35 protein-coding genes and 2 tRNA genes (1 of these 37 running past the window's edge) are annotated in these 57671 nt (G+C 59.3%); 25 read left to right on the top strand and 12 right to left on the bottom strand.

Features of this window, described 5'->3' with window-relative positions:
* A protein-coding gene (locus ICY20_RS11060; protein ID WP_194937477.1) for a retention module-containing protein crosses the window boundary here: on the bottom strand, window positions 1-13501 show its 5' portion. The gene continues 6818 nt to the left of window position 1, outside the view; only the first 13501 of its 20319 coding nucleotides appear in the window; the start codon lies at window positions 13499-13501; the stop codon falls past the left edge of the window.
* A 342-nt stretch (window positions 13502-13843) separates the two neighbouring features.
* Between ICY20_RS11060 and ICY20_RS11065 the strand changes: the two genes are divergently transcribed.
* The 6 genes from ICY20_RS11065 to ICY20_RS11090 all read left to right on the top strand — a co-directional run bounded on the left by ICY20_RS11065 (window position 13844) and on the right by ICY20_RS11090 (window position 20412).
* Complete coding sequence (locus tag ICY20_RS11065) at window positions 13844-15196, top strand: TolC family outer membrane protein (RefSeq protein WP_159963068.1); 1353 nt, start codon at window positions 13844-13846, stop codon at window positions 15194-15196.
* A gap of 45 nt (window positions 15197-15241) precedes the next feature.
* Window positions 15242-17395: a type I secretion system permease/ATPase gene (locus tag ICY20_RS11070; RefSeq protein ID WP_194937478.1), complete on the top strand. Its 2154-nt coding sequence runs from the start codon at window positions 15242-15244 to the stop codon at window positions 17393-17395.
* Window positions 17385-18761 (top strand): HlyD family type I secretion periplasmic adaptor subunit, encoded by a 1377-nt coding sequence (locus ICY20_RS11075; protein WP_194937479.1) that lies wholly within the window; start codon window positions 17385-17387, stop codon window positions 18759-18761. The genes ICY20_RS11070 and ICY20_RS11075 overlap by 11 nt, the downstream gene beginning before the upstream one ends.
* 107 nt (window positions 18762-18868) lie before the next feature.
* Window positions 18869-18944: transfer RNA gene (locus ICY20_RS11080), tRNA-Thr, on the top strand.
* A 193-nt stretch (window positions 18945-19137) separates the two neighbouring features.
* Entirely contained in the window at window positions 19138-20295 is a 1158-nt protein-coding gene (locus ICY20_RS11085; protein ID WP_159963065.1) for an AAA family ATPase, read from the top strand.
* A gap of 46 nt (window positions 20296-20341) precedes the next feature.
* A tRNA-Thr gene (locus tag ICY20_RS11090) sits at window positions 20342-20412 on the top strand.
* Window positions 20413-20696: 284 nt separating this feature from the next.
* Here the strand turns inward: ICY20_RS11090 and ICY20_RS11095 are convergent.
* Window positions 20697-21095, bottom strand: coding sequence for a hypothetical protein (locus tag ICY20_RS11095; RefSeq protein WP_194937480.1), 399 nt, complete (start codon window positions 21093-21095; stop codon window positions 20697-20699).
* Window positions 21096-21518: 423 nt separating this feature from the next.
* Between ICY20_RS11095 and ICY20_RS11100 the strand changes: the two genes are divergently transcribed.
* The 5 genes from ICY20_RS11100 to ICY20_RS11120 all read left to right on the top strand — a co-directional run bounded on the left by ICY20_RS11100 (window position 21519) and on the right by ICY20_RS11120 (window position 29120).
* Window positions 21519-22793 (top strand): acyltransferase family protein, encoded by a 1275-nt coding sequence (locus ICY20_RS11100; RefSeq protein WP_194937481.1) that lies wholly within the window; start codon window positions 21519-21521, stop codon window positions 22791-22793.
* Between the two features lie 136 nt (window positions 22794-22929).
* Window positions 22930-23430, top strand: coding sequence for a sigma-70 family RNA polymerase sigma factor (locus ICY20_RS11105; RefSeq protein WP_159963062.1), 501 nt, complete (start codon window positions 22930-22932; stop codon window positions 23428-23430).
* Window positions 23430-24377 carry a FecR domain-containing protein gene (locus ICY20_RS11110; RefSeq protein WP_194937482.1) on the top strand — a complete coding sequence of 316 codons (948 nt, stop codon included), beginning with the start codon at window positions 23430-23432 and terminating at the stop codon, window positions 24375-24377. The genes ICY20_RS11105 and ICY20_RS11110 overlap by 1 nt, the downstream gene beginning before the upstream one ends.
* Before the next feature lie 101 nt (window positions 24378-24478).
* Window positions 24479-26890 carry a TonB-dependent siderophore receptor gene (locus ICY20_RS11115; protein WP_194937483.1) on the top strand — a complete coding sequence of 804 codons (2412 nt, stop codon included), beginning with the start codon at window positions 24479-24481 and terminating at the stop codon, window positions 26888-26890.
* 100 nt (window positions 26891-26990) lie between these two features.
* On the top strand, window positions 26991-29120 hold the full coding sequence (locus ICY20_RS11120; protein ID WP_194937484.1) for a M48 family metallopeptidase: 2130 nt from the start codon (window positions 26991-26993) through the stop codon (window positions 29118-29120).
* Between the two features lie 73 nt (window positions 29121-29193).
* Here the strand turns inward: ICY20_RS11120 and ICY20_RS11125 are convergent, their stop codons facing one another.
* Window positions 29194-30489, bottom strand: coding sequence for an OprD family porin (locus ICY20_RS11125; protein ID WP_159963058.1), 1296 nt, complete (start codon window positions 30487-30489; stop codon window positions 29194-29196).
* A gap of 411 nt (window positions 30490-30900) precedes the next feature.
* On the opposite strand from ICY20_RS11125, the gene ICY20_RS11130 reads away from it, so the two are divergent.
* Window positions 30901-32988 carry a TonB-dependent receptor gene (locus ICY20_RS11130; RefSeq protein ID WP_194937485.1) on the top strand — a complete coding sequence of 696 codons (2088 nt, stop codon included), beginning with the start codon at window positions 30901-30903 and terminating at the stop codon, window positions 32986-32988.
* Between the two features lie 121 nt (window positions 32989-33109).
* Here ICY20_RS11130 and ICY20_RS11135 read toward each other — a convergent pair whose 3' ends face one another.
* From ICY20_RS11135 to ICY20_RS11145, 3 genes are all read right to left on the bottom strand, one after another.
* Window positions 33110-33322 carry a hypothetical protein gene (locus ICY20_RS11135; protein ID WP_194937486.1) on the bottom strand — a complete coding sequence of 71 codons (213 nt, stop codon included), beginning with the start codon at window positions 33320-33322 and terminating at the stop codon, window positions 33110-33112.
* 234 nt (window positions 33323-33556) lie between these two features.
* Window positions 33557-34663, bottom strand: coding sequence for an agmatine deiminase (aguA, locus tag ICY20_RS11140; protein WP_194937487.1), 1107 nt, complete (start codon window positions 34661-34663; stop codon window positions 33557-33559).
* Window positions 34664-34785: 122 nt separating this feature from the next.
* Complete coding sequence (locus ICY20_RS11145; RefSeq protein ID WP_194937488.1) at window positions 34786-37686, bottom strand: aminotransferase; 2901 nt, start codon at window positions 37684-37686, stop codon at window positions 34786-34788.
* Window positions 37687-37823: 137 nt separating this feature from the next.
* On the opposite strand from ICY20_RS11145, the gene rfbB reads away from it, so the two are divergent.
* Genes rfbB through ICY20_RS11180 form a run of 7 tightly spaced genes read left to right on the top strand, consistent with a single transcriptional unit; the run spans window position 37824 to window position 44880 of the window.
* Window positions 37824-38906 carry a dTDP-glucose 4,6-dehydratase gene (rfbB, locus tag ICY20_RS11150; protein WP_159963053.1) on the top strand — a complete coding sequence of 361 codons (1083 nt, stop codon included), beginning with the start codon at window positions 37824-37826 and terminating at the stop codon, window positions 38904-38906.
* A complete protein-coding gene (gene rfbA, locus ICY20_RS11155) occupies window positions 38903-39778 on the top strand; it encodes a glucose-1-phosphate thymidylyltransferase RfbA (protein ID WP_194937489.1) in 876 nt (291 codons plus the stop codon). Before rfbB ends, rfbA begins: the two co-directional genes overlap by 4 nt.
* Entirely contained in the window at window positions 39775-40320 is a 546-nt protein-coding gene (gene rfbC, locus ICY20_RS11160) for a dTDP-4-dehydrorhamnose 3,5-epimerase (RefSeq protein WP_194937490.1), read from the top strand. The genes rfbA and rfbC overlap by 4 nt, the downstream gene beginning before the upstream one ends.
* Window positions 40317-41186 (top strand): dTDP-4-dehydrorhamnose reductase, encoded by an 870-nt coding sequence (gene rfbD, locus ICY20_RS11165; RefSeq protein ID WP_194937491.1) that lies wholly within the window; start codon window positions 40317-40319, stop codon window positions 41184-41186. The genes rfbC and rfbD overlap by 4 nt, the downstream gene beginning before the upstream one ends.
* 36 nt (window positions 41187-41222) lie before the next feature.
* The gene (locus ICY20_RS11170; RefSeq protein WP_159963049.1) at window positions 41223-43031 is read left to right on the top strand and encodes a sensor histidine kinase; all 1809 of its coding nucleotides are present in this window, start codon (window positions 41223-41225) and stop codon (window positions 43029-43031) included.
* Window positions 43028-44404 (top strand): sigma-54-dependent transcriptional regulator, encoded by a 1377-nt coding sequence (locus tag ICY20_RS11175; protein WP_159963048.1) that lies wholly within the window; start codon window positions 43028-43030, stop codon window positions 44402-44404. The genes ICY20_RS11170 and ICY20_RS11175 overlap by 4 nt, the downstream gene beginning before the upstream one ends.
* A 20-nt stretch (window positions 44405-44424) precedes the next feature.
* On the top strand, window positions 44425-44880 hold the full coding sequence (locus tag ICY20_RS11180; protein WP_194937492.1) for a YiiD C-terminal domain-containing protein: 456 nt from the start codon (window positions 44425-44427) through the stop codon (window positions 44878-44880).
* A 66-nt stretch (window positions 44881-44946) separates the two neighbouring features.
* On the opposite strand, the gene cysQ is transcribed toward ICY20_RS11180, so the two are convergent.
* Both cysQ and nudE read right to left on the bottom strand, forming a co-directional pair.
* The gene (gene cysQ / locus ICY20_RS11185) at window positions 44947-45783 is read right to left on the bottom strand and encodes a 3'(2'),5'-bisphosphate nucleotidase CysQ (protein ID WP_194937493.1); all 837 of its coding nucleotides are present in this window, start codon (window positions 45781-45783) and stop codon (window positions 44947-44949) included.
* Window positions 45780-46346 (bottom strand): ADP compounds hydrolase NudE, encoded by a 567-nt coding sequence (gene nudE, locus ICY20_RS11190; protein ID WP_122485971.1) that lies wholly within the window; start codon window positions 46344-46346, stop codon window positions 45780-45782. Before nudE ends, cysQ begins: the two co-directional genes overlap by 4 nt.
* Before the next feature lie 87 nt (window positions 46347-46433).
* Between nudE and yrfG the strand changes: the two genes are divergently transcribed.
* Window positions 46434-47096, top strand: a complete 663-nt coding sequence (gene yrfG / locus ICY20_RS11195) for a GMP/IMP nucleotidase (RefSeq protein ID WP_159963326.1) — start codon at window positions 46434-46436, stop codon at window positions 47094-47096.
* 141 nt (window positions 47097-47237) lie between these two features.
* Here yrfG and lysM read toward each other — a convergent pair whose 3' ends face one another.
* Window positions 47238-47678 carry a peptidoglycan-binding protein LysM gene (gene lysM, locus ICY20_RS11200; protein ID WP_159963325.1) on the bottom strand — a complete coding sequence of 147 codons (441 nt, stop codon included), beginning with the start codon at window positions 47676-47678 and terminating at the stop codon, window positions 47238-47240.
* Window positions 47679-47810: 132 nt separating this feature from the next.
* On the opposite strand from lysM, the gene ICY20_RS11205 reads away from it, so the two are divergent.
* The 4 genes from ICY20_RS11205 (at window position 47811) to ICY20_RS11220 (ending at window position 52660) form a co-directional block, all read left to right on the top strand.
* Entirely contained in the window at window positions 47811-48698 is an 888-nt protein-coding gene (locus tag ICY20_RS11205) for a LysR family transcriptional regulator (RefSeq protein ID WP_194937494.1), read from the top strand.
* Window positions 48699-48795: 97 nt separating this feature from the next.
* Window positions 48796-49635 carry a formate dehydrogenase accessory sulfurtransferase FdhD gene (fdhD, locus tag ICY20_RS11210; protein WP_194937495.1) on the top strand — a complete coding sequence of 280 codons (840 nt, stop codon included), beginning with the start codon at window positions 48796-48798 and terminating at the stop codon, window positions 49633-49635.
* Window positions 49632-51980, top strand: coding sequence for an FdhF/YdeP family oxidoreductase (locus ICY20_RS11215; RefSeq protein WP_159963322.1), 2349 nt, complete (start codon window positions 49632-49634; stop codon window positions 51978-51980). The genes fdhD and ICY20_RS11215 overlap by 4 nt, the downstream gene beginning before the upstream one ends.
* A 200-nt stretch (window positions 51981-52180) precedes the next feature.
* The gene (locus tag ICY20_RS11220; protein ID WP_159963321.1) at window positions 52181-52660 is read left to right on the top strand and encodes a YMGG-like glycine zipper-containing protein; all 480 of its coding nucleotides are present in this window, start codon (window positions 52181-52183) and stop codon (window positions 52658-52660) included.
* Between the two features lie 132 nt (window positions 52661-52792).
* Here ICY20_RS11220 and ICY20_RS11225 read toward each other — a convergent pair whose 3' ends face one another.
* Window positions 52793-53224 carry an acyl-CoA thioesterase gene (locus tag ICY20_RS11225; protein WP_159963320.1) on the bottom strand — a complete coding sequence of 144 codons (432 nt, stop codon included), beginning with the start codon at window positions 53222-53224 and terminating at the stop codon, window positions 52793-52795.
* 23 nt (window positions 53225-53247) lie between these two features.
* A complete protein-coding gene (locus ICY20_RS11230) occupies window positions 53248-55185 on the bottom strand; it encodes a RecQ family ATP-dependent DNA helicase (protein ID WP_159963319.1) in 1938 nt (645 codons plus the stop codon).
* Window positions 55186-55348: 163 nt separating this feature from the next.
* Between ICY20_RS11230 and ICY20_RS11235 the strand changes: the two genes are divergently transcribed.
* Window positions 55349-56398: a S8 family peptidase gene (locus tag ICY20_RS11235; RefSeq protein ID WP_159963318.1), complete on the top strand. Its 1050-nt coding sequence runs from the start codon at window positions 55349-55351 to the stop codon at window positions 56396-56398.
* A gap of 63 nt (window positions 56399-56461) precedes the next feature.
* On the opposite strand, the gene ICY20_RS11240 is transcribed toward ICY20_RS11235, so the two are convergent.
* Entirely contained in the window at window positions 56462-57637 is a 1176-nt protein-coding gene (locus ICY20_RS11240) for a tetratricopeptide repeat protein (protein ID WP_159963317.1), read from the bottom strand.
* Window positions 57638-57671 lie beyond the last annotated feature (34 nt).

Here is a 57671-nt window from a genome sequence, read left to right on the forward strand (position 1 = left end):
TGCTGGTAACGGTGAACGACTTAACGTTCGCCAGGCCATCAACATCAGTCGCGTTCAGGTTAACCACAATTGCAGTCGTCTGATCTTCAGTGCCGGTGGCAGTAGTTGCCACAGCTACTGGAGCATCGTTTACAGCCGCAACAGCAATGCTGCCGCCGACCGCAGGCGAAGTCAGTGCACCCGTACCATCAGCATTGCCGCTGTCGGTCGCGGTGTAGGTGAAGTTCACCGTGCCGTTGAAGTTCTCAGCTGGCTTGAAGTACAGAGTGGCCGCACCGTTAGCAGCATCAATGCTGCCAGTGAACGGTTTGGTCATCGCCGCATCGGTGAAGAACGAGCCTTGCTTCGGATCTACAGCGCTGACAGTGAACGACTTAACGTTCGCCAGGCCATCGACATCGGTCGCGTTCAGATTAACCACGATTGCAGTCGTCTGATCTTCGGTGCCGGTAGCAGTGGTTGCCACGGCTACTGGAGCATCATTCACAGCAGCTACGGAAATGCTGCCGCCGACTGCTGGCGACGTCAGTGCACCCGTACCATCAGCGTTGCCACTGTCGGTGGCGGTGTAAGTGAAGTTCACCGTGCCGTTGAAGTTCTCAGCCGGTTTGAAGTACAGAGTCGCCGCGCCGTTGGTGGCATCAATGCTGCCAGTAAACGGTTTGGTCATTTCTGCATCGGTGAAGAACTGACCTTGTTTTGGATCGATGCTGGTAACGGTGAACGACTTAACGTTCGCCAGGCCATCAACATCAGTCGCGTTCAGGTTAACGACGATGGCATCAGTCTGATCTTCGGTGCCGGTAGCAGTAGTTGCCACAGCGACTGGAGCATCGTTTACAGCCGCGACAGAAATGCTGCCGCCAACCGCTGGCGAAGTCAGTACACCGGTGCCATCAGCGTTGCCGCTGTCGGTGGCGGTGTAGGTGAAGTTCACCGTGCCGTTGAAGTTTTCAGCCGGTTTGAAGTACAGAGTTGCCGCACCGTTAGCAGCATCAATGCTGCCAGTGAACGGTTTGGTCATCGCCGCGTCGGTGAAGAACGAACCTTGTTTCGGATCGATGCTGGTAACGGTGAACGACTTAACGTTCGCCAGGCCATCAACATCAGTCGCGTTCAGGTTAACCACGATTGCAGTCGTCTGATCTTCAGTGCCAGTAGCAGTGGTCGCCACGGCTACTGGCGCATCGTTTACAGCAGCTACAGAAATGCTGCCGCCAACCGCTGGCGAAGTCAGTGCACCCGAGCCATCAGCGTTGCCGCTGTCGGTCGCGGTGTAAGTGAAGTTCACCGTGCCGTTGAAGTTCTCAGCTGGCTTGAAGTACAGAGTTGCCGCACCGTTGGTGGCGTCGATGGAGCCGGTAAAAGGCTTGGTCATCGCAGCGTCGGTGAAGAACTGACCTTGTTTTGGATCGATGCTGGTAACAGTGAACGACTTAACGTTTGCCAGGCCATCGACATCGGTCGCGTTCAGGTTAACCACGATTGCAGTTGTCTGATCTTCAGTGCCAGTGGCAGTAGTTGCCACAGCAACCGGCGCATCATTCACAGCAGCTACAGAAATGCTGCCGCCGACCGCTGGCGAAGTCAGCGCACCCGTACCATCAGCGTTGCCGCTGTCGGTGGCGGTGTAGGTGAAGTTCACGGTGCCGTTGAAGTTTTCAGCAGGTTTGAAGTACAGAGTGGCCGCACCGTTAGCAGCATCAATGCTGCCAGTGAACGGTTTGGTCATTGCCGCGTCGGTGAAGAACGAACCTTGTTTCGGATCGATGCTGGTAACGGTGAACGACTTAACGTTCGCCAGGCCATCAACATCAGTCGCGTTCAGGTTAACCACAATTGCAGTCGTCTGATCTTCAGTGCCGGTGGCAGTAGTTGCCACAGCTACTGGAGCATCGTTTACAGCCGCAACAGCAATGCTGCCGCCGACCGCAGGCGAAGTCAGTGCACCCGTACCATCAGCATTGCCGCTGTCGGTCGCGGTGTAGGTGAAGTTCACCGTGCCGTTGAAGTTCTCAGCTGGCTTGAAGTAAAGAGTGGCCGCACCGTTAGCAGCATCAATGCTGCCAGTGAACGGCTTGGTCATCGCCGCGTCGGTGAAGAACGAGCCTTGCTTCGGATCTACAGCGCTGACAGTGAACGACTTAACGTTCGCCAAACCATCCACATCAGTCGCGTTCAGATTAACGACGATGGCGTCAGTTTGATCTTCGGTGCCGGTGGCAGTGGTGGCCACGGCTACTGGAGCATCGTTTACAGCCGCGACAGAAATGCTGCCGCCAACCGCTGGCGAAGTCAGTGCACCCGAACCATCAGCGTTGCCGCTGTCGGTCGCGGTGTAGGTGAAGTTCACCGTGCCGTTGAAGTTCTCAGCCGGCTTGAAGTACAGAGTTGCCGCACCGTTAGCAGCATCAATGCTGCCAGTGAACGGTTTGGTCATCTCTGCGTCGGTGAAGAACGAGCCTTGTTTCGGATCGATGCTGGTAACGGTGAACGACTTAACGTTCGCCAGGCCATCAACATCAGTCGCGTTCAGGTTAACCACGATGGCGTCAGTCTGATCTTCGGTACCGGTAGCAGTAGTTGCCAGAGCTACTGGAGCATCATTCACAGCAGCTACGGAAATGCTGCCGCCAACCGCTGGCGAAGTCAGTGCACCCGTACCATCAGCGTTACCGCTGTCGGTCGCGGTGTAAGTGAAGTTCACCGTGCCGTTGAAGTTCTCAGCCGGCTTGAAGTACAGAGTTGCCGCACCGTTAGCAGCATCAATGCTGCCAGTGAACGGTTTGGTCATCTCTGCGTCGGTGAAGAACGAGCCTTGTTTCGGATCGATGCTGGTAACGGTGAACGACTTAACGTTCGCCAGGCCATCAACATCAGTCGCGTTCAGGTTAACCACGATGGCGTCAGTCTGATCTTCGGTACCGGTAGCAGTAGTTGCCAGAGCTACTGGAGCATCATTCACAGCAGCTACGGAAATGCTGCCGCCAACCGCTGGCGAAGTCAGTGCACCCGTACCATCAGCGTTACCGCTGTCGGTCGCGGTGTAAGTGAAGTTCACCGTGCCGTTGAAGTTCTCAGCCGGCTTGAAGTACAGAGTCGCCGCGCCGTTAGCAGCATCAATGCTGCCAGTAAACGGTTTGGTCATCTCTGCATCGGTGAAGAACTGACCTTGTTTCGGATCGATGCTGGTAACGGTGAACGACTTAACGTTCGCCAGGCCATCGACATCGGTCGCGTTCAGGTTAACCACGATGGCGTCAGTCTGATCTTCAGTACCGGTAGCAGTAGTTGCCACAGCCACCGGAGCATCGTTAACCGCAATCACATTGATCGGCAGCGCAATCGAAGTGGAAACCGGATCAGCACTACCATCTTGCGCAGTGGCGGTCACGGTGAGGTTCACCAGGCCATTGGCGTTTGGCACCGGGTTGTAGACCAGTGTGGCCTTGTCCCAGAGGCTGATATCGACGCTTTGATTGCCAGCCGTAGCCGTGAAGGAGTGGCCCGTCGTGCCATCCGTGATGGTCGCGCCGACCGGAATACCGCTGATTTCCAGCTTGAGCGTCTCGGAGCCGTCTGCATCAGTGGCGAAAGCGTCGATAGTCGACAACTTGATCGCATGGTCTTCCAGGCCGGTGTTCAGCACCTGGGTAACGCTGATGTTGTCCAGCACGCCGCCAGCGCCGTTGTTGGCAGGACCGGTCGGGGCTTTGAATTCGAGTTTGGCATCACCGTCGGCCGTAACTGGCACTACAAAGGTGTAGGTCTGCATGCCCACCACGGTGGTGTCCAGGGTGCCGACTTTGACGCCGCCCCAGAACACATCGATGACCGAGTCACCTTCATAACCCGCACGCGGCGAGTAATCGACCGAGATGCTGTAAGCCGTGCCGCTTTCGGCCTTGATGATGGTGTAAAGGCTGGCATCGTCGCCCGGGGCTTTTTCCAGCTCGATGACCTGGCTATTGCCAGGCGTGTTCACGCCGTACACGCCGCTTTGGCCGATTTCGACCTCGCTGCCTACGTTACCGGTCAACCACGGGGTGGACGGGGTGGTGCCGGCTGCGTTGTTCGCATCGCCAACCGCAACATTGCTCCACGACCCGTTGAGCTGGACGTTATCGAAGTTGATCGAGGTTACGGTGCCGCCGCCAACCAGGCTCAGGTGCGGAGTATCGGTGACCGGCGCGATGGTGACCGGTGCTGTCGTCTCAGCGCTGGCTTTGCCGCCATTGTCGACCGCCGTGAAGGTGACCGACGTGTTGCCGCTCCAGTCAGCGGTTGGTGAGAAGTAGACCGACGCTTTGCCGTCCAGACCCGCCGGTACGGAGTCGCCGACCTTGAGTTCGGTCGTCAGGGTATCGTCGCTGTACAGCTTGCCGTTCTCCGGCAAGGTGGTGATGACGAACTTGGCGACGTTACCGTCCACATCAGCGCCGCTCAGGACGATGATGGCGGTATGGTCTTCGTCAGCGCCGACAGGCGCTGCCGATGCAGTAGGCGCATCGTTGATCAGGTCGATAGCGACCGTGCCTGTGGCGCTGCCGGTTTCTGGTGGCTCACGGTCGAGGTTACCGCCACCGATATCGGTGACGTCGATGGTTACGGTACGCGCATCGCCGCTCGGGTTGTTGCCCGGCGCCTGGAAGGTGATCGCTTCGACCACCTTGATGAAGTCAGCCGCGCTGTTGCCGGCTGGCGAAGTGCTGGTCAGCGTGTAGACGATCTTGCCATCAGCGGCGCTGCCGGTTTGGGTGATGGTGATGCCCGCAACCGCCAAAGCCTTGAGCACGTCGGCACTGCTGAGCAGGTCGCCGGAGGCCAAGTGGTCAACGGTGACCACGACCTTGCTGAAGGTTTTGTTGTCGCCGTCTTTGATGGTCAGTTTATCGACCAGAGCCACAGCGTTTTGTTGCTCGACAAACGTGGTGCTGTTGAACTCAACAACCGGCTTATCGTTGACCGGAACCACGTAAATCGTGGAGTTCACGGCGGCCGAGTCGGCTTGGCCATCGTTGACGGTGATGGTCAGGTTGCGGTTAACCGGGCTTGGGTCATCGCTTTCGCTGGCGAAATGCACCGAGCGCAGAACTTCCTGGTATTCAGCCTTGGTGGCTTCACCGGATAGGCTCAGGATGCCTGTAGTTTTGTCGTAGCTGACAGTGATCTTGGTGTTGCTGACATCGGCGATCAGCACGTCATCGGTCAGGTGGTTGACCAGCGTGACCTTGGCGCTTTGCAAGGTAGCGTTGTCGACGTCAGTGATGGTCAGGTTCGCCGCAACGTAGCCGCCTGGCTTGCCTTCAATGTAAGTATCGCCGAACGCATTGGTGGAGCCGTTGCCCAGTACGGGCGCGTCGTTGACCGCCGTCACCACGATGCTGATTTTGCCGGTTGTGACCTCTTCAACACCGGTGCTCAGCTCTTTGGCCGTGGTTTTCACGGTCAGGTCGAAGCTGGCGGTGGAATCCTTGAACGGCGTAACGCTCAGGGTTTTCAGGTTCCAGTCGCTCACGTCATACAGCGTGCTCGCGCCAGTCGAGATGATGCTGTGACCGGTGGTGCCGTCAGTGATCACGGTGCCTTCCGGCAAGCCGCTGATCTCTACCTTGTGGGATTCCGAACCGTCGGTGTCGACAAACTCGGCGGTGATCGGCGCCACCTTGATGGCGGTATCTTCCAGGCCGTAGTTGTAGACGTTGCCGGTGTAATAGCCTTCGCCATTGCTCACATGGCTATCGCCAAGCACCACACCGGCGGCTTCCAACGCTGCCGCACTGGTGAAGGTCGGCACGCCGCTGCTGCCCAGCGCTACCGACGGGCCGTTGTTGATCGACACGTTGACGTCGTAGTTGCCCGGGCCGTTCTGGTTGTAGTGGTAGACGTCGAGGGTGTAGTAACCCGACTCGGTCGGTGTGTAAGCCGAACCGTTGATCCCGCTGCCGTTGCTCCAGGTTTCACTGGCGACCAGCTTGCCGCCCACGGTGATTGCCAGGCTGTCGTCAGCCGTACCGGTGAAGGTGTAGCTCTGGCCGGCTTCGAGGTAGACCAGGCCGGACACTTTGGTCGCGGTGCCTTCGGCTACATTGCCGTTGCTCACATCGCTGGTCACGCCCGTGGAGGCGGCGCTGTCAGCGGTTTTGCCGTTGATCACGTTGATCAGCGTGGTGGAACTGGTGACGCCTTGGCCGTTGGTGCCCAGGTCAGTCGGCAGGTTGCCGCCGGTCCAGGTTTGAATGGTCAAGCCTGTTGGCAATTGGCCGATGGTCAGCACTGGCACATCCGTCACCGGGTGGATATCCACGGTGATGGTTTGGGTCGCGCTGTTTTTGCTGCCGTCGGTGGCCTGGAAATTCAGCTCGGCGTAATCGCCTTGCTTGTTGCCGACGCCGGTGCCGGTGTAGCTGTTGTCACCTGACTCGTTCTCAACCGGGGTGTAACGCACGTTGTGGTTGTCGAAGTCAGCCTGGCTGAAGGCTTTGCCGGCCGAGGTATCGGTTTTCAGGTCGGCTTCGGTGAGCTTGACCCACACGCCGTCGACTTTGTACTCGATGGAGCCAACAGGCAGGCTGGTGAACACCACTTTCGGGTCGGTGGATTCAGCGTCATTGACGCCAAAGTTCGACCACTTCAGTTCGATTGAAGTGTCTTCATCGCCAGAGATCTGAGCGTTGGCGGCCGTCGGAGCATCGTTGTACAGGTCGATACCGACCGTGCCGCTGTAGCTGCCGGTTTGTACAGGGTCACGGGCCAGGTTACCGCCACCGATGTCGGTGACATCGATGGTGACGGTGCGACCGGTGTCATGCGGGTTGTTACCCGGCGCCTGGAAGGTGATTGCGTTAATCACCTGGGTGAAGTCTGCGGCGCTGCTGCCTTTAGACGAGTCGCTGGTCAGGGTGTAGATGACCTTGCCATCAGCGGCGGTGCCGGTTTGGGTGATGGTGATACCGGCCACAGCGAGGGCATTGAGCACGTCGGTGCTGCTCAGCAGGTCGCCGGCGTCCAGGTGATCAACGGTAACGACTACTTTGCTGAAGGTGGTGTTGTCGACATCGGTGATGCTCAGGTTTTTAACCAGGGCCACGGCGCTGCCGTTTTCTTCGTTAAAGGTGGTGCTGTCGAAGCTCACGACCGGCTTGTCGTTTTCTGGAACCACATAGACGGTGGAGTTCACCGGCGCCGAGTCCGCTTGGCCATCGTTGACGGTGATGGTCAGCTTGCGATCAATCGGGCTCGGGTCTTCGCTGGTGCTGGCGAAATGCACCGAACGCAGCACTTCCTGGTACTCGGCCTTGGTGGCTTCACCGGACAGGCTCAGGATGCCGGTTTGGGCGTCGTAGCTGACGGTGATTTTGCTGTTGGTCACATCAGCAATGAGCACGTCATCGGTCATGTGGTTGGTCAGCGTGACCTTGGCACTTTGCAGGGTGCTGTTGTCAACGTCGCTGACCGTCAGGTTCGCCGCGACGTAACCGCCTGGCTTGCCTTCGATGTAGGTGTCGCCAAAGTTGTTGGTGGAACCGTTGCCCAGTACCGGCGCATCGTTCACCGCGATCACATTGATCGGCAGGGTGATCGACTCGATCTTCGGCGCGGCAGTGCCGTCCTGCGCCGTGGCGGTCACGGTGAGGTTCACCAGGCCATTGGCGTTTGGCACTGGGTTGTAGACCAGTGTGGACTTGTTCCAGCCGCTGATGTCGACGCTTTGATTGCCGGCCGACGCCGTAAAGGTATTGCCCGAGCCATCCGAAATGGTCGCGCCTTCCGGAATGCCGCTGATTTCCAGCTTCAGGGTTTCGGAGCCATCCTTGTCGGTGGCGTAGGCATCAATCGCGGACAACTTGATCGCGTGATCTTCCAGGCCGGTGTTCAGCACTTGGGTGACGCTGATGTTGTCCAGCACGCCGCCAACGGAGTTGTTGGTGTCGCCAGTCGGCGCTTTGAATTCGAGTTTGGCATCACCGTCAGCGGTGACCGGCACCACAAAGGTGTAGGTCTTCATGCCCACCACGGTGGTGTCCAGGGTGCCGACTTTGACGCCGCCCCAGAACACATCGATCACCGAGTTATTCTCGGCGCCAGCGCGCGGCGAGTAGTCGACCGAGATGGTGTAAGCCGTGCCGCTTTCAGCCTTGATGATGGTGTACAGGTTGGCAGCGTCGCCGGTATTTTTTTCCAGCTCGATGACCTGGCTGTTGCCTGGGGTCTCTACACCGTAGACGCCGCTCTGGCCGATCTCGACCTGGTCGCCAACGTTATCGGTCAGCCACGGGGTGCCGCCGGCTGCGTTGTTGGCATCGCCAACCGCAACCGTGCCCCACGAACCGTTGATCGGGGCGTTGTCGAAGTTGATCGAGCTGACGGTGCCGCCGCCACCCAGGCTCAGGTGCGGGGTGTCGGTGACCGGGGCAATCGTGACCACGACCGTGGACTCGGCGCTGGATTCGCTAGGCTTGCTGCCATTGGCGCCAGTCACACCATCGTCGACCGCGGTGAATTTCACCGACGTTGTGCCGCTCCAGTCAGCGGTTGGCGAGAAGTAGACCGAAGCCTTGCCGTCCAAACCTGCCGCTACCGAGTCACCGACGTTGAGTTCAGTGGTCAGGGTGGCGTCGCTGTACAGCTTGCCGTTTTCCGGCAAGGCGGTGATGACGAAACTGACGACCTTGCCGTCCACGTCCGCGCCGCTCAGTACGATCGTGGCCACATGGTCTTCGTTAGCACCGGTGGTGGTTCCCGATGCCGTCGGTGCGTCGTTGACCAGGTCGATAGCGACCTTGCCCGTAGCGCTGCCGGTCAGCGCCGGGTCACGGGCCAGGTTGCCGCCGCCGATGTCGGTGACATCGATGGTCACGGTGCGATCCGCGCCGTCCAGGTTATTACCCGGGCTTTCGAATTTGATTGCGTTAATCACCTGGGTGAAGTCGGCGGCGCTGCTGCCTTTCGACGAATCACTGGTCAGGGTGTAGATGACCTTGCCATCAGCGGCGGTGCCGGTTTGGGTGATGGTGATACCGGCCACGGCCAGCGCCTTGAGCACGTCGGCGCTGCTCAGCAGGTCGCCGGAAGCCAGGTGATCGACGGTGACCACGACTTTGCTGAAGGTGGTGTTGTCGACGTCGGTGATGCTCAGGTTTTTGACCAAAGCCACCGGGACGCCTTGCTCGGTGAACACAGCGTTCTCGAAGCTCACCACAGGCTTGTCGTTTTCTGGAACCACGTAGACGGTGGAGTTCACCGGCGCCGAGTCTTTATCACCGTCGTTGACGGTGATCGTCAGTTTGCGATCAGCCGGGCTCGGGTTTTCGCTGGTGCTGGCGAAGTGCACCGAACGCAGGACTTCCTGGTATTCAGCCTTGGTGGCTTCACCGGACAAGCTCAAGATGCCCGTTTGGGCGTCGTAGCTGACGGTGATTTTGCTGTTGGTCACGTCCGCGATCAGCACGTCATCGGTCAGATGGTTGATCAGCGTGACTTTGGCGCTTTGCAGAGTGCTGTTGTCGACATCGCTGACGGTCAGGTTCGCCGCGACATAGCCGCCAGGTTTGCCTTCGATGTAGGTGTCGCCGAAGGCGTTGGTGGAGGCATTGCCCAGCACAGGAGCATCGTTGATCGCAGCAATATCAATGCTGCCGTTGACCGCAGGAGACGTCAGTACATCAGAGCCATCAGCATTGCCGCTGTCGGTGGCGGTGTAGGTGAAGTTCACCGTGCCGTTGAAGTTTTCAGCCGGCTTGAAGTACAGGGTGGCCGCACCGTTGGTGGCATCAATGGTGCCGGTGAACGGTTTGGTCATCGCTGCGTCGGTGAAGAACGAGCCTTGCTGCGGGTCGATAGCGCTGACCGTGAACGATTTGACGTTCGCCAGGCCATCAACATCCGTCGCGCTGAGGTTAACCACGATGGCGTCAGCTTGATCTTCGGTGCCGGTGGCAGTGGTCGCCACGGCAACTGGAGCATCGTTTACAGCAGCAATTTCGATGCTGCCGTTGACCGCAGGAGACGTCAGTACATCAGAGCCATCAGCGTTGCCACTGTCGGTCGCGGTGTAGGTGAAGTTCACGGTGCCGTTGAAGTTTTCAGCCGGCTTGAAGTACAGGGTGGCCGCGCCGTTGATGGCATCAATGGTGCCAGTGAACGGTTTGGTCATCGCAGCGTCGGTGAAGAACGAGCCCTGACGCGGGTCGATAGCACTGACGGTGAACGATTTGACGTTCGCCAAGCCATCGATATCAGTGGCGCTGAGGTTAACCACGATGGCGTCAGTTTGATCTTCGGTGCCGGTGGCAGTGGTCGCCACGGCTACTGGAGCATCGTTCACAGCAGCAACTTCGATGCTGCCGCTGACCGCAGGAGACGTCAGTACATCAGAGCCATCAGCGTTGCCGCTGTCGGTCGCGGTGTAGGTGAAGTCCACAGTGCCGTTGAAGTTTTCAGCGGGCTTGAAGTACAGGGTGGCCGCGCCGTTGGTGGCATCGATGGTACCGGTGAACGGTTGGGTCATCGCTGCGTCGGTGAAGAACTGACCTTGTTTCGGATCGATAGCGCTGACAGTGAACGACTTAACGTTCGCCAGGCCATCAACATCCGTCGCGCTCAGGTTAACCACGATGGCGTCAGCTTGATCTTCGGTGCCAGTGGCAGTGGTCGCCACGGCTACTGGAGCATCATTTACAGCAGCGATATCAATGCTGCCGTTGACCGCAGGAGACGTCAGTACATCAGAGCCATCAGCGTTGCCGCTGTCGGTCGCGGTGTAGGTGAAGTTCACCGTGCCGTTGAAGTTTTCAGCGGGTTTGAAGTACAGGGTTGCCGCGCCGTTGGTGGCATCGATGGTGCCAGTGAACGGTTGGGTCATCGCTGCGTCGGTGAAGAACTGACCTTGTTTCGGATCGATAGCGCTGACAGTGAACGATTTAACGTTCGCCAGACCATCAATATCCGTCGCACTCAGGTTAACCACGATGGCGTCAGTTTGATCTTCGGTGCCGGTAGCAGTGGTCGCCACCGCTACTGGAGCATCGTTCACAGCAGCAACTTCGATACTGCCGTTGACCGCAGGAGACGTCAGTACATCAGAGCCATCAGCGTTGCCGCTGTCGGTCGCGGTGTAGGTGAAGTTCACCGTGCCATTGAAGTTTTCAGCCGGCTTGAAGTACAGGGTGGCCGCGCCGTTGGTGGCATCAATGGTGCCGGTGAACGGTTGGGTCATCGCTGCGTCGGTGAAGAACGAGCCTTGCAGCGGGTCGATAGCGCTGACAGTGAACGACTTAACGTTCGCCAGGCCATCCACGTCGGTAGCGCCCAGGTTAACCACGATGGCGTCAGCTTGATCTTCGGCGCCGCTCGCAGTCACTGGAGTGGCCACCGGCGCATCGTTCACAGCAGCAATTTCGATGCTGCCGTTGACCGCAGGAGACGTCAGTACATCAGAGCCATCAGCGTTGCCGCTGTCGGTCGCGGTGTAGGTGAAGTTCACGGTGCCGTTGAAGTTTTCAGCCGGCTTGAAGTACAGGGTGGCCGCACCGTTGGTGGCATCGATGGTGCCAGTGAACGGTTGGGTCATCGCCGCGTCGGTGAAGAACGAGCCTTGCTTCGGATCTACAGCGCTGACAGTGAACGACTTGACGTTCGCCAGGCCATCGATATCAGTGGCGCTCAGGTTAACCACGATGGCGTCAGTTTGATCTTCGGTGCCGGTGGCAGTGGTCGCCACGGCTACTGGAGCATCGTTCACAGCAGCAACTTCGATGCTGCCGCTGACCGCAGGAGACGTCAGTACATCAGAGCCATCAGCGTTGCCGCTGTCGGTCGCGGTGTAGGTGAAGTTCACCGTGCCATTGAAGTTTTCAGCCGGCTTGAAGTACAGGGTGGCCGCGCCGTTGGTGGCATCAATGGTGCCGGTGAACGGTTGGGTCATCGCTGCGTCGGTGAAGAACGAGCCTTGCAGCGGGTCGATAGCGCTGACAGTGAACGACTTAACGTTCGCCAGGCCATCCACGTCGGTAGCGCCCAGGTTAACCACGATGGCGTCAGCTTGATCTTCGGCGCCGCTCGCAGTCACTGGAGTGGCCACCGGCGCATCGTTCACCGGCGTCACGGTCAAATTCAGGTTGCTGCTCGAGCCGGTGTTGGTGGTGTAACCAATCTGCGGCACTTCACCGTTGTAATTTTTGATCGGTGTAAAGGTATACGCGCCATCAGCGCCAATTGTGACGGTACCCACGCCGTCGATATTGGCAGTTTCACCCGCGAGGTAGGTCACATTGCCCACGGTGAAACTGGCCACAGACAGCTCGTTGTCAATGTCGCTGTCGTTGCTCAACACGTTACCCAACGCCACTGAATCTTCGGCGATAGTGTTGGTATCCGGCAGCAAAACACTCGGATCATCTACAGCAACGACCGTGGAATCAGCCGGCTCAGGGTTGATCGCCAGCTTTTCGTAATTACCGCCGTCGGCATTGGTGATGGTGACGCTCAGGTGCAGGTCTTTGCCATCGGCCAGGTTGGCGGGTGTGTCGAAGCTCACCGTGCCGCTGGATTTACCGGCCTCGATAGTGATGGTCTGATCGTTGGACAGCTTGATGATCACATCAGTCTGCGCCGGGTTGTTCACGGTCGCGGTGTAGATGATCTTGCCGCCTTCATCCACCGAACCCGTCGCGGTCAGCGTGACGGTAGTGGTGTCGATGGTGTCTGCGATCTGGGTCACCGCCGGCGCCGGGTCGGTGGTGATGTTCAGCCTGCCGCCGCCGGAGGTGCCGGTGATGGTGGCGGAGATTTCCGATGCGTCCAGGTACGGCGTGTCGTTGCCCACATAAGTGACATTCAACACACCGGCGGTCTGACCGGCAGCGATCACCACGGACAAACCGTTGGAGAGCGTCACAGTCATGTCACTGGTCGGAGCTTGGGTAATGAATACGGTGTACACCACCACGCCACCGGCTTCGGTGATGCTCGGCGTGGCCGTCAGGGTGATGGTGACGTTGCGTGTATCAACACCGTTATTGTCGCCAACGGTGACGGGCGTGGTAACGGCATCACCGGCATTCAGGCCGGTGGTCGGGTAACCGATGGTGGGGTCAACCACGCCTGCGGTGGCCTCCAGCACGATAAAGCTGTGACCGCCGCCCGCAGCGCCATCTGAACCCGCAGCGGTTTGGCCGGCAGCGGTGGCTTCGAGGTCTTGGGTCGGGTCGGCGCCGGCAGCGATGGCTTGCTGCAGTTCGGCAACGGACGGTGCCGCCTGGGCAGTGGCGGCGCTGAGGTCGGTGACGGAGTCAGGAGCGTTTGCGCTCCACTGAGTGTCACGACCCAAATCGATGGTACGGCCATCAGCCAATTCCAGAGACACGGCGCCCGATGCGCCGGTATCGACTTGCTCACCCGCGAACAGGCGATCCCCTTCTACAAGCAGGCGACGAATCCCTTCCGGGGAAACCGCGAACACTTGACCGACAATGCTTTTGACGACCGCAACGCTGCTCATAAAAGACTCTCCGTGTATTACCGATCAGGGGGTATCCATCATGGAGAACGGCCTCAATACCTATGCCGATTCGATAGCTGGAGTACTTAATGTGTGTAAAAAATTTGGCGTCAATAATCTGTTGTTTTGTTCAGCAAATTACTTTTACGTCAAGGTATTGACCTATTTGGCGCCATCCTAAACAATCCGCCGGGTAATGTCACATTGATATTTAATCGGCTCGCGACTTTCTGTTTGGACTATCAGGTCCCTATGACAAACAGTCATTTCGGTTGCCAATTCCAATGCAAAATTTCACTTTTGTTGCGTGTTTAAGGCAACCAATCCCGGGGATACATCAGAATGCGTTTGCACCTTTTTAAAGCTGTGCCGTTTGCTCTCGCCGCCAGTTTCGTCCAGGCCCAAACCCTGCCGGAGGCAATGCAAACTGCGGTGGAAAACCACCCGGAGATCCAGGCAGCTATTAATGCGCGCATTGCCGCCGACTATCAGGTACGCGAAGCCCAGGGCGGTTACCTGCCTAAAGTGGACTTGTTGGGCGGCTACGGCCGTGAGAGCTCCGACAACACTTCGACCCGTGCCGCCAGCAACAGCCATGACTGGAAAACCTTGAACCGTGGCGAATCGACCATTCGCCTTCAGCAAAACCTGTTCCAGGGTTTTGGCACTATTAATGAAGTCGGCCGCCAACAAGCCACCGCCAACTCCCGCGGGTATGCGCTGCTCAACACCTCTGAGCGCACCGCGCTGACCGTCGCCCAGGTTTACCTCGATGTGCTGACCCGTCGCGAGATGGTGAACCTGGCGCAAGACAACCTGAAAAGCCACGAGCGCATTTTTGACCAGATCAAACTGCGCACCAGCCGTGGCGTCGGCAGAATGGCGGACATGGACCAGGCCGAAGCCCGACTGGCTCAAGCACAAAACAACCTGATCACCGAGCAGACCAACCTGGCAGACGCCAACACCAACTTTTTGAGCGTGGTCGGCAAAGAGCCTGACCAACTGGAAAAACCAATGGGCGTTGTGACCGAGCTGCCTGCCAGCCTGGATGACGCGCGTCGCCAGATGGTTGCCGACAGCCCGGTACTGCGTTCGGCCGAATCGGACATCGCCGCCGCCGAAAAGCAGTACGAAGCCGCCAAGTCGACCTTCTACCCGCGCTTTGACGCCGTGCTGCAACGCTCGGCCAACAACAACATCGGCGGTGAAGAAGGCCATGACAATGGCTACTCCGCGATGCTGAACATGCAGTTCAACCTGTTCAACGGCGGCAGCGACAAGGCCAGCCTACAGTCCAAAGCCTCCCAGGCGACCCAGGCGCTGGATATCCGCAACAACGCCCTGCGCCAGTTGAATGAAGAATTGGGCCTGGCGTGGAACGCCTACAACAACGCCACCCAGCAGGTGCCGATTGCACAGCAATACGTGGACCGCAGCACCAAAGTGCGCACCTCGTACCAGCAGCAGTTCAGCCTCGGTGAGCGTACACTGCTCGACCTGCTCGACAGCGAGAACGAACTGTTCACCGCTCAGCAGCGTTTGGCCCAGATCAAAAGCCTGCACATCTATACGCAGTACCGCATCAAGGCCGACATGGGCCAATTGCTGAGAAGTCAGGGCGTGGTTGCTCCGATGGCATCAGTTGTGCAAAACGATATTAAACCGTCGGTAAACCTGCCAGGGATGAACTGATTCTTGACGGCGTTGGACCACAAAACCGCTTAAGAGAGAGTCAGCTTGGATCCTGAAATTGGTGTGGCGCAACTCAACCATGACCCGCGCACTCAGCACGACGACCCATTGCTAGACGGGTTGTTGGCTCTCTGCTCGTTGCATTACAAGCCCGCCAGCCGGGCCATGCTGACCACCGGCCTGCCCTTGGCGGGGCAGCGCCTGAGCGCTGACCTGCTGCCCCGCGCAGCAGCCCGGGCGGGTTTGCAGGGGCGTTTGCTGCAGCGCAAGCTGGAGCAAATCCCGTCCATCGCCTTGCCGGCCTTGCTGCTATTGAAGGACGGTCGAAGTGCGGTGCTGTTGAGCTGGGAGGGCGATGACGCCCGCCTGCTGCTCAGCGAAAGTGACGGCGGCGAAGTTCAGGTTTCTCGTGAGGTACTGAGTCAAGATTACAGCGGCCGGGTTTTCTTCGCCCAACCGCAACATAAATTTGACGTCACCAGCGGCACGCTGATCCCGCGCGCCCGCTCGTGGTTCAAAGACACCCTCAAGCGCTCGCGCTGGCTGTATGCCGACGCCATCGCTGCCAGCCTGGTGATCAACCTGATCGCCCTCGCTGCACCCCTGTTTGTGATGAACGTGTATGACCGCGTGGTGCCGAACCAGGCCACGGCCACCTTGTGGGTGCTGGCTATCGGTATCTGCGGCGCCTACCTGTTCGACCTGTTGCTCAAGAGCATGCGCAGCCTGTGCCTGGACCTTGCGGGCAAAAAAACCGACCTGATCATCTCCGCGACGCTGTTTGAGCGCATCGTGGGCATGTCGATGAAAATGCGCCCGGCGCGTGTCGGCAGCTATGCGTCCAACATCCACGAGTTTCAGGGGATGCGTGACTTCCTCACCTCCCTGACCCTCGCCAGCCTGATCGATCTGCCGTTTACTCTGATCATCCTGGGGGTGATCGCGCTGCTGGGGGGGCACTTGGTGTGGATCCCTATCGTCGCGTTCCCGCTGGCCCTGGGTATTGGCCACTTCCTGCAAAAGCCGCTGACCGCAACACTTGAGCGCACCATGGCCCTGAGTGCCGAGCGTCAGTCGAGCCTGATCGAAACCCTCGCCGGGCTGGATGCAGTAAAGGTCAACAACGCCGAAAGCGAGCGCCAGTACCAGTGGGAACAAACCATTGGCACCCTCAGCCGCCTGGAACTGCGGGTGAAGGTGTTGTCGGGCCTGGCGATGAACATCACGTTGCTGATCCAGCAAGTGGCTGGCGTGGCGATGATTATCTTCGGCGTGTACCAGATCATCGACGGCACCCTGAGCATGGGTGGCCTGGTGGCGTGCTACATGCTCAGCGGCCGCGCACTCGGCCCGCTGGCCCAGCTGTCGGGCCTGCTGACCCGCTACCAGCAAGCCAAGGTGACGATGGTTTCGGTAGACCAGATGATGGAGCTGCCGCAAGAGCGCAACTTCGACGAGCGTCCGCTGAGCCGTAAAACGCTGCAAGGCGCAATGACGTTCCGCGAAGTGGACTTCACGTACCCGAACCAGCAAAACCTGGCGCTGCGAGGCATCAACCTCAACGTTCGCCCAGGTGAAAAAATCGGCATCATCGGCCGCAGCGGCTCGGGCAAAAGCTCGCTGGCCAAGCTGCTGGTGGGCCTGTATCAGCCAGACTCCGGCTCGTTGCTGGTGGACGGCGTAGACATCCGCCAGATCGACGTCAGCGAGTTGCGCCACAACATCGGCTACGTCGCCCAAGACATCCAACTGCTGGCCGGCACCCTGCGCGACAACCTGGTCTCGGGTGCGCGCTACGTCGACGACGAAATGGTGCTGCAAGCTGCCGAGCTGGCCGGCGTGCATGAATTCGCCAGGCTGCACCCGCAAGGTTACGAGCTGCAGGTGGGCGAGCGCGGGCAAAACCTCTCCGGCGGCCAACGCCAAAACGTGGCCCTGGCCCGCGCACTGCTGCTGAACCCGCCCATTTTGCTGCTGGACGAACCCACCAGCGCCATGGACAACACCGGCGAAGAGCGTCTTAAACAGCGCCTGCAAGCCGTTATCGAAAACAAGACGGTGATTCTGGTCACCCACCGCGCCTCGCTGTTGAGCCTGGTGGATCGCCTGCTGGTGATCGACCGTGGCCAAATACTCGCGGACGGCCCCAAAGCGGCCGTTATGGAAGCGCTGAAAAAGGGGCAGATCAGTGTTGCTTAAGTCCGGCCCAGGCCATTGGAAAGATGTGATCTTCCGTTACTTCAAGGGCAGCGACTCCCTCGACGATCAACCATTGCCCGAAGTCGAAAAGGCGCTGATTGACGACGCGCCGCGCATCGTACGCCTGACTATCTGGGCGGTGATCGGCTTCTTTGTGTTCCTGCTGCTGTGGGCGCACTTCGCGATTATCGACGAAGTGACCAAGGGCGAAGGCAAGGCCATCCCCTCTTCGCGCATCCAGAAAATCCAGAACCTGGAAGGCGGCATCGTCGCCCAGATCTACGTGCACGAAGGCCAGATCGTCGAAGCCGGCGCACCGCTGATCCGCCTGGACGACACCCGCTTTGCCTCCAACGTCGGCGAAACCGAAGCCGACCGCGTGGCCATGGAACTGCGCGTGGAACGCCTGAGCGCCGAAGTCGACAACCGCCCGCTGAACATCACCGAAGCTGCCCGCAAAGCCGTGCCCAACCAGGCCTCGAACGAAGAATCGCTGTTCCTCAGCCGTCGCCAACAACTGGCGGACGAAGTCGGCGGGCTGCAACAACAGCTGCTGCAACGCCAGCAAGAGCTGCGCGAGTTCAGCTCCAAGCAGGACCAGTACCGCAACAGCCTGAACCTGCTGCGCCAGGAAATCGGCATGTCCGAACCCTTGGTGCAACAAGGCGCGATCTCGCCAGTAGAAGTGCTGCGCCTCAAACGCTCCGAGGTGGAAACCCGCGGCATGCTCGACGGCACGACCCTGGCCATCCCCCGCGCCCAAGCCGCCATCAACGAAGTGCAGCGCAAGATCGACGAAACCCGCGGCAAATTCCGCAGCGACGCCTTGGGCCAGTTGAATGAAGCACGCACCCAACTGAGCAAGGCCCAGGCCACCTCCAAAGGCCTGGAAGACCGCGTGAGCCGCACCATGGTCACCTCCCCCGTGCGCGGCATCGTCAAGCAAATGCTGGTCAACACCGTCGGTGGCGTGATCCAGCCCGGCAGCGACATGGCCGAAGTGGTCCCGTTGGACGACACCATTTTGGTAGAAGCCAAAATCCGCCCACAAGACATCGCCTTCCTGCACCCCGGCCAGGAGGCCATGATCAAATTCACCGCCTACGACTACACCATCTACGGCGGCCTCAAAGGCAAACTCGAACAAATCGGCGCCGACACCGTGATGGATGAAGAGAAGAAAAACACCTTCTACATCATCAAACTGCGCACCGACCGCAGCCACCTGGGCACCGATGAAAAGCCGCTGCTGATCATCCCCGGCATGGTTGCCTCGGTAGACATCATCACCGGCAAGAAAAGCATCTTGAGCTACCTGCTCAAGCCGATTATCAAGTCCCGTGCGGAGGCGTTGCACGAGCGTTGATCGCGGGTTGATGGGGTGAGATTTGCGAAAACTTCGGTTTTCGCAAAAATAGTCAGATTTCAGGGGTTTACAGAACCATTGCAGTCGCTATAATCGTCGCCCAACACGCCGGTATAGCTCAGTTGGTAGAGCAACTGACTTGTAATCAGTAGGTCCCGGGTTCGACTCCTGGTGCCGGCACCATACAAAACGAAGCCCCTGCAGAAATGCAGGGGCTTTGTTGTTTCTGGGCTATTCATCGTCGAACCAGCCTAAATCTCCCTCGCCTCCCCTCGCTTAAAGCGCCTATTTCTGTACGCAAAGTTCATCTTTCAACCTTTATGCTAAATTATGTACTGGCAATAATTATGGCGTATCCATAAAAAGGGATAATTGCATGAGCAGTATATTTCAGCGCCCTGAGCTGGCTGAATCGATGGCCAATCAGCTTCTCAATCCAAGTGTTCTCGATGAAGGCCTGCGTTCCGGCCTGTTTCTGTCCGGCCTGCGCCGAACCGGCAAAACAACCTTCCTGAGAAACGACCTTATCCCAGCCCTGGAAGCCGCCGGCGCGCTGGTGATCTACGTCGACCTATGGAGCGACACGCTGGCCAACCCCGCCACGCTCGTGCACAACGCCATACAAAAAACTCTGCAAGAACTGCAAACGCCGGGCTCCTCCATCCTGGAAATGCTTAAGCGTGTCAGCAACATTGACGTCGGCGCAGCCGGATTCAAATTCGGCTTTAAACTCGACAGCATTGGCAGAGCCGATGGCCCGACATTGGCGCAAGCACTGACGGAGGTCGTCGACCAAGCAAAGACTGACCTCGTGCTGATCATCGATGAAGTGCAGCACGCCATTTCCTCAGACGATGGCAATCAACTGCTCTTGGCTCTCAAAGCGGCCCGCGATGCAATCAACCCTCGCCCCGATACGCCCGGCTACTTTCTATTCATTGGCACAGGCTCTCACAGGGCCCAAGTCAGCGAGCTGACGGCCAAACGCAATCATGCGTTTTCAGGCGCCACGTCAGCCGCATACCCGCTGCTCAGAGGTGACTACGTTGAGTACCTGCTCAACCGACTTGCTATGACAGTGAAGAAGGAAAAGCTGCCCTCTTTCGACGCGGCCAACGAAGCGTTCAACACGCTGGGGAATCGGCCCGAGGAGATGCTCAAGGCCCTGCGCCAGCTCTTGCAGCAGGACGGTGAACCTGACGTTTTCCTACCAGTGATCGCCAGCACACTGCGCTCCGCAGCGGCGAGTATTGAGCTTGAGAAAGTCGAACAGCTAGGCAGCCTGGCTCAAGCGATTTTCAACAAAATTGCTTCTGCACAGGGCGATGCGCGTGGAATTTTCTCCACTGATGCTGCAATTGAGTATTCAAAGATGGTGGGGCGCGAGGTTCGGATTGAAGAGATCCAGCCGGTGGTGATTGCACTGGTGGCGGAGAACATCATCATGCGGCGTGGGCATGGGATTTACGCGATTACGGATCAGTTTGTTCAAGAGATTTGGTTAGAAGAGCGGGCGTTGATTGAGGGGAGTTAGGAATAACATTGCTCTCTGATCAATCTCATAATTGTCGTTCTGATACGCGGGATAGCGCAACGGTAGAGCAACTGACTTGTAATCAGTAGCTCCCGGGGTCGGCTCCTGGTGCCGCCCCCTATTTCAAAGCCCCGCAATGCGGGGCTTTGTGGTTTCTGGCATCTGCCACAACGCGCCAAGCTGGCCCTGATCAAATACGGTAACGCCCAGTCAGATTGTTTTGAAAAAACCGAGGCTAAGTTGCACGGTGACGTGGAGGAATCCACGCCCAACTAATCAAACAGACCTCGCGGCTGAATATATCACTAAACTGTCTCGGTCGCTCCTCAGCACCGGCAAGAGCCATTACACAGCCTGAATTATTTTTGCTGCGTATTCAAAATTCGCTACATTACTTCGGTTTATGTCTCCAATGAACGTGACAGCCTGCCCAACGTGTAATGTTCCCCCCGGCACCACGTCAGAAGCAAAAATATATAGTGATTCAGATTGCTTGCTACCTTATCTACAATCACCCCAAACGCCCGCACAGATTCATAAGATGACACCGTACCGTTGAGAATGACCATACCCGCCGTATACGGCCGCCCTTGAATAGATTTGGCGCAATACTCATATGCTCCACCACTTACATAAGATTCCTCAGAAAAAATTACAAGCTGATCCTTTTCCAATGGACCATCCGATACAACGTCGGCGTTATAAAAGACATAACGTTTCGTACTTGCCGCGTCATCGCCAATCGTCCCTGCTTGGCTTTTGGGGTCATAAAACAATACCTTTCCATTAAGAATAGCCATACGCTCACCTCTAAAAAATATGCTTAAAATCAAAAATCCAAGAAAGCGCAACACCCTCACACTGACAAAATTACGGACTCACTTTCTCCACAAGCGCACTATTCCACAACATCAGGACGGCCCACACTGTTATAAATAACAGGTCGCTAGATAAATTTGAATTATTTATTATCGCCGATTATTAGCTCGATGAAAGTGCATATTTTTAGTGGGGTGGCGCAGATCAACCGCAGACAACGCCGTCCACGAAAGGTTAATCACGTACCTGGCGATGCTCATCATTGATCCGACCTACAAATACGTTGCGTTGCTAGCAACCTGCACCTGACGCAACGCGCCCCGTTGCTGATCAGAGCCACCCTTACCGATAACTGCGGCATCAAGGCCGACACGGTCAACATCCGACTCAGCGACTAAGGCGGCTTGCGCCATCCCCCGAAAAACGCCACCGTGCGCCTGTGGCTCGGCGGGAGCGACACCGCCAGGTTAAAAAGGCTTTCCTACCTGCGACGCTCGTTGCGTATTTCGGCAACGACAGCAACGAAACTATCGCCTACCATTACCGCCCCACCGAGCCGCGGAACACGTTACATGCAATCGTCCAGAATAGAATCGCTAGACTATCTACGCGGCCTCATGGCTTTCTCTGTGATGATTTATCACTACGGTAACTGGTCGGGCTTGCCATTTGAGAGCGACACGATTTTCGGCCGGCTCGGCATATATGCGGTGTCCATATTTTATATATTAAGCGGCCTAAGCTTATCGCTCGCCTACCGATATCGAATCAACGACCTGAAAGATTTTCGCGACTTTTCAATCAAACGGGCAGCACGAATAATTCCGCTATTTTGGCTAGCCACGAGCATGCAAGTTTTTCTATCCTATGTAATACCCTACTTTACAGGTGGGTCACCTTCAGAAAACTACGGTTTGCTCGTACTCAATTACACGCTACTGTTTGGAATATATGATCCTTCGCTTTCGCTCATCACGGGTGGCTGGTCGATTGGAAACGAAACTTTTTTCTATCTCATTTTTCCATTTGTTATTTTTTTCTCAGCGAGAAATAAGTGGGCGATAGCCGCCTTCATCGCCCTATCCGCAGCGTTCGCCATTTATTACTCTTATTTCGCATTAACCGCTGAGAGAACCCTCGCAGAGCAGTGGCAAGTGTATGTCAAATCGCTAAACCAAATTTTCTTGTTTGCCGTCGGCGTAGCCATAGGACACTACAAAGAGCAAGTAACTTCAATACTAAAAAGAAAGTCATTATCTTTAGCTCTTGCTGCCCTGTGCATAAGCGTTTTTATTTTACCCATCGCATCAGGCGATCAAATCAATATTGTGACGGGCAACGAGCGCCTGCTGTTGTCGCTGGCGTGCTTTGGCTTGGTTATATCAACGCTCACACTCAACCCTGGTTATGAGAACGCAGTTACAAGACCGCTGAAAATGCTTGGGGAAATAAGCTACACCATTTACTTAATGCACCCGCTTGTCTGGATTGCCACACGTTTCATCGGCCAGAGAATGGACCTCCCTATCGCGTTGATCGGCGCTATTTCAATTATTTTAACCTTGGCCAGTAGCGTTGTTATTTTCAATATTTTTGAGAAATTCTTCATCAAAAGAGGAACGCTTTTGATAAAGCAACTGAATAGCCGGCGACAAGTGCCAGCGCTCGATGCACGCTAGTTATCTACTCACCAGTGGCTAGGCCCCCTAGCCGCTGGTTTCCTTGTGTGATCCCCCCAACGCAAAAGCCCCTTGCATAAAACCCCGCCATCACAATAATGAGAGCTATTACCATTTACGCGCCGGTAGCACTCTCATGTCAGCCCTTGATCATTCAGCGCTTCATCAGTTGTACAGCGACCACAACAGTTGGCTCAAAGGCTGGCTGCGGGTACGACTGGGGAATGCGGCGGATGCATCGGACCTGGCGCAAGATACGTTCCTGCGCGTGATGACGGCGCGCAACAGTGCGCCGATCCGCGAGCCGCGTGGTTACCTGAGTGCGATTGCACGTTCGTTGCTGATCGATAAATCCCGCCGTCGGGCCATCGAGCAGGCCTATTTGCAGGCGCTGGCGCTGCGGCCGGAGCCGGTGGAGGTGTCGCCTGAAGTGCGCCTGTCCATTATCGAAATGCTGGTGGCCATCGACAGCTTGCTCGATGACCTGGGCCCGCGCACCCGGGAGATTTTCCTGGCGGTGCAACTTGAAGGGTTGAACTACGTGGCCACCGGTGAGCGTTTTGGGGTGTCGGTGACCACGGTGAAAAATCATCTGATTCGCGCCATGACTCAGTGCCTGTTGTTGGTCGAGAGCTGATGGCGTCGTCTCTGGATTTAAAGACACTCGAAGCCGCCGCCACTTGGTACGTGCAACTCAATGACGGCGCGGCTGATGAGGCGCGTACCCAGGCCTGGCAAACCTGGTTGCAGGCCTGCCCACAGCACGCGGCCGCGTGGCAGCGCGTCGAAGCGCTGCAACAGCAATGGGCAAGGATGCCTCGACAGGCCGCCCTCTCCGGCCTCGGCGCCGCGCAGAAACAACGCCGAGCGGTGTTGAAAATCCTGGGCATGTTGATGGCCGTGGGCGCATGTTCTTGGGTGACGGTGGAGCAGGTGCCTTATCGCGCCATGTTGGCCCAGCACCGCACCGGCGCCCGCGAACGGCGCTCGCTGCGCCTGGACGATGGCACGCAACTGGAGTTGAACGCCGACACGGCGCTGGATATTCATTTCGACGCCAACCAGCGCCAGATCCGGCTGTACCAGGGCGAAATCCTAGTGCAAACCGCCAAGGACAAGGCCCTGCGCCCCTTCACGGTGATTACCGGCGACGGCAGCATCAAGGCCCTCGGCACCCAGTTCAGTGTTCGCCAGTTCGACGACCGCACCCAAGTCGGCGTCCTGGAATCCGCGGTAGAAATCCGCCCACGTCAGCACCCCGCCCACACGTTGCGCCTGGAAACCGGCCAGCAGGTCACGTTCGACCGCGATGCCATCCAGCCTCCCCACGCTTTGCCGTCGGGTTCCGCCGCTTGGGTGCGGGGCATGTTGAGCGTGGACGACTGGCGCCTGGGAGATTTCATCGCCGAGTTGAGCCGCTACCGCCCCGGCGTGCTGCGCTGTGCCCCAGCGGTGCAGGGCTTGAGCATCTCCGGCGCGTTTCGTATCGACGACACCGATACAGTCTTGGAAAACCTGGGCAAATCCCTGCCGGTGAAAGTGCGGTATGTGACCCGTTACTGGGCCACTGTCGAACCGGTATGAAAATTATTGGCGCACTGCCTTGCTGATTTTGATTCTCATCCGTCAATGACACAAACCGCTATTGCAGCGACTTTCTGCCAGCCCAACGGAAGGATCACCGAATGCCCCCGCTTCTTCTCTTCGCCAACACGTCCATGACGCGCGCCGTGCGCCTGGCCGTCTTTGGTTTGACCCTCGCCAGCCTGCCCGGTTTGGCGATAATGCCAACACCCGCCTTGGCTCAGAGCCAGGTCGCGTACGCGATTCCAGCGGGGCCGCTGGGCAAGGCGCTGACCCAGTTTGGCGTGCAAGCGGGGGTGACGATTTCGTTCGACACCGAACAGGCGCGCAACCTTTCCAGCACCGGGCTGAACGGTTCCTACACCGTGGAAGACGGCCTGGCCCGTTTGCTGGCCAGCAGCGGTATGCACGCTGAACGCCAGGGCAATGGCGGCTATGTACTGGTCGCCAACGCGGAGCAGAGTGCGCTGCAGTTGGGCGCCACGCAGGTGACCACCAACCAACTGGGCACCGTGACCGAAGGCACCGGTTCCTACACCCCGGGCACCATCGCCACGGCCACACGCCTGGTGCTCACGCCGCGTGAAACGCCGCAGTCGATTTCCGTGGTCACACGCCAAGCCATGGACGACTTCAGCCTTAACTCCATCGACGACGTGATGCGTCACACCCCAGGCATCACCGTGTCGACCTATGACAGCGAACGTACCAACTACTTCTCTCGCGGTTTCTCTATCAATACCTTCCAGTACGACGGCATCCCCACCCTGCGTGACGCCCAGTACTCCGCCGGCCAGACCCTCACCGACATGGCGCTCTACGACCGCGTCGAGGTGCTCAAAGGCGCGACCGGCCTGCTGACTGGCGCTGGCGGCGTGGGCGGCACGCTCAATCTGATCCGCAAAAAACCAACAGCCGAGTTTCAGGGCAGCATCGAGCTGGGTGCCGGCTCGTGGGACAACTACCGCTCACAAATCGACGTCAGCGGCCCCTTGACCGAAACCGGCAACATCCGCGCCCGTGCGGTCGCTGCCTACAATGACAAGCACTCGTTCCTCGACCACTACTCGCGCAAGACCAGCGTGTTCTACGGAGTTCTCGAAGCGGACCTGGACGAAGACACCCTGCTGACCGTCGGCGCCGACTACCAGGACAGCGACCCCAAAGGCTCCAGCTGGACCGGCAGCCGCATGATCTTCGACGCCGAAGGCAAAGAGCTGGACTTGCCTCGCTCGTTCAACAACGGCCCCAAATGGGGTTCATGGGCGCAGTACAGCCGCACGGCATTCGCCACCCTGGAACACAGCTTCAGCAATGGCTGGGTCGCCAAAGGCCAGTACAACCATCAGATCAACGGTTATCACGCGCCGCTGGGTGCGCTCTCCCAAGACTCTGGCAACCAAAGCTCGCTGTTTGCCAAAAAACACACGGGCGAAACGATCGGCGATAGCCTGGATGCCTACGCCTCTGGCCCGTTTGAACTGTTTGGGCGCGAGCACGAGCTAGTCGTGGGCCAGTCCCTGTCGATCAGCAAATGGAAAGGCAAGAGCTACAACGCCACCTTCGCCCCCGGCACCAACTCCGCTGACTTTTACAACTGGGACGGTAATATCCCTGAGCCGGCGTGGGTTCAATACCGCACGCTCGACCAGACCGCCCGCCAAACAGGTAGCTACCTCACCAGCCGCTTCAGCCTGACCGATGAAATGCACCTGTTGCTCGGCGCACGCCTGGCCAACTACGAAGTCACTGGCATGAGCAAGTCCAAGGAAAGCGGCAAGGTCGTGCCTTATGCAGGCGTCACGTACGACCTCAATGACAACTTCACGGCCTATGCCAGTTTCACCGAGATCTTCCAGCCGCAAACCGACTACTTTGACCGCACTGACAAGATGCTCGAACCGGATGAAGGCAAAAACTATGAAATCGGCCTCAAAGGCGAGTTCTTCGACGGGCGCCTGAACTCAAGCCTCGCCTACTTCGAAGTACACGAAGAGAACCGCCCCGAACTCGACAGCGAGCACAATTCGGTGCCGGGCAACGACACGGCCTATTACGGCATCAAGTCCAAGACCAAAGGCTACGAAGCAGAAATCTCCGGCGAGCTCGCCACTGGCTGGCAACTGCAGGCGGGCTACACCCATAAGGTGGCGCGCGATGACAGCGGCGTGAAAGTGTCTACCTGGGAGCCTGAAGACCAGATCAACTTCTACACCACCTACAAGCTCACCGGGCCGCTGGACAAATTCACCTTGGGCGGTGGCGCGCGCTGGCAGAGCGAAGGCTGGAAGTCGATACGCAACTCCGGCCTGGGCCGCTCTGAAGTACTCACCCAAGACCCGTACTGGCTGGTTGACCTGATGGCGCGCTACCAAATCACCAAAAACCTGTCGGCCACCCTCAACGTCAACAACGTGTTCGACAAGCACTACTACACCAACATCGGTTTCTACGACTCGGCCTACCCCGGCGACCCACGCAACATGATGGTCACCACGCGCTGGAATTTCTGACACGCGCGACAATGCCAGGGTAGCTATTGACGCGCCGGTCAGTGACCGGCGCTCAGTTTTTTAGGTATAACCGAACCCTTCGCGTTGGGAACGGACCTCTATGAACGCCTTGAAACTGATCGTCCTGCTGGTGATCTTCCCGCTGCTGCTGGCAGCCCTGGGTGGCTGGGAGCGCCAGCGCGCTGACGAATCATCAGACGCGGTGATCGATTACCACATCAATGTGGGCATCGCCAGGCAGCAACTGCAGGCGCTGGCCGCGAAAGATCCGGCGGCGATGGTCGACCTGGTCGATGAAAAGATCGGCGTGCAACTGGCCCTCTCCCGGCTGGAGAACATCGAGACCGAACTGCCCACCGCCCACCGCGTGAACCGGGCAATGCGCGCCATCGCGCCCTGGGTGATCGGCCTGGGACTGCTCGCCGCGTTGATTGGGGTAACCGCGCTGCTCGCCACGCACTGGGCGGGGCGTCGTGCGCGCCAATCACGGGAAAGCCTGCTGCAGGTGTTCTCTCTCGGCAGTCGCTTGTTGCCCTATGTGCTGGTGAGCCATGTGATGGCGATGGCGGCCACGGTCGCGCTGGCCTTGAGCTTCGAAGGCCTGGCGTTGTGGCATTTCGGCCGGCTGGGCAGCGGTGAAATCAAGCTGATGGCGGTGTTGGGCGTGGTCGCGGCGTTCTGCCTGTATTCGATCTGGCTGCTGCTCAAGCAATTGCGGTACATGCTGGGGATGTTCACGCCGCAGCCCCTGGAGATGTTCGGCGCGACCGTGACGCCGCAAGAGGCTCCGGGATTGTGGCGCCATGTGAACGAATTGGCCGAGCGACTGGGCGCGCTGCCACCGGATCATATTGTAGTGAGTCTCACCCAAGGGTTTTACGTGACATCCAGCGACGCAAACGTGCTCCCCTCACAAACCCAACTGCGTGGCCGTACCCTGCATGTGCCCTTTCTGCACTTGGGCCTGTTGAGCCGCGAGGAAGTCGGCGCAATCATCGGGCACGAACTGGCACATTTTGCCGGGGAAGACACCGAGTACAGCCTGCGTTTTTTGCCGATCTATGATGGCGTGCAACGCAGCCTCGGTGCGCTGGCTGAAACGATGTTGGCCAGCGACGCGATCCAGGGTCGTCTGATGCGCCCCTCCTTTATGTTTGGCGTTTTTTTCATGGAGCACTTCGACCATGCGGTGAACCACTGGAGCCGCGAACGCGAACTCCTGGCGGACGCCGCCGGCGCGCGATTGGTGGGCAGTGTCGCTGCCGCATCGGCGTTGTTACGCGTGTCGGTGTTGCATGAGCCACTCGAAAGCACCTTGATCGCGAAATGCGAAAAACCCGCTGAAAACGACCTGCCCGGCGCAGTACTTAGCGCGATGCAGGATGTCGCTTTGCAGTTGCCACCTGAGGCGCTGGAGAATCACCAGCCCCATCCCACCGACTCCCATCCTTCCAATGGCCAACGCCTGCAAGCGCTGCAAGTGCCGTTGGAAGACGCAATTCGCAGTGCCACTCGCCCGGTGAATGCCGACGCCGCGAATGCGCAAATCGATGGGTATTTCAGTGCACCTCAAACGGTGCGTGAAGCGTTGTCCCACGACCTGATCGCCATCATGGCGTCTGAAGACGCTGCACACACGCACTTGCTGGAAACCATGGCCGCCGCGACCGACGGCGAGCGCACCTTGCACGAAGGTGGCCAGTGGCACGGCGCGCTGATGGCCGTGTTGGGCCTGCCCTTTTTAGTGGGGGGCCTGTTTGCCATGAGCCGCCCCTGGCTCGCCCCGGAGCGCTTGAAGAGCACGCCACTGTCGGCGCTCGGCGCCGGGGCTTGCCTGGGCCTTATTGGGCTTGTCTTTTTGTGGCTGGGCATCCGCCGCTTCAAACGCGCGCCACAGACTGCACTGCGCCTGACCTCAGAGCATTTTGTCTTCAACAACCTGACGCAGCCGCTACCGATTGAACATATCGACGAGATCACGTTGCAGTTCGCCCAAGGCGTCTGGGTCACGGTGCAACTGACGCCCGAGGCGCCGTTGCCCGAAACGCGCAAAACCGCGTTCGGCGTGCCCGGTGTACGGGTCAACAAGAAGAAACGTCAGGTTTTGTTGCAGATGGCGCAGTTGTGTATCGACGGTAAAAAAATCGAGCCCTATGAAGGGCTGTCCATGATGCTCGATTACAAAAACGCGGCACTGGCACGCAGAATCTTGCAGCAGCGCGAGGCCTGACCCACCGGCATAAAAAAACCCCGAACCAGTCGGGGTTTTTTATCGCCTTGAATCAGGCGCTACACGCGATCAATTAGAAAACGTTGATCGGGTAGTCAGCGAACAGACGCAGTTCGTTACCACCAATGTTGTACTGGTCAGCATTGTTGGAAACACGCAACCACGACGCACGAGCGCGCAGGCTCAGGTCTTTGGCCGGGCCGCTCTGAACGACGTATTTGACCTGGTTGAAGATTTCGCGCTCGGTACCATTGCCACGGTTGGAACCGTCGTCAATGTTGGTGCCGCGCACGTAAGCGACGTTGTAGCTCAGGCCAGGCACGCCGAAGGCGCTGAAGTCCAGGCCGTAGCCTGCTTGCCAGGAACGCTCGTCCTTGCCGTTGAAGTCAGACCAGTAGGAGTTGGCCAGCAGGATGGTGTTACCACCGTCGCCGATGCCGCTGTTCTTGTTGTTCTGGTGGTAGCCGCTGTACAGATAGCCGGTGTCACCGGTGCTGCGCTGGTGAGCAACGGTGAAGCTGTGCGGGCCGACAGCCCAGGTAGCGGCCAGGCTCCAGATTTTGTTGTCGCGGGCGTCTTCATCACCCTGGGTCAGCTGGGCGAAGCTCTTGTCCAGCTTGGTTTTGTAGCCGTTGAAATCAAACGTCAGCGACTGTTGCTCTGGCAGGGCAAGCACGTAGTTCACGTTGACGTATTGCTTTTTCAGCACGTCCTGCATGTCGGAAGCGTACAGCGCGGCCGACAGGCTTTCGGTGAATTTGTAGCTACCGCCGAGGTAGTCGATGCTCTTGAGGTCGCCGCTGTCGCTGCCTTCGGCGCTCTTACGGCCTTGCTTGGTGAAGTGACCGGCGTCCAGCTGCAGGCCGGCGATCTCTTTGGAAACAATCGAGGTGCCCTCGTAGGTTTCCGCCAACAGACGGCCGCTGTCGTAGGCCAGTACCGGCACGTTTGGCAGCTGCTGACCGTATTTGAGAACGGTGTTGGAAATGCGCGCTTTTACCGCTGCGCCGCCTTTGGCCAGGTCGTTGGCTGCATGGCCGCTATCGCCTTTCTTGAAAAAGTCGATACCGCCACCGCCGCTACGGCCTTTACCACCGTCCAGACGGATAGCGTATTGGCCAATCACGTCCACACCCACACCTACGGTGCCTTGGGTGAAACCAGACTCGAACTTACCGATGAAGCCTTGGCCCCATTCAGCTTTGTCCTGGTTGTGGTTTTTGTAGTCACGGCTGATGTAAGCGTTACGTGCCGCGATGTTCAGGTGGCTGTCTTCAACGAAACCCTTGGATTGCTCCTGGTCGTTTGCCATTGCTGCCGATGCGCTCAAAATCCCCAGAGCGATCAGACTCATCCGTTGCTTCAACATTTTCTTGTATTCCTTATTTCTGGTTGAGTACGCGCTAGGACACCAGGCTCCATGTTGCTTTTCTGGTGTCGACTTTTTCCGGAAAAAAAAAGGCCCGCGGACGACTAAACATGCCGCGGGCCTTTTTTTATTGGATGAGTCATGGCGGTTAGCCACAGGCGTTGGGCGCAATCCTAGTCGTGCGTTGAACTATGTGTCAATTTCGCGAATCGTCTGTATTTAGGCGAAATAATTCTAAGCAATGGCTTACAGCCCTTCTGAAAACGACCTAAATGACATTCCAGCGACGCTAAAAACACATTTCGTAACACATTTCAAAGCCGATACATTTGGGAAGCTATAACGCGCGCAAATGCAAAGCATTACCATTAACGCGTAATTTCCTCCCTAATAATTCGGATACATTTCTCCATGCCTGCCCCTCGCCTGACGCCCATGACCCTTGGGCTTTCCGTTCTGCTGTCTGCCGGTTTTGCCTGTGCGGCGACGACCTTGCCCGAAACCTCAATCAGCGCTGAAGCGGACGAAGACGACCCCCGCGTCAAGGAAACCAGCACGGCAACCCGCACGGCTACACCCGTGCGCTACGTGCCCCAGGCAATCGATTCGGTAAAAACCGAAAGCCTGCGCGCCTACGGCACTAATGACTTGGGCCAGGCCTTGAGCGGCATCCCAAACGTGAGCAGCGGCGCCGACACGCGCTTTGATAGCTTGCGCATACGGGGTTTCGAGGCGAGCAATGATTTCTACCTGGACGGTATTCGCGACGACAGCCAGTACGTGCGCGACCTGCATAACATCGAACGCATTGAAGTGCTCAAGGGGCCAGCCGCCGTGCTGTACGGGCGAGGCGGTCAGGGAGGGATCGTCAACCGCGTGAGCAAGCTGCCAATCGCCGGGCATAAATCGAGCATCGAAGCCCAGGGCGGCAGCAACGATTTGCGCAGTTTGTATGCCGACTTGAGCAACGACCCCACCGATAACATCAGCCTGCGCCTGAACATGGGCAACCAGGACAACAACAGCTTTCGCGATGGCGTCGACGGCAACCGCCAGCTGTTTGCACCGTCCATGAGTTGGCAGCTCACCCCAGACCTGAACTGGCTGGTGCAATACGAATACAGCCGCTACAACCGCACGCCCGACCGAGGCATCCCCGGCGTCAACGGGCGCCCGGCAGACGTGAGCCGCAGCACCACCTACGGTGACAGCCGCGACTACATCGACGACAAGTCCCAGTCCCTGCGCTCCAAGCTGGCCTATGAACTCAACGACAACTGGCAACTGCGCCAGACCCTGGGCATATTCAAGCTCGACAGCGACTTCGACAATACCTACCAAACCGCCTACGCCCCCGCGACCAACAGCGTCACTCGCCAACGCTGGCAACAGGACCTGACCACCCTCAATGTCTTCAACAACGTCGAGTTGGAAGGCGGCTTTACCACCTACGGCATGGAACACCGCCTGCTCACCGGCCTTGAACTGGGCAGCCAGCGCCGCGATCCGAAGCTATTCACCGCCACGACCGTCGCCCGAGGGGGCCAGGCGGTGCCGAGCCTGGATCTCAACCAGCCCAATCGCCATCTAAGCCATAACGGGCCGATGAGCGTGTGGAGCAACAACCACACCGAAGTCGAAAGCCGCGCCGTTTACGTACAAGACCAGCTACGCCTCAACGATCAGTGGCAAGTGCTGGCCGGTTTGCGTTACGACTACTTTGAAGTGGACACCAAAAACAAACTGCTCAACACCCAGCAGGCGGTGGAAAGCCGCAGCACCAGCCCGCGCTTTGGCCTGGTGTGGACGCCACTGGAACATCACTCGTTCTATGCCTCGTGGAGCAAGACGTTCTCCCCAGCAGGCGGCGGCCTGATCGGCATCACCCCGAGCGCCACCAGCGGTGCCAACGACCTGAGCCCCGAGCTGACCAAGCAAAAGGAAATCGGGGTCAAGAGCGACTGGCTTGACGACCGTCTCAGCACCACCCTGGCGGTGTACGAACTGGAACTCTACAACCGTCGCACCAGCGACCCGCTGGACCGCAGCATCACCCTGCTCAGCGGCTTGCAACGCTCACGTGGCGTAGAGCTGACCGCCACCGGCAAACTCGTCGGCAACTGGTATGTGCGCGGTGGCATCGGCCTGCAGGACGCCACGGTGGTGAAGGACAACAACGGTTTTGCAGGCAAACGCGTCAGCGACGTGGCCAAGCGCAACGGTAGCCTGTTCATCACCTGGAAACCCGAAATGGGCTGGTACGCCGAAACCGGCCTGACGCTGGTGGGCGATCGTTATGCCGACAGCGCCAACGCTGTGGTACTGCCGGGCTACGGCCGCTGGGATGCGTTGGTCGGCTTGCGTCAGAAGGAATGGGACGTGCGGGCGGCGCTGAACAACATCGCCGACAAGACTTACTACGCATCGGCGACCAGTGTGGCGCAGATTCAGCCGGGGGAGCCGCGTAGCGTGGTGGTGACCGGCACCTACAGCTTCTAGGCAAACGCGGTCAGTGTGGGAGCTGGCTTGCCTGCGATAGCGGTGAATCAGCTGGAAAATAGTTGGCTGATGCACCGCTATCGCAGGCAAGCCAGCTCCCACATTTGATTCTTGGTGGTCTTTAGTTTTTCAGTAGGTCACACAATGCGTGCACCTCATCATCACTGAACAATCCCACCGGATAGCGCTCACTCATCACGCTGCGCAAATCAGGCTGCCTGACCTGCCGGGAGCCGTTTTCCTTCAACCAGAGCGCCAGCGCATGGATGGCATTGCCGTCGACCCGCGAGGGGTGAAATGTGCGCGTGTACATCAGGTTGGTCTGGGCATTCATTTCAGCGCTCTCTCCTACTGCGTGAGCGGCTAACTTACTCAAGGTTTATGACAGAACTGCGCGGTCATAAACCTGGGTCACTGTCGCAACACCGATACAAGAGCTATGCCAATGTCTCTGGTTTGTCGGCATACGGGTACAAAAAAGCCCGCGACCGTGCAGGGCCGCGGGCTTGCTGTGGGCGCTCACACGGGTGAGCGCCGCAGCGCCGTCATGACGCTGTTACAACTGCACTCAATTTCTGTGGGGAGCTGGCTGCTGTTGGGTCAGGCAATGGATATTGCCGCCACCCAGTAACAGTTCGCGGCCCGGCACCATCACCACTTCGTGCTGCGGGAACAGGTTCTGCAGGATGACCTTGGCCGGGCCGTCCAGCGGGTCGTCAAAACTTGGCGCGATAATGCCGCCGTTGACGATCAGGAAGTTCACGTAGGAACCGGCCAGGCGTACGGTCGGATTACGTTCCTGTGTACCGTCCACCGGGTCGACACCCGCGCATTCTTCTTCAGTGGCATACAGCGGCCCCGGAATCGGCATTTTATGCACCGTGAACGAGCGGCCCTGGGCGTCGGTGCTGCTTTGCAGCACGTCCATGGCGGCGTGGCAGCGCGCGTAGTTGGGGTCTTGCGGGTCATCGGTCCAGGCCAGCAACACTTCGCCTGGGCGCACGTAGCAGCAGAAGTTATCCACATGGCCGTCGGTTTCGTCGTTGAACAGGCCGTCTGGCAGCCAGATGATTTTATCCACAGCCAGGTTGGCGCTGAGCACCGCTTCGATCTCGGCCCGGTCGAGGTGGGGGTTGCGATTGCGGTTGAGCAGGCACTCTTCGGTGGTGATCAGGGTGCCTTCGCCGTCGACGTGGATCGAACCGCCCTCCAGCACAAAGCCTTCGGTGCGATAGCGCGGCGAGCGCTCGATCTCGAGGATCTTGCCACCCACTTGGGAGTCACGGTTCCACGGCGCATACAGGCCGCCATCAAAGCCGCCCCAGGCGTTGAAGTCCCAGTTCACGCCGCGCACTTCACCGCCGTCATTGATCACGAACGTCGGGCCGGTGTCCCGTACCCAAGCGTCATCGCTGGACATTTCCACCACGCGGATATTCGGCACATCAAGGCGCGCCCGCGCGTTCTCGTACTGGCCAGCGGAAACCGCCACCGTCACCGGTTCAAACCGTGCAATGGCCTTGGCCACAGCCACGTGGGCCGCCTGCGCGGGCTTGCCACCCAGGCGCCAGTTGTCCGGGCGCTCGGGCCAGATCATCCAGGTTTGGGTTTGTGGCGCCCATTCGGCGGGCATATGGAAGCCATCGGCGCGGGGGGTGCTGTGCAGGGTGGTCATGGCGATCAGGGCTCCGAATGGGGGTAAAGGCCGACTTTATAACGGATAAAAATCGGCTTTAAAAGCAAACAAGGATGTTAGTCGAGAAATATTACATAAAATAGCCGATAACAATCGACTAACTACAGGTGTTCATCCAGCACCTTCGACAGCATGTCGACAAAAAAATCCACGCTGCGTTTGGACGTCACCATCGGCGGCTTGATTTTGAGGATATTCAGGTAATCACCCGTGGGCTGCATGAAAACCCCAAGCTCGCGCAGGCGATCGCATAGCAATGTGGTTTCTTCGGTGGCCGGTTCGAGCGTATTGCGGTCGCGCACCAACTCCAGCCCCAGATAGAAACCGGAACCGTGCACAGCGCCGACCAGCGGATGACGCTCAATCAACGCTTCCAACCGAGCCTTGAAATGCCCACCCACCACTTGGGCGTTTTCCCACAGCTTTTCTTCCTCCATCACATCCAGCACGGCCATGCCGATGCGGCAACTGACCGGGCTACCACCCGACGACGAGAAGAAATACCCCTCGGCCTCCAGCGCCTCGGCGATTTCGCGACGGGTGATTACCGCGCCCAGCGGCTGGCCATTGCCCATGCCCTTGGCCATGGTGATGATGTCGGGCACCACGCCTTGCTCTTCAAAGCCCCAGAAGAAATGGCCCATGCGGCCATAACCCACCTGCACTTCATCGGCGATGCACACGCCGCCTTGTGCGCGGACCAACCCGTACACCTGCTGCAAGTAACCCGGTGGCAGGGAGATACCGCCGGCATTGCCATACACCGGCTCGCAGATGAAACCGGCCAGTTGGCGTTTACTCGCAGCGATTTTCGCCAGGTTGTGTTCCACGCTTCGTACGTAATCCGGCGCACAGTCCGGCCCACGGAATTCACCGCGATAGGTATTCGGCGCGGTCACCGGGTGCACCCACTCCGGGCGGCTGCTCAGCGCCTGGGGGTTGTCGGCAATCGAAGTCGACACCGCATCCGCCGCCACCGACCAGCCGTGATACGCCTCCAGCACGCTAAGCATGTCGCGCCCGCCGCTGTAGGCCCAGGCCAGGCGGATCGCCAGGTCGTTGGCCTCGGTGCCGCTGTTGACCAGGAACACCCGGTCCATGCCTTCCGGCGCCAGCGCCAGCAAGCGCTCGGAAAACTCCGCAATCGCCGCGTAGTGAAAGCGCGAGTTGGTGTTGAGCAACGACCACTGGCGCGCCGCAACCGCCGCCATGCGCGGGTGGCCGTGGCCGAGCACGGCGACGTTGTTGAGCATGTCCAGGTAGGAGCGGCCCTGCATATCTATCAGGTGATTGCGCCAGCCCCGCTCGATACGCGGCGGGTCGACGTAATAGTGCTTCTGCGAACGGGCGAAACTGGCGTCCCGACGGGCCAACAGCGCTTCGGGGTCCAGCTCTGGTTCGGCATCGCAGGCCAGTCCCAACAACGTGGCGGGCGATGGACACAGGGCTTGCCACGCCAAGGCGCGAGACGGCGTGCAAAACAGCGGTGGCTCAAGGTCGGCACGGCACAATTGCACAGTCAGTGGCGCGTGCACTTCGCCCAGCACTTGCCCTTCGACCAACAACGCGCCCGGCTTCAAGACGGTTTTCACCCCCCACAACCGCAGGCTCAACGCGACGCCTTGCACGCTGATCAGACCGTCAGCGTCTTGATGCAACGTACCGGCAAACGGCGCTTCGAGTACCGTGCCATGGGGCAAATGCAGCTCGACATGCAGCGGGAACGTTGCAGGCTCTGCGGCCTGGTCCGGGCAGGTACGCGACAACCGGTATTGCCCGTAGCGACTGGCCGCCAGCCCATGCACCGCCGCCGCTTCATCCAGCAACTTGCTGTCGATGCCCGGTTGTTCCCAGTTGCCGGCCTCAAAATGCGGGCTGAGTACACCCAAGTCGATCAGCGCAAATTCCCGCCCCACCAACCCCGGTAACAAGGGCGCAAAGCCCTGGCTGGCAACGGGAGGCCGCGCCTCACCGACGCTGCTCAGAATCGCCGCTTCCATCAATTCAAACGGCACCGAGGTCGCCACGTGAAGGATTTCCCACTCATGCTCGGCGTTTTTCAACAGGTAGGCGTTATCCGGGTCCAAGCGTTGCTGCTGCTCACTGCTCAACACCAGCACCGCCGCACGAGCGACGATCAGCGGCCACAGCACCTGCAACTCTTCGCGCTGCAAGGGTGTAACGGCGTGGCAGGCCTGGATCGCCGGCAAGATCGCAAAAGGGTCCCCCTCGGCGTGGTGCAGCAAGGCCGCACAGGTCACCGACAGATCGGCAATACGCCAGGTGTGCACCAGATCGCCAAAGTCGATCACGCCCTCGACCTGCCAATGGCGTTGGCTGTCGCGCTGCCACACCACGTTGTCATCGGTGATGTCCAAGTGCACGGCTTGCCACGGCAGATAATCGACCAGAGGCTGGATGCGCGATTTAACCTGAACAGCCACTTGCTCAAGCGCAGCACGGTGAGGCAGGTTTTCCAAGGTGACCAGCAGATGAGAAATCAGTTCGCCAGCATGACGAGGGTCCCATTGCAGCGCTCGATCAAGACCAGGGTGCGTGAACGCTGCAAGCGCCTGGCTCATCCGGCCGCACAGGTCGCCAAAGCCTGCAATCACCTCACGCCCCAGGTGCGGCAGATGGGTCAGGGGCTGGCCGTCGATGTAATCCAGCAGCCGCATGTGCAAGGTTTGGCCATCGACCGTGACCGTCAGCAGGTCATCGCCGTTAAGCGCCTTGATGACCTTAGGCACGCGCACCGCCTGCAGGCTATTGAGCGCCGCATGCTGGGCCTGCAACTCCACGGCGGCGTAGTCGCCCCGGCAGATTTTCAGAACAAATCGGCCGCGGGTGCTGTCGACTTTGTAGTTGAGGTCTTGCTGGCTACCCAATGACTGCAAAGTGCCAGTGAGGCCGTAATACTGCTCAAGCAATCGTGCCGCCTGGTCGGGGCCTACTTGCGGGCAAGGTAGACTGGCGCGGTGGATCAGCGTGGCGAGCAGCATGGGGCGACCTCGGTATTTTTATCAGGCGCTTAGTTCGCCATTGTTCAGGGGGCTTGTGCAACCCCCTGGCACATCCCGCCGCAACACAAGCTATGCTCCATTCGCTTAATGTCCGTCAAAAGGAAAAGGGCCCCGACATGCGCATTCTTATTACCGGTGGCGCCGGTTTTATCGGTTCTGCTCTGGTACGTCACCTGATCCAGCACACCGAGCATGAAGTGCTCAACCTCGACAAACTCACCTACGCCGGCAACCTGGAATCGTTGAGCGCCATCGCCTCCAACAGCCGCTATGAGTTCGTTCAGGCCGACATCATTGACCAGGCCACCGTGAGCGCGGTGCTGGCCCGTTTCGAGCCCCAGGCGATCATGCACTTGGCGGCCGAGTCCCATGTGGACCGCTCCATTGACGGCCCGTCGGATTTCATCCAGACCAACATTGTCGGCACCTACAGCCTGCTCGAAGCCGCCCGCGGCTACTGGCAAACCCTCGCTGCGCCGGCAAAAAACGCGTTCCGCTTCCATCATATTTCCACCGACGAGGTGTACGGCGACCTGCACGGCGTAAACGATCTGTTCACCGAAACCACGCCCTATGCGCCCAGCTCGCCCTACTCCGCCAGCAAGGCCGCGTCCGACCACCTGGTGCGCGCCTGGCAGCGCACCTACGGCTTGCCGGTGCTGCTCACCAACTGCTCAAACAACTACGGCCCGTTCCACTTTCCCGAAAAACTCATCCCGCTGGTGATCCTCAACGCGCTCGCGGGCAAGCCATTGCCGGTCTATGGTGATGGTTTGCAGGTGCGCGACTGGCTGTTCGTCGAAGATCACGCCCGCGCCCTGCTCAAGGTGGTGACCGAGGGCGTGGTGGGCGAGACCTACAACATCGGCGGTCACAACGAGCAAAAGAATATCGAGGTGGTACGCAACATCTGCAACCTGCTGGAAGAACTGGCACCGCAACACCCTGCTGGCGTGGCGAAGTACAGCGACCTGATCACCTTCGTCAAAGACCGCCCCGGCCACGATCTGCGCTACGCCATCGACGCCAGCAAAATCGAACGGGAGCTGGGCTGGGTACCATTGGAAACCTTTGAAACCGGGCTACGCAAAACCGTGCAGTGGTACCTCGATAACCTGGAGTGGTGCCGCAGGGTCCAGGACGGCAGTTATCAGGGCCAACGATTGGGCAACACCGACATGAGGGATCTGATCGCATGATGAAAGGCATCGTATTGGCCGGCGGCTCCGGCACCCGTCTTCACCCCATTACCCTGGGCGTGTCCAAGCAACTGTTGCCGGTGTATGACAAGCCGATGATCTACTACCCGATCTCGGTGCTGATGCTGGCCGGCATCAAGGAGATCCTGGTGATCTCCACCCCGGCCGACCTGCCCCAATACCGCAACCTGCTGGGGGACGGCAGCCAGTTCGGCGTCACGTTCAGCTACGCCGAGCAGCCTTCGCCGGACGGTCTGGCACAGGCCTTTTTGATCGGCGAAGCATTCATCGGCAGCGACCCGGTGTGCCTCATTCTCGGCGACAACATTTTCCACGGCCAAAGCTTCAGCGCGCAGTTGCATGCAGCGGTGGAACGCGGCAAAGGCGCCACCGTGTTCGGCTACTGGGTCAGAGACCCGGAACGCTTCGGCGTGATCGACTTCGACAGCGAAGGCCGCGCCCTGTCCATCGAAGAAAAACCGGCGGCGCCCAAATCCAGCTATGCGGTCACGGGCCTGTATTTTTACGACAACGATGTGATCGAAATCGCCAAGGCGGTTAAACCGTCGGCCCGTGGCGAATTGGAAATCACCGACGTCAACAACGCCTACCTGCGCCGGGGCGATCTACAGGTAGAGCGCTTCGGCCGTGGCTTCGCCTGGCTCGACACTGGCACCCACGACAGCCTGCTGGACGCCTCCCAGTACGTGCAAACCATCGAGCGCCGCCAAGGCCTGAAAGTCGCGTGCCTCGAAGAGATCGCCTACGGCAACGGCTGGATCGACCGCGAACATCTGCTCGAACGCGCCAAATACTTCGGCAAGACCGGCTACGGCCAATACCTCTACGCACTGGCGGGAGACAGCCGGTGAATGTGACCGAAACCGCACTGCCGGGCGTGCTGATCCTCGAACCCAAAGTGTTCGGCGATGAGCGCGGTTTTTTTTACGAGAGCTTCAATGCCCGTGGGTTCGAAGAAGCCACCGGGCTCCAGCGTCAGTTCGTGCAGGACAACCACTCGCGCTCGCAAAAAGGCGTGCTGCGCGGCCTGCATTACCAGCTCGAACACACCCAGGGCAAATTGGTGCGGGTCACAGCAGGCGAAGTGCTGGATGTGGCGGTGGATGTCCGCCGCAGCTCGCCGAATTTCGGCCATTGGGTGAGTGTGCGCCTGTCAGCGCAGAACCATCGCCAACTGTGGGTGCCCGAGGGGTTTGCCCATGGCTTTGTGGTGCTCAGCGACTACGCCGAGTTTTTGTACAAGACCACCGACTATTACCAGCCGAGCGCCGAGCGCAGCATCCTGTGGAGTGACCCGACGCTGGCGATTGACTGGGAGCTGAGCGAGGCGCCCCAGCTGTCCGTGAAGGACCAGGCAGGAAAATTGCTGATGGAAGCCGATCTGTTCCCATGAAAATCCTGATTACCGGCCAGCACGGCCAAGTCTCCCAGGCTCTGCAACAGCACCTTAGTGGCCTGGGCGAGTTGATCATCCTGGGCCGCGACCAACTTGACCTGGCAAACGCCTATCAGATCCGTCAGCAGATCCGCGCCCAGCGCCCCGACCTGATCATCAACGCCGCGGCCCATACCGCCGTTGACCTGGCTGAAAGCGAACCGGAGGCGGCATTCGCCATCAACGCCATCGCCCCCGGCATCCTTGCCGAGGAAGCCAAGGCTCTGGGCATTCCGCTGATTCATTACTCCACCGACTACGTGTTCGATGGCAGCAAACCTGCGCCCTACATCGAGGCCGACTCACCGAACCCGTTGAGCGTCTACGGCCGCAGCAAACTGGCCGGTGAGCAGGCGATTGCAGCGGTGGGCGGCGAGTACCTGATACTGCGCACCAGTTGGGTCTACTCCAACCACGGCAAGAATTTCCTGCTGACCATGCAGCGCGTGCTGCAAGAAAAACCCCATATGCGCATCGTCGCTGATCAAATCGGTGCGCCCACGTGGGCCGGGACTATCGCTGCCAGCAGTCGCGCATTGATCGAACGCTGGCAGGCCGGCAAGCCTGGGCCATGGGGCATCTATCACCTGACCGCCCAAGGTGAAACTTCATGGTTCGGCTTTGCCCAGGCCATCGGCGAACATCTAAGCGCCCAAGGCAAGGCATGTGCCGAACTGGAGGCCATCCCATCCAGCGCCTACCCCACGCCCGCCAAGCGCCCACTGAACTCGCGCCTCGATTGCAGCCACCTGCAACAGCAATGGCACGTCAGCCAACCAGAGTGGCAAGACGCATTGCGCGAGTGTCTTGCACAGCAGCACTAGGCATAATGCGCCTGTACCCACAGGCGCCCGACTCTCATGACTCCCACACTCCCGCGAAGACCCCGTTGGCGCAGCCTCGCCCTCTTGGCATTGTGCCTGGCGCCGTTGCTGTGGCCGCTGGAGCACTTGGCCGAGCGCTATTACCGCAGCGAACTGGCGGGGCAGAACCGCCAGACCCTCGACCTGTACGTCGCCAACCTGCTGGGCACGCTGCACCGCTACGAGGTGTTGCCACAGATCCTCGGCGACTTGCCGGCCCTGCGCACCGCGCTGGCAGCACCCGACGTCAGCACCAACCAGGTCAACGCCAACCTGCTGCTCAAAGACGTCGCCGCCCAAGCCGGGGTGGAGGTGATGTACCTCATGGACACCACCGGCAAGACGCTGGCGGCCTCCAACTGGGATAAACAGGACAGCTTCGTCGGGCGTAATTTCTCGTTTCGGCCGTATTTCAGCGAAGCCATGGACGGGCGTCTGGGGCGGTTTTTCGGCCTGGGCACCACGTCGGCCAAGCGCGGGTACTTCTTCGCCGCCGCCGTGCGCGATGGCGACCAAATCATTGGCGTGCTGGTGGTCAAGGTCGACCTGGACCACACCGAGAGCCTGTGGGGCAACACGCCAGAACAGCTGTTGGTCACCGACCACAACGGCGTGGTGATCCTCACCTCGCGCCCACAATGGCGATTTCGCGCTACCCGCCCGCTGACCGCCGAAGAGCGCCAGGCCATCATCGCGATCCAACCCTACCCGACCCGCGACCCGCAGCCGCTGAGCCTGAGCAGCAGCGCCTGGTTGCGCCAGTCCACGGCCATCGCCGAGACCGGCTGGAATGTGGAGATTCTCGCGCCGCGCTCTCTGATCACCCGGCCGGTGCGCACCGTGGTCGCCGTCGGCGGCGCGGCACTGCTGGTACTGATGCTGCTGCTGGGCCTGATGATGCAGCGCCGCCGGCACTACCTGGACCGCATCGCCTTCGAGGCCAAGGCCCGCCGCGAGCTGGAAGCCCGCGTGGTCGAACGTACCAGCGACCTGGAAGGCCTCAACCGGCGCCTCAAACAGGAAGTGCTGGAGCGCGAACATGCCCAGCAAGAGCTGGTGCGCGCCCAGGATGACCTGGTGCAAGCGGGCAAGCTGTCGGCGTTGGGCACCATGTCGGCAAGCATCAGCCACGAGCTCAATCAACCGCTGGCGGCGATTCGCAGCTATGCCGAGAACGCCGAAATCCTGCTGGACCACGAGCGCACCAACGACGCTCGGGGCAATCTCAAGCTGATCAGCGAGCTGACCGGGCGAATGGCCTCAATCATCGCCCACCTGCGCGCCTTCGCCCGTCGTGACCGCCATGCGCCAGAGAGCGTGGCCCTGCAACCGGCGCTGGACGACGCCCTGGCGTTGTTGGGCAAGCGCCGACGCTCGATGGAAGTAGAGCTGATTCGTGATATGCCCGAAGCCGCCTTGTGGGTGCAGGCCGGCGAAACCCGCCTGCGCCAGGTGCTGGGCAATCTGTTGGCCAATGCCCTCGACGCCCTCACCGAAAAAGGCCCGCCGCGCAAACTCTGGCTGAGTGCCGAAACCACCGAACAAGGCGTCAACCTGTACATTCGCGACAATGGCCCAGGCTTTTGCATGGAAGCCCTGGGCCGCGCCAGCGAGCCGTTCTACACCACCAAGACCCGCACCCAGGGCCTTGGGCTGGGGCTGGCGATCTGTGACACCCTGATGCGTGCCTTTGGCGGCGAACTGTTGTTTGCCAACCACAAGGAAGGCGGCGCGCTGTTAACCTTGAAATTGCGTGCCGGCTCGCCGGGCGTCAGTCTGCAACCGTCCGAGGACCGCAGTGTATGAGTATCGATAACCAGATTCAGGTGGTGTTGATCGACGACGATCCACACTTGCGTCAGGCCCTGTGCCAGACCCTGGACCTGGCCGGGCTGAAAGTCCTGACCCTGGGCGAAGCCAGCGGCCTCACGGGGCGCCTGTCGCGGGACTGGCCGGGCGTGGTCGTCAGCGACATCCGCATGCCCGGTATGGACGGCCTGGAATTACTTGCCGAGCTGCACGGCCAGGACCCGGACCTGCCGGTGCTGCTGATCACCGGCCATGGCGACGTGCCGCTGGCGGTGCAGGCCATGCGTGCCGGCGCCTATGACTTCCTCGAAAAACCCTTCGCCAGCGACGCCCTGCTCGACAGCGTGCGCCGCGCCCTGGCCCTGCGCCGACTGGTGCTGGACAACCGCAGCCTGCGCCTGGCCTTGAGCGACCGCCAGCAACTGAGCACGCGCCTGGTGGGGCATTCGCCGCAAATGCTGCGCCTGCGCGAGCAGATCGGCGCCCTGGCCGCGACAAAAGCGGATGTGCTGATCCTCGGCGAAACCGGCGCCGGCAAAGAGGTGGTCGCCCGCGCCCTACACGACTTATCGAGCCGACGCAGCGGGCCGTTTGTGGCGATCAATGCCGGCGCCCTGGCCGAATCGGTGGTGGAAAGCGAGCTGTTCGGCCATGAGCCCGGCGCATTCACCGGCGCGCAGAAGCGCCGTATCGGCAAGTTCGAATTCGCCAACGGCGGCACGCTGTTCCTGGATGAAATCGAGAGCATGAGCCTGGATGTACAGGTCAAGTTGCTGCGCTTGTTACAAGAACGTGTTGTCGAACGCCTTGGTGGCAATCAACTGATCCCGCTGGATATCCGCATCATCGCCGCCACCAAGGAAGACCTGCGCCAGTCCGCCGACCAAGGCCGCTTCCGCGCCGACTTGTACTACCGCCTCAACGTTGCGCCGCTGCGAATTCCACCGCTGCGCGAGCGTGGGGAAGATGCGCTGATGCTCTTCCAGCACTTCGCCGACGAAGCCAGCAGCCGCCATGGCCTGCCGCTGCACGAGCTGCAACCGGGCCAGCGTGCGCTATTGCTGCGACACAGTTGGCCGGGCAATGTGCGCGAATTGCAGAACGCCGCCGAACGCTTCGCCCTGGGCCTGGAACTGGCCTTGGATGCGACGCCGGATAACCCTGCTACCGGCGTGCTGACCTCCACGCCCGGCGGCCTGAGCGAGCAAGTCGAGCAGTTCGAAAAAAGCCTGATCGCCGCCGAACTGACCCGCCCCCACGGCTCCATGCGCAGCCTCGCCGAAGCCCTTGGCGTGCCGCGCAAGACCCTGCACGATAAGCTGCGCAAACACGGCCTGAACTTCGCCAACCAAAGCGCCGACGACGAATGAACCCCTTCAAAGAAGCAGCCATGAACCGCGACAGCCGTCACCTCGAATCCGTCCTGCACCACGACATCCCCCTCACTCGGGAGATGGGCCTCAAGGTGCTCGACTGGCAACACGGGCGGTTGGCGCTGCATCTGCCGTTGCAGGCCAATATCAACCACAAGAGCACCATGTTTGGCGGCAGCCTGTACTGCGGCGCGGTGTTGGCGGGTTGGGGTTGGCTGCACTTGCAGTTGCGCGAGGAAGGGATTGAAGACGGGCATATCGTGATTCAAGAGGGGCAGATCAGTTATCCGCTACCGGTTACGCGGGATGCGACTGCGATCTGCATGGCGCCGGAAGAAAAGGTGTGGAAACGTTTCCTGGCCACTTACAAGCGGTATGGGCGTGCGCGGTTGACACTGGAGACATGGATCGTGAATGAAGGGGCGGAGGAGCGAGCAGTAGCCTTCACCGGCCAGTACGTCCTGCACCGCTAACTGCCACAACACAAAACAACTGTGGGAGGGGGCTTGCTCCCTCCCACATTTTGATCTTCTGAGGGCTTAAGACCGCGCCAGGATCAGCAAGCGTTCACGCCATGCAGCCTTCGCCGGCAGCGCCAAAAAGAATGGGTTCAACAACGATGCCCGCGCCGGATAGCTGAACGGCACACCGCTCAACTCCAACACCTCGCCCCCCGCCCCTTCCAGCACGCCTTGGGCCGCAGCGGTGTCCCACTGTGACGTCGGTGCCAGGCGTGGGTAGCAGTCAGCGCTGCCTTCGGCCAACAGGCAGAACTTCAACGAACTGCCGATATTCGCCAGCTTCAACGCCCCCAGACCTTCACTCAAACCGTCGAGCAAACGCTCTTGCTCAGGGCTGGAATGCCGACGGCTGGCCACCACGGTAAACGACTCACCTGCCGCAGGCGCTTCGCGTACCTGAATCTGCTTGGGCGCTTCGTTCACATCCGAGCGCCAGGCGCCAAGGCCCGCCCCCCCAAAGTAGCAGCGCCCGCTGGTGGGCATCGACACTACGCCAAACACGACTCGGCCCTGTTCGATCAGGGCGATATTGACGGTGAACTCTTCACTGCCAGCGATAAATTCCTTGGTGCCATCCAGCGGGTCCACCAACCACCAGCGCTGCCAACCGGCGCGCACGCTCTGGTCGATATCGGCGTCTTCTTCAGACAGCACGGGGATGCTCGGCTCGAGTGCCGTGAGGCCCGCCAGGATCAGATGATGAGCGGCCAGGTCGGCCGCTGTTACCGGTGAATCGTCCGCCTTGGAGGTCACGGCAACATCGGCACGCCAGTACGGCAGGATCACCTCACCGGCCTGGCGCGCCAACTCAATCACAGGGGCAATAAACGGGTGGCCCAAAAACAGTTCGCTCATGCGTTGAACACTCCACGCTGGGTCAACAGGTCGCGCACCAGGTACAACGCAGCGAGGGCTCGGCCTTCGCTGAATTGCTCGTTTTGCGCCAGCATCGACAGCTCACGCAGGTTGACCTTGTCGACACGCATCGGCTCGGGCTCATCGCCTTCAAGGCGTTCTTCATAGAGGTCGGTGGCCAGTACCACCTGGATTTTCTGGCTCATGTAGCCAGGCGACAGCGAGAGTTCGGTGAGGTGTTCCAACTGACGGGCGCCATAGCCAGCCTCTTCCTTGAGCTCACGATTTGCCGCCGCCAGCACATCCTCGCCAGGCTCGATCAAGCCCTTGGGCAAGGACACTTCATATTCATCGGTACCGCCGCAGTACTCTTCCACCAGCAACGCGTGATCGTCATCGATCATTGCCACGATCATCACTGCGCCGTAACCGGCACCGCGGCCCACGAGGCGTTCGTAGGTGCGTTCAACGCCATTGGAAAAGCGCAATTGCACCTCCTCCACGCGGAACAAACGGCTACTGGCGACTATTTCGCGGGCGAGGACGGTGGGTTTCTGGCGCATAAGCGGCTCCTTGGCGTGATCGGGTTACTATACCGTGGCTTTTCCGATTGTCTGTGTCGGATATCTTTACTTACATGAGAACTGCCCATGCCCTCGCTGCCCTGGCACGCCATCGACACCGTCCTGCTGGACATGGACGGCACCTTGCTCGACCTGCATTACGACAACCATTTCTGGATGGAGCACCTGCCCCAGCGCTACGCCGAGCTGCACGGGGTAAGCCGGGCCATGGCCGAGATGGAGTTGCAGCCGCTGTTCGAGCGTAACGCCGGACAGTTGCAATGGTATTGCCTGGATTTCTGGAGCGCGGAGTTGAAACTGCCGGTGCGCGAACTCAAGTTGGAGACCGCCCACCTGATTGCACTGCGCCCGGATGCAGACACGTTCCTGGCGGCGATCAAACGCGCCGGCAAGCGGGTGATTTTGATCACCAACGCCCATCGTGACTCGCTGTCATTGAAGTTGGAACGCATTGAGCTGGCGCCGTATTTCGAACGTTTGATCAGTTCCCATGACTATGGTTTCGCCAAGGAAAACCCGCAGTTTTGGGATGCACTGCAAGCCGATATCGGCTTCGACCCGGCGCGTAGTCTGTTTATTGATGACACCTTGCCGATTTTGCGCAGCGCCCAGGCGTATGGCGTGGGGCATTTACTGGCGGTCAAAGAGCCGGACAGTAAAAAAGGGGCCAAGGACACGGGAGAATTCGAGGCCGTCGACGACTACCGCGATCTCATTGCCGGGCTCTGAACCATCGGTGGAAGAAGCTCCATGTGGGAGCCGGGCTTGCCCGCGATGCAGGCGCCGCGGTGTATCAGTTACACCGAGGTGATGCCATCGCGGGCAAGCCCGGCACCCACACAAGCCCCCTCCCACATTTTGACCTGCGATTTACTCAGGAATACGCAGTGTCTGCCCTGGGTAGATCTTGTCCGGGTGCGACAGCAGTGGTTTGTTCGCCTCAAAAATCTTGTTGTACTGGTTGGCGTTGCCATACACCGCCAGCGAAATTGCGCTCAGGGTGTCGCCCTTTTTCACCACGACAAAACGGGCCGCAGCAACTACAGGGCCGGAAACCGTAATCTGGTCCTCCACGCTGGCAACGCCAGCAATGTTGCCCGCTGCCAGAATGATTTTTTCCTTCTCTTCCTGGGTGGCTACTTCACCGGTAATCGTGACTTTGTCCCCATCAACGGTGGCGTGCACGTTAGGGTTGCCTAACCCCACCTCCTCAATATGCTTCTTCAGATCATCACTGGCGTTGGCATTACCTGGCGTCAACAGGTCGATCAACTTCGCGCCAGCTTCCTTAACAAAGCTAAAAAGACTCATGGTGCACTCTCCTTGGGATTTGGTTTCCAGATGCCCAAGACTAGACCAGTCCTACAGATTTGGGTTCCAGCCCGGCCAAAGACCTAAACGCGCTAGAATCCCCCCGCCGTTGGAATAAGCCCTGGAGCGAAGATGGACATCAAACAACTGAAATTCCTCATCGCCCTCGACGAAACCCGTCACTTCGGCCAGGCCGCGGCACGCTGCCACATTACCCAGCCAACGCTGTCGATGCGCCTGCGCAGCCTCGAAGAAGAACTGGATCTTCCCTTGGTCAATCGCGGCCAGCGCTTCGAGGGCTTTACCGCGCCGGGCGAGCGCGTGCTGGCCTGGGCGCGCACGGTCCTGGCCGCCTATGACGGTTTGCAGGCCGAGGCGGCAGCCTGTCGTGGCAACCTGGTGGGTACGCTGCGCCTGGGCGTGGTGCCGTTGTCGAGCTTTGACCCCTTGGCCCTCATGCAGCAACTGCATAAAGAACACCCAAGCCTGCGTTTTGAATTGTCGGCGCTGAGCTCCGAACAGATCCTGGAGCAACTGGCGAGCAATCGCCTCGACCTTGGGGTGTCTTATCTGGAGCGCCTGGACAACGAGCGTTTCGACTCGCTGGCCTTGGGCGAAACGCGTATGGGGCTGCTTTACGACCAACGGTTCTTTAGCTTCGGCGATAAGCCGCTGAGTTGGGAGGCGCTGATCGAGTTGCCCCTGGGCATGCTCACCAGCGGCATGCATTTTCGCCAGTCCATCGATCACAACTTCCATAGCCGTGGGCTCAACCCGCAACCGTTGTTGCAGACCGATGCAGTGCATCAATTGTTACAAGCCGTGCACGGCGGCCTGTGCTGCGCCGTCATGCCCTTGGACGGCGGCCTCGATGCCCTCACCGAACACCTGCGCCTGCAACCCATAGAAGAAGCGCACACCCTCGCGCGTCTAGGCCTGATCATGCGGCGCAGTGCGCCAAGATCCGCCTTGGCGGAGGCGTGTTTTGCGCTGTTCCAAAAATCGTTACAAGACGCTTGATCGACGCCATCTATCGATAGATCAGTACTGACGATTAGACGCGACCCTTTGTCGCGCCTAGTCTAAACATTGATCAATCCGCCGGTGGTATAGCCCCATGAACGCCAAGCGCCCAATCTGCGCGGCGCCCGCCCTCGAAACGCCCGCGCCCGCCGCCAGCCAGAGCTATCAGTATTGCAACCTCGAACACACAGAAGTCGCCAGCACAGCGTTGGCGGAAGAAGTGGCGTTGGCGATTGCCTATAACGACATCAGCCAGGCGGTGATGCTGGTAACGCCCACCGACCTGGAAGATTTCATCGTCGGTTTCAGCATGGGTAGCGGGATTATCACCGACGTTAGCGACATTTATGACCTGAAGCTCAGTGGATCAGGCTCTGCCCAATACGCTCAAGTGCAGATTTCCAGCCGTGCCTTTTGGAATCTCAAGCAGCAGCGCCGCCAGCTGGCCGGTACCAGCGGCTGCGGGCTGTGTGGCGTGGAAGCCGTAGAGCAAGCGCTGCCTGACCTTCAGGTGTTGCCCGGCGCGCCATTGCCGCCGGCCGAATGGCTTGATGGCCTGCGCCAGCGCATCAGTGCGTTTCAGCCCCTGGGCCAGTACAGCGGCGCGGTGCATGCCGCTGTGTTTATGAACAATCAGGGCGAATTATTGATGGGCCGCGAAGATATTGGTCGGCACAACGCCTTGGATAAGCTTATCGGCGCGCTGATCCGCCAAAAGATTCCGACCGAAGGCGGCGTGGCGATTGTCACCAGCCGGTGCAGCCTGGAGCTGATCCAGAAAGTTTTGCGCGCAGGCATCCAGACCCTGGTCAGCCTGTCGTCGCCCACCGGCCTGGCCCTGCAATGGGCTCGCCGACACAACCTCAATCTCATCCACCTGCCGCAGAAAAGTGCGCCGCGGGTCTACAGCCCTGCGATGGAGAACCAGCCGTGAGCAATCATAACCAAGCCGACCAAACCCCAACCCCGCGCTACAAACCGTATAAAGGTGCGGCGGGCGGCTGGGGTGCACTGATCAGCGTGGCCCAGGCCTGGCTGACCAGCGACAACGCGCTGAAAAACCTACGCATGATGCTCAAGACCAACCAGAACGGCGGCTTCGACTGCCCGGGCTGCGCCTGGGGTGATTCGCCGGAAAGCGGCATGGTCAAGTTCTGCGAGAACGGCGCCAAGGCGGTGAATTGGGAAGCCACCAAGCGCCGGGTGGACGCGGCATTTTTCGCCAAGCACAGCGTCACCGCGCTGATTGAGCAAAGCGATTATTGGCTGGAGTATCAGGGCCGCCTGACCGAGCCGATGCGCTATGACGCCGAGACCGACCATTACCTTCCCATCAGCTGGGAAGCCGCGTTCGACTTGGTGGGCAAACATCTCAACGCCCTGCCCAGCCCTGACATGGCCGAGTTCTACACCTCGGGCCGCGCCAGTAACGAAGCGGCGTACCTGTATCAACTGTTCGTGCGCGCCTATGGCACCAACAACTTCCCGGACTGCTCGAACATGTGCCACGAAGCCAGCGGCGTGGCCCTGGCGCAAAGCGTGGGCGTCGGCAAAGGCACTGTGACCTTTGATGACTTCGAACACGCCGATGCGATTTTCGTGTGGGGCCAGAACCCTGGCACCAACCACCCGCGCATGCTCGAACCGCTGCGCGAGGCGGTGAAGCGCGGCGCCCAGGTGGTGTGCATCAACCCGCTAAAAGAGCGCGGCCTGGAGCGCTTCCAACACCCGCAGCACCCACTGGAAATGCTCACCAACGGCGACAAACCGACCAACACCGCCTACTTCCGCCCCGCACTGGGTGGCGACATGGCCATCCTGCGGGGCATGGCCAAGTTTCTGCTGCTGTGGGAGCGCCAGGCCCAGGCCGAAGGCAAAGAGGCCGTGTTTGACCACGACTTCCTTAACGAACACACCGCCAACGTGCTGGATTACCTGGGCAAAATCGATGACACCTCCTGGGATGAAATCGTCGAGCAGTCCGGCCTGACCCTGGTTGAGATCGAGCAAGCGGCGCGCATGTACGCCAAAGGCAAGAACGTGATCATGTGCTGGGCGATGGGCATTACCCAGCATCGCCATTCGGTGCCGACCATCCAGGAAATCGCCAACCTGATGCTGCTGCGCGGCAATATCGGCCGCCCAGGCGCCGGCCTGTGCCCGGTGCGTGGTCATAGCAACGTGCAGGGCGACCGCACGATGGGCATCAACGAGCGCCCACCGGTGGCGTTCCTTGACTCTCTGGAGCGTCGCTTCCAGTTTCAGGTGCCGCGTGAGAACGGGCACAACGTGGTGGAAGCCATCCACGCCATGCTTGAAGGCCGCTCCAAGGTGTTTATCGGCCTGGGTGGCAACTTCGCCCAAGCCACACCAGACAGCCCGCGCACCTTCGAAGCCCTGCGCAATTGCGACCTGACGGTGCAAATCAGCACCAAGCTCAACCGCAGCCACCTGATGCACGGTAAAGACGCGCTGATCCTGCCGTGCCTGGGCCGTACCGACATCGACATCCAGGCCGACGGCCCGCAGGCGGTGACGGTAGAAGACTCGTTCAGCATGGTCCACGGCTCCAACGGCCAATTGCAGCCGCTGTCGAAGCTGATGAAGTCGGAGCCTGCGATCCTGGCCGGCATCGCCGCCGCGACCTTGGGCAGCAAGCCGGTGGACTGGAATTGGCTGGTGGCCGACTACGGCCGCATCCGCGACCTGATCGCCGACACCATCCCAGGCTTCAAGGGCTTCAACGAGAAGATCAAAAACCCGGGCGGTTTCTACTTGGGCAACTCGGCCGGTGCACGTCGCTGGAACACCCCTTCGGGCCGTGCCAACTTCCGCCCCAACATCCTGCCCAAAGACCTGATTCACGAACGCACCCACGCCACGGGCCGGGTGCCAGACCTGATCATGCAGTCGATGCGCTCCCACGATCAGTACAACACCACCATCTATGGCCTGGACGACCGCTACCGTGGGGTCAAGGGCCAGCGCGACGTGCTGTTTGTCAACGAAGCCGACATCATCCGCCTGGGCTTCAAGCCGGGGCAAAAGGCCGACATCGTGTCGTTGTGGGAAGACGGTCGTGAGCGCCGCGTAAAAGGCTTCACGCTGTTGGCGTTTGATATTCCGGCAGGGCAGGCTGCGGCTTACTACCCGGAAGTGAACCCGCTGGTGCCGCTGGAAAGCACCGGGGATGGAAGCCACACGCCCACGTCAAAATTCGTGGCGATTCGGTTGGAAGCAGCGAGCGACAACGGATTGATCATGGCCCGTTCGGCATAAAGCCACGGGCACAAAAAAGGCCGCTTTTGCATAAAAGCGGCCGTTCCGAAGTAGCTAAAGACCTGTCAAATTTACTTAAGTTCCCTAGTAAAAACAGTAACTTATAGAATTGTGTACAACTCGTGTTACTGGTCGGATTTCTGTTGCCACAATCTCGTTACAACCTCAGGATCGCGCCGTCATCCTCTTGAGGTCTCCCTATGAAGTTCTCCTCGATTCTCTTGTTGTCCCTTGGCCTGGTCAGTGGCGCAGCCATGGCCGGTGGCACCACCGAAGCCGGTGTAGGCGGCGCATTGGGCGGGGTTCTAGGTTCGGTTGTCGGTCAGCAGATCGGTGGCAACACCGGCTCCGCCATTGGTGCAGCCTTGGGCGGCGCAGGCGGTAGTGCGGTCGGTGCTGACAAGCGCAGCCGTGGCGAAGCCGCCATTGGCGGTGCCTTGGGCGCAGCCGGCGGTAACGTGGTCGGCCGCAGCATGGGCGGCAGCACCGGCAGCCTGATCGGCGCAGCCGCCGGCGGTGGCGCGGGTGGTGCGCTGGGTAACTACATGGGCAACAAGAGCGATGACGATGATCGCCGCTCTCGTGGCCGTGATAACCGTCGTTATGACCGTGATGATCATCGTGGGCGTGGGCATGCCTATGGGCATCGCAAGAACAAGCATCATTACCGTCACCGGTAAGCTCGCGGTCTAAACGTGGGAGCGGGCTTGCCCGCGATAGCGAACTGTCAGGCAATACTGCTTAACCTGACACACCGCCTTCGCAGGCAAGCCAGCTCCCACATTTGATCTGCGCTGTTTGTGAGATTACGATCAAACCACCAACCGCTGCAACGCCTCGCGCAACATCCCCGGAATCGCCACTGGCTGGTTCGACCCCCGATCGACAAACACATGCACAAACCTTCCTGCCGCGCAGGCCTCTTCCTCGCCGGCCTTGAATACCGCCAACTCATACTGCACTGAACTGTTGCCCAGCTTGCCCACCCGCAGGCCGATTTCGATGCGCTCTGGAAAGGCAATCGACGCAAAGTAATCACACGCCGAACTCACCACAAACCCCACCACCTCACCGCCATGAATATCCAGCCCGCCCTGTTCGATCAGGTAGGTATTCACTGCCGTGTCGAAAAAACTGTAGTAGGTCACGTTGTTCACATGGCCATACACATCGTTGTCGTGCCAGCGCGTGATGATCGGCTGGAAGTGAGGGTAATCGGCACGTTGTGGCACTGAATCAGGCATGGGTGCATCTCGTGAAGGTGGGTTTACAGGTCATTCAAATGGGCCTCGGCCCACTCGCGCACTTCGGCGTAGGGGTAGTCTTCCAGCGCAGCAAAACCCGGAATGCCCCGCGCCTTCAACTTGGTGAACAGCGGCACGCTGATACCGCCCAAGAAACGCGTAAGGCGCTCCGCTCCTGGCAATTGGCCGGTGTGCTCATGATGCCTGTGGATAAAATCACCGCACAGCCCCATGAAGTTTTTATCCACAAGCGGCGGCAAGGCCGGTGGGGGCGGCAAGTGTGCAACCTGGCCATGGCAAACCGAACAATGCCCGCAGCGTTGAGGGGCGTTTTCATCGCCAAAATACTGCGCCAGCCGCTGTCCCAGGCAGCGATCAGTGGCAAACAGATCGAGCATGGCGTGAATGCGTGCCACCTCCCCGACTTCGTGCTGCTTGAAGCCTGTGTATAACTCTACGCTCAGCACCTGTGGGTCAAAACCTGTGTTCAGCAGGCTGTAGACCTCCGTCATTTGCTTGCTTTCGAGCTCGATCAGCCCCTGTTCCTGGAAGTAATCCAGCGCCTTCACCACCCGACCGCGCTCGGCATTGTGTTGTTGGTACAGCGCGTCGAAATCCACCGTCGCCCAGGTTCTCGCCCGTTTGCACACCTGGATAATTGCGGCGACAAATTGCTGCCGTTCGCCGGAAAACCGCGCCAGCAAAACCTCCGGCTCGATCAGGTATTTGAAACGGTATTCCGCGTAAAACGCATAACGAGGCGCGATCACACCCTTGAGCTCCAATTGCACCAACAACGTCTTGAGCGGCAACTCGCGAATGTTGCTGTCATCCGATAACGACCGCAGTAAAAACTCCCACTGCCCCTCGCCCCGCGCTGCCTGCAACTCATCCAGCACACGGCGAATGCCATCCTGCTCCGGCGTATCGCCATACACAAAGTTTTCCAACACGTTGAGGCTGTCGCGATTGGCCAATACCAGGCAATCGGACGGCTGCCCATCACGCCCCGCACGGCCGATTTCCTGGCTGTAGTTCTCGATGGATTTGGGCAGGTCAAAGTGCACCACGTTGCGGATATCACTTTTGTCGATGCCCATGCCGAAGGCGATGGTGGCGACGATGCAATTAGAGCGCCCACTCATAAAGCGCTGCTGAATACCTTCGCGTTTATCGTGAGGCAAACCGGCGTGGTACGCCTCGGCCTGGATGCCATTGCGGTTTAAATGCTCGGCGATCTGCTCGGCGGTTTTTTGCAAGGTGACGTAGACGATGCTCGGCTGGTTGGCGCGCTCGCTCATCCACTGGACGAGCCTGCGACGTTTGTCTGCACCGCTCACCGGCTCGACCAACAGGTTGAGGTTGGGCCTGTAGAAGCCCGTGGTAACCACATCGTCTGGAGCGATGGCGAACTTCGCCTGCATGTCAGCAATCACCTTGGGTGTCGCTGTGGCCGTCAACAGCAGGGCTTGTGGGATATTGAACTGACGCTGGTAGTCCGGCAGCTTCAGGTAGTCCGGACGGAAGTTATGGCCCCATTCGGAAATACAGTGCGCCTCATCTACCACCAGCAGCGAGATCTGCACGCTTTGCAGGAAGTTGCGAAAGCGCTCGTTCTTCAAGCGTTCCACAGAAATCATAAGGATTTTCAACTCGCCGGACCGGGCACGAGCCATGACGTCGTTGGCCTCGTCACGGCTTTGGGCCGAATCGATACTGCCCGCCGAAATACCGTGGCGCTGCAAGAAACCCAACTGGTCCTGCATCAACGCCAGCAACGGCGACACCACCAGCGTCAAGTGCGGCAGTAGCACTGCTGACAGTTGGTAACACAAAGACTTGCCGGAGCCCGTAGGGAAAATCGCGGCAGCCGAACGGCCGGCCAACACGGCGCTGACCGTTTGCTCCTGGCCCAAACGAAACTGTGGGTAACCAAAGACCTGCTGGAGGGTGTCGTGCATGGGCTGTCACTCCATTGACCGCTGAAGGAGTCAAAAACATAGATCAGCGATCAAGAAAAGGTCGGGGATAAACGCTACAAACTGATACAGAGAAAACCAGCAAGCCCGCGCAAAAACGAAGACAGTAGCACGCCTGCTCAACTACCCCGACAAGGAGTCGTGAATGTCTCAATGCCCACGGTTTTCACTGCAATGCCTCATCGTACTCACGCTGCCTCTGTTGCTGCACGGTTGTGTAGCCGCCCCTAAACCAGCGCCTGCTGAACCGGACCCACGCCGCTTTGAAACCCCCGAATACCTCGCGCAGAAAGCGCTGCCCATTGTCAACGCATCCACCCTCTACGCACGCGGCGGTACCGGCCAGGGCGTGACCGTTGCGCTGATCGACTCAGGTCTCAACCAAGCACTGCCGGAGTTCGACGGGCGTGTGGCCGACCCAGGCTACGACTTTGTCAAACAACAGCCAGGTACGGTGGATGTGAAAGGCCATGGCACGCAAATGGCCGGCATTCTCGCCGCCAACAAAAATGATCGGGGCATCCATGGCATCGCTTTCAATGCCCAACTCATTCCCATGCGGTTCGGGGACGACAAGGAGCCTTTTTATTTCGACAGTGAAATCGCCCAGGCCTGGACGCTCGCACACGCCAAAGGCGCGCGTATTTTCAGCAACTCGTGGGCCAACCCCATTGAAGCCAACACCAACGAGGTTCCGGTCTATGAACGGCTGATGGGAGACTCGTTGGGCGTGGCGAAAAAACTGGTGGCCGAAGGCGCAGTATTCGTTTTCTCAACGGGTAACGAGGTCAAGCGTGAGCCTCTCGCCGAACCCGGCCTGCCCGCGTTGGTGCCCGAACTGGAGAAAGGCTGGATAGCGGTCATGGCGCTAAAAAACGACGGCACGGCCATCAATCTCAAATCCAATTATTGCGGCCTCGCGGCACGCTGGTGCATCGCGGTGCCGGGGGGCGACGGCGGCGCAGGTTTGTTGACCACCAACAAAGACGGCAGCTACGGCCCTACTGCTGGCACCTCGCCGGCAGCGGCGTTGGTCAGTGGCGCCCTGGCGGCCCTGCAAAGTCGTTTTCCCGAGATGACACCGCAACAAATACGTGAGCGCTTGCTCAACACGGCTAACCGAACAGGTATCTATGCCAACGCCGAAGCCTATGGGCGCGGCCTGATGGACCTCGACGCAGCCTCTCGCCTTTAACCGCCCCCAAACAAACAACGCGCCACTGGGGCGCGTTGTCGATGGAGCGTTTGTTGCTGTCAATCAGCGGTTCTTAACCCGATCAATCGCGGTGTCGTACACCGGGTTGGCCTTCTGCTCTTTGGCCAACTGGTAGTGACGCAACGCATCCTGGAACTGCCCGGCCGCTTCGTAGATACGCGCAATGTTGTAGTAAGCACCGGCACGCACGGTCGCAGCATTTGCACCCGATGCCAAGGCGATCGCCTTGCGATTGGCCCAGATCGATTCAGCAGTGTTACCCGCCTTCTGATACGCCAGGCCCAGGTTGCCGTAGGCCTTGCCGAAGCTGTTATCCAGCTCGATAGCCTGACGGAAGAACTCGATTGCCTGATCCAGATTACCCGCCTGGTAGGCCGCTTCGCCTTTGAGGTTCAGTTTCTTCGCATCAGCCTGTACCGACGAGCTGACAACGACGGCATCAATGGCCACGCTGTCGTCCAGCAACGGTTTGACTTCGTTGAGGACATCACTCGGGCTGACCGTGACACCGGTGAAGCTGTTGATGTCCTGGAAGTCGCCATTGCCGGTCATGCGAAACACTGTCCACAGGTTGCCGGTGCGATTTTTCGGTACGTAGTAAGTGCGCACCAGGGATTGCCCCATGTACACAAACACCTTGGCTTCGCTGTTGGAGAGCTGGCTCGAACCTGGGTTGCGCTGGTTGGAATAGTCATGCACGGCATAGACGTAGCTTTCGCCGTAATGCTTTTTCTGCAGGGTGATGGTTTCCGGGCCGTAGCTGTCGGTGTCATCCACATCCAGCAACGCATCAACGCCTTGCTGCCTTGCGTAGTAGATATTGTTGCCTGGGTAAATCATGTGGGAGTCGAGGTCGTACGGGGTCTTGCCCCAGGTCAGTACCACACGCATGCCGTCGAGGTTTTCCATGACCGGGCTGATGGCGTAAGTCATGCCCTTGCACGGGCACTTCACCACCAGGTTGGAATAGCCAGGCTTCTTGATGATCAGCAAGTTGCTGCCATCGTCGGCGGCGTCGCTATTGAGGACTACCTGGCCCTGGGCGTTGGTACGGCCCACCACATTTTGCGCGCCGTTGCGTTGCAGCAGCACTTCGGCGTCGGCGATTTTCTGGTCCTTGACCACGGCACTCAGCACTTCAATCGGCAACTGCTCAGCCTGGACTGAAAACGCTACTGCACACAATGACATCGCCGAGGCGACACGAAGCAAACCCATGCTTAACTCCCTTTAAGTAGTGGGCGGAATCGCC

The organism is Pseudomonas pisciculturae, from assembly GCF_015461805.1.
GTDB lineage: Bacteria > Pseudomonadota > Gammaproteobacteria > Pseudomonadales > Pseudomonadaceae > Aquipseudomonas > Aquipseudomonas pisciculturae.

What these genes read in the sequence shown, in the direction of transcription:
- rfbA (WP_194937489.1), top strand. Translation starts at nt 38,903, where the DNA reads ATGATGAAAGGCATCGTATTGGCCGGCGGCTCCGGCACCCGTCTTCAC.
- ICY20_RS11240 (WP_159963317.1), bottom strand. Translation starts at nt 57,637, where the DNA reads ATGGGTTTGCTTCGTGTCGCCTCGGCGATGTCATTGTGTGCAGTAGCG.
- ICY20_RS11145 (WP_194937488.1), bottom strand. Translation starts at nt 37,686, where the DNA reads ATGCTGCTCGCCACGCTGATCCACCGCGCCAGTCTACCTTGCCCGCAA.
- aguA (WP_194937487.1), bottom strand. Translation starts at nt 34,663, where the DNA reads ATGACCACCCTGCACAGCACCCCCCGCGCCGATGGCTTCCATATGCCC.
- fdhD (WP_194937495.1), top strand. Translation starts at nt 48,796, where the DNA reads ATGAACGCCAAGCGCCCAATCTGCGCGGCGCCCGCCCTCGAAACGCCC.
- ICY20_RS11220 (WP_159963321.1), top strand. Translation starts at nt 52,181, where the DNA reads ATGAAGTTCTCCTCGATTCTCTTGTTGTCCCTTGGCCTGGTCAGTGGC.
- ICY20_RS11085 (WP_159963065.1), top strand. Translation starts at nt 19,138, where the DNA reads ATGAGCAGTATATTTCAGCGCCCTGAGCTGGCTGAATCGATGGCCAAT.
- rfbD (WP_194937491.1), top strand. Translation starts at nt 40,317, where the DNA reads ATGAAAATCCTGATTACCGGCCAGCACGGCCAAGTCTCCCAGGCTCTG.
- ICY20_RS11230 (WP_159963319.1), bottom strand. Translation starts at nt 55,185, where the DNA reads ATGCACGACACCCTCCAGCAGGTCTTTGGTTACCCACAGTTTCGTTTG.
- ICY20_RS11130 (WP_194937485.1), top strand. Translation starts at nt 30,901, where the DNA reads ATGCCTGCCCCTCGCCTGACGCCCATGACCCTTGGGCTTTCCGTTCTG.
- rfbB (WP_159963053.1), top strand. Translation starts at nt 37,824, where the DNA reads ATGCGCATTCTTATTACCGGTGGCGCCGGTTTTATCGGTTCTGCTCTG.
- ICY20_RS11125 (WP_159963058.1), bottom strand. Translation starts at nt 30,489, where the DNA reads ATGTTGAAGCAACGGATGAGTCTGATCGCTCTGGGGATTTTGAGCGCA.
- ICY20_RS11175 (WP_159963048.1), top strand. Translation starts at nt 43,028, where the DNA reads ATGAGTATCGATAACCAGATTCAGGTGGTGTTGATCGACGACGATCCA.
- ICY20_RS11065 (WP_159963068.1), top strand. Translation starts at nt 13,844, where the DNA reads ATGCGTTTGCACCTTTTTAAAGCTGTGCCGTTTGCTCTCGCCGCCAGT.
- ICY20_RS11115 (WP_194937483.1), top strand. Translation starts at nt 24,479, where the DNA reads ATGCCCCCGCTTCTTCTCTTCGCCAACACGTCCATGACGCGCGCCGTG.
- ICY20_RS11170 (WP_159963049.1), top strand. Translation starts at nt 41,223, where the DNA reads ATGACTCCCACACTCCCGCGAAGACCCCGTTGGCGCAGCCTCGCCCTC.
- ICY20_RS11135 (WP_194937486.1), bottom strand. Translation starts at nt 33,322, where the DNA reads ATGAATGCCCAGACCAACCTGATGTACACGCGCACATTTCACCCCTCG.
- nudE (WP_122485971.1), bottom strand. Translation starts at nt 46,346, where the DNA reads ATGCGCCAGAAACCCACCGTCCTCGCCCGCGAAATAGTCGCCAGTAGC.
- ICY20_RS11225 (WP_159963320.1), bottom strand. Translation starts at nt 53,224, where the DNA reads ATGCCTGATTCAGTGCCACAACGTGCCGATTACCCTCACTTCCAGCCG.
- ICY20_RS11235 (WP_159963318.1), top strand. Translation starts at nt 55,349, where the DNA reads ATGTCTCAATGCCCACGGTTTTCACTGCAATGCCTCATCGTACTCACG.
- lysM (WP_159963325.1), bottom strand. Translation starts at nt 47,678, where the DNA reads ATGAGTCTTTTTAGCTTTGTTAAGGAAGCTGGCGCGAAGTTGATCGAC.
- ICY20_RS11095 (WP_194937480.1), bottom strand. Translation starts at nt 21,095, where the DNA reads ATGGCTATTCTTAATGGAAAGGTATTGTTTTATGACCCCAAAAGCCAA.
- ICY20_RS11180 (WP_194937492.1), top strand. Translation starts at nt 44,425, where the DNA reads ATGAACCGCGACAGCCGTCACCTCGAATCCGTCCTGCACCACGACATC.
- ICY20_RS11110 (WP_194937482.1), top strand. Translation starts at nt 23,430, where the DNA reads ATGGCGTCGTCTCTGGATTTAAAGACACTCGAAGCCGCCGCCACTTGG.
- ICY20_RS11105 (WP_159963062.1), top strand. Translation starts at nt 22,930, where the DNA reads ATGTCAGCCCTTGATCATTCAGCGCTTCATCAGTTGTACAGCGACCAC.
- yrfG (WP_159963326.1), top strand. Translation starts at nt 46,434, where the DNA reads ATGCCCTCGCTGCCCTGGCACGCCATCGACACCGTCCTGCTGGACATG.
- ICY20_RS11120 (WP_194937484.1), top strand. Translation starts at nt 26,991, where the DNA reads ATGAACGCCTTGAAACTGATCGTCCTGCTGGTGATCTTCCCGCTGCTG.
- cysQ (WP_194937493.1), bottom strand. Translation starts at nt 45,783, where the DNA reads ATGAGCGAACTGTTTTTGGGCCACCCGTTTATTGCCCCTGTGATTGAG.
- ICY20_RS11205 (WP_194937494.1), top strand. Translation starts at nt 47,811, where the DNA reads ATGGACATCAAACAACTGAAATTCCTCATCGCCCTCGACGAAACCCGT.